The sequence below is a fragment of the Pedobacter mendelii genome (assembly GCF_014635725.1).
Lineage (GTDB): Bacteria > Bacteroidota > Bacteroidia > Sphingobacteriales > Sphingobacteriaceae > Pedobacter > Pedobacter mendelii.
The window spans coordinates 1-57,671 of sequence record NZ_BMDJ01000006.1 but is presented as its reverse complement, the minus strand read 5'-3'; the positions used below and the strand labels follow the sequence as shown (position 1 = coordinate 57,671).

General features: G+C 34.5%; 48 protein-coding genes, 3 tRNA genes and 2 pseudogenes (1 of these 53 running past the window's edge). 29 read left to right on the top strand and 24 right to left on the bottom strand.

The window, feature by feature from the left end; all coding sequences use genetic code 11:
* The 4 genes and pseudogenes from IEV50_RS11960 to nagB form a co-directional block, all read right to left on the bottom strand.
* On the bottom strand, positions 1-553 hold the beginning of the coding sequence (locus IEV50_RS11960; protein WP_188414555.1) for an acyltransferase family protein. It extends 590 nt beyond the left edge of the window; the window shows 553 of its 1,143 coding nt (coding positions 1-553); the start codon lies at positions 551-553; its stop codon lies off the left edge, out of view.
* Between the two features lie 138 nt (positions 554-691).
* A pseudogene (locus IEV50_RS11955) lies at positions 692-1,069 on the bottom strand (transposase); the annotation flags it as partial.
* A gap of 12 nt (positions 1,070-1,081) precedes the next feature.
* Positions 1,082-1,207, bottom strand: coding sequence for a hypothetical protein (locus IEV50_RS19765; protein ID WP_262890410.1), 126 nt, complete (start codon positions 1,205-1,207; stop codon positions 1,082-1,084).
* 178 nt (positions 1,208-1,385) lie between these two features.
* Entirely contained in the window at positions 1,386-3,305 is a 1,920-nt protein-coding gene (gene nagB / locus IEV50_RS11950) for a glucosamine-6-phosphate deaminase (protein WP_188414545.1), read from the bottom strand.
* Positions 3,306-3,458: 153 nt separating this feature from the next.
* Here nagB and IEV50_RS11945 point away from each other — a divergent pair, with 153 nt between their 5' ends.
* From IEV50_RS11945 to IEV50_RS11935, 3 genes are all read left to right on the top strand, one after another.
* A complete protein-coding gene (locus IEV50_RS11945) occupies positions 3,459-4,655 on the top strand; it encodes an anhydro-N-acetylmuramic acid kinase (RefSeq protein WP_188414853.1) in 1,197 nt (398 codons plus the stop codon).
* Between the two features lie 69 nt (positions 4,656-4,724).
* Positions 4,725-7,844, top strand: coding sequence for a SusC/RagA family TonB-linked outer membrane protein (locus IEV50_RS11940; RefSeq protein WP_188414543.1), 3,120 nt, complete (start codon positions 4,725-4,727; stop codon positions 7,842-7,844).
* An 18-nt stretch (positions 7,845-7,862) separates the two neighbouring features.
* Positions 7,863-9,158: a RagB/SusD family nutrient uptake outer membrane protein gene (locus tag IEV50_RS11935; protein ID WP_188414538.1), complete on the top strand. Its 1,296-nt coding sequence runs from the start codon at positions 7,863-7,865 to the stop codon at positions 9,156-9,158.
* Positions 9,159-9,200: 42 nt separating this feature from the next.
* Here IEV50_RS11935 and IEV50_RS11930 read toward each other — a convergent pair whose 3' ends face one another.
* Positions 9,201-9,947: a DeoR/GlpR family DNA-binding transcription regulator gene (locus tag IEV50_RS11930; protein ID WP_188414530.1), complete on the bottom strand. Its 747-nt coding sequence runs from the start codon at positions 9,945-9,947 to the stop codon at positions 9,201-9,203.
* A 240-nt stretch (positions 9,948-10,187) separates the two neighbouring features.
* Between IEV50_RS11930 and IEV50_RS11925 the strand changes: the two genes are divergently transcribed.
* The 3 genes from IEV50_RS11925 to IEV50_RS11915 are packed head-to-tail and all read left to right on the top strand — an operon-like array spanning position 10,188 to position 15,683.
* Entirely contained in the window at positions 10,188-13,289 is a 3,102-nt protein-coding gene (locus IEV50_RS11925; RefSeq protein WP_188414528.1) for a SusC/RagA family TonB-linked outer membrane protein, read from the top strand.
* A 15-nt stretch (positions 13,290-13,304) separates the two neighbouring features.
* Positions 13,305-14,885, top strand: a complete 1,581-nt coding sequence (locus IEV50_RS11920; protein WP_188414520.1) for a RagB/SusD family nutrient uptake outer membrane protein — start codon at positions 13,305-13,307, stop codon at positions 14,883-14,885.
* 9 nt (positions 14,886-14,894) lie between these two features.
* The gene (locus tag IEV50_RS11915) at positions 14,895-15,683 is read left to right on the top strand and encodes a DUF4397 domain-containing protein (RefSeq protein ID WP_188414518.1); all 789 of its coding nucleotides are present in this window, start codon (positions 14,895-14,897) and stop codon (positions 15,681-15,683) included.
* Between the two features lie 139 nt (positions 15,684-15,822).
* On the opposite strand, the gene IEV50_RS11910 is transcribed toward IEV50_RS11915, so the two are convergent.
* Positions 15,823-17,226: an O-antigen ligase family protein gene (locus IEV50_RS11910; protein WP_188414516.1), complete on the bottom strand. Its 1,404-nt coding sequence runs from the start codon at positions 17,224-17,226 to the stop codon at positions 15,823-15,825.
* A gap of 163 nt (positions 17,227-17,389) precedes the next feature.
* On the opposite strand from IEV50_RS11910, the gene IEV50_RS11905 reads away from it, so the two are divergent.
* On the top strand, positions 17,390-18,268 hold the full coding sequence (locus tag IEV50_RS11905) for a hypothetical protein (RefSeq protein ID WP_188414514.1): 879 nt from the start codon (positions 17,390-17,392) through the stop codon (positions 18,266-18,268).
* Between the two features lie 646 nt (positions 18,269-18,914).
* Positions 18,915-19,004, top strand: coding sequence for a hypothetical protein (locus IEV50_RS19835; RefSeq protein WP_188414851.1), 90 nt, complete (start codon positions 18,915-18,917; stop codon positions 19,002-19,004).
* Positions 19,005-19,259: 255 nt separating this feature from the next.
* On the opposite strand, the gene IEV50_RS11895 is transcribed toward IEV50_RS19835, so the two are convergent.
* Positions 19,260-19,862 (bottom strand): porin family protein, encoded by a 603-nt coding sequence (locus IEV50_RS11895; protein ID WP_188414511.1) that lies wholly within the window; start codon positions 19,860-19,862, stop codon positions 19,260-19,262.
* Positions 19,863-20,018: 156 nt separating this feature from the next.
* Between IEV50_RS11895 and IEV50_RS11890 the strand changes: the two genes are divergently transcribed.
* The 5 genes from IEV50_RS11890 to IEV50_RS11870 all read left to right on the top strand — a co-directional run bounded on the left by IEV50_RS11890 (position 20,019) and on the right by IEV50_RS11870 (position 26,539).
* Positions 20,019-20,234 (top strand): hypothetical protein, encoded by a 216-nt coding sequence (locus IEV50_RS11890; RefSeq protein WP_123207173.1) that lies wholly within the window; start codon positions 20,019-20,021, stop codon positions 20,232-20,234.
* Between the two features lie 195 nt (positions 20,235-20,429).
* The gene (locus IEV50_RS11885) at positions 20,430-22,121 is read left to right on the top strand and encodes a S41 family peptidase (protein WP_188414509.1); all 1,692 of its coding nucleotides are present in this window, start codon (positions 20,430-20,432) and stop codon (positions 22,119-22,121) included.
* An 18-nt stretch (positions 22,122-22,139) separates the two neighbouring features.
* Positions 22,140-23,468, top strand: coding sequence for an alpha-L-fucosidase (locus IEV50_RS11880; RefSeq protein WP_188414507.1), 1,329 nt, complete (start codon positions 22,140-22,142; stop codon positions 23,466-23,468).
* Between the two features lie 92 nt (positions 23,469-23,560).
* Entirely contained in the window at positions 23,561-26,164 is a 2,604-nt protein-coding gene (locus tag IEV50_RS11875) for a glycoside hydrolase family 2 protein (protein WP_188414505.1), read from the top strand.
* A gap of 93 nt (positions 26,165-26,257) precedes the next feature.
* On the top strand, positions 26,258-26,539 hold the full coding sequence (locus IEV50_RS11870; RefSeq protein WP_188414503.1) for a GIY-YIG nuclease family protein: 282 nt from the start codon (positions 26,258-26,260) through the stop codon (positions 26,537-26,539).
* Between the two features lie 120 nt (positions 26,540-26,659).
* On the opposite strand, the gene IEV50_RS11865 is transcribed toward IEV50_RS11870, so the two are convergent.
* From IEV50_RS11865 to IEV50_RS11855, 3 genes are all read right to left on the bottom strand, one after another.
* On the bottom strand, positions 26,660-26,986 hold the full coding sequence (locus IEV50_RS11865) for a 2Fe-2S iron-sulfur cluster-binding protein (protein ID WP_188414500.1): 327 nt from the start codon (positions 26,984-26,986) through the stop codon (positions 26,660-26,662).
* 201 nt (positions 26,987-27,187) lie between these two features.
* Positions 27,188-28,198 carry an NAD(P)/FAD-dependent oxidoreductase gene (locus IEV50_RS11860; RefSeq protein ID WP_188414498.1) on the bottom strand — a complete coding sequence of 337 codons (1,011 nt, stop codon included), beginning with the start codon at positions 28,196-28,198 and terminating at the stop codon, positions 27,188-27,190.
* A 254-nt stretch (positions 28,199-28,452) separates the two neighbouring features.
* Positions 28,453-30,579, bottom strand: a complete 2,127-nt coding sequence (locus IEV50_RS11855) for a prolyl oligopeptidase family serine peptidase (protein ID WP_188414496.1) — start codon at positions 30,577-30,579, stop codon at positions 28,453-28,455.
* Between the two features lie 192 nt (positions 30,580-30,771).
* On the opposite strand from IEV50_RS11855, the gene IEV50_RS11850 reads away from it, so the two are divergent.
* From IEV50_RS11850 to IEV50_RS11840, 3 genes are all read left to right on the top strand, one after another.
* A complete protein-coding gene (locus IEV50_RS11850; protein WP_188414494.1) occupies positions 30,772-31,515 on the top strand; it encodes a UDP-2,3-diacylglucosamine diphosphatase in 744 nt (247 codons plus the stop codon).
* Between the two features lie 573 nt (positions 31,516-32,088).
* Positions 32,089-33,162 (top strand): peptide chain release factor 1, encoded by a 1,074-nt coding sequence (prfA, locus tag IEV50_RS11845; RefSeq protein WP_188414491.1) that lies wholly within the window; start codon positions 32,089-32,091, stop codon positions 33,160-33,162.
* A gap of 106 nt (positions 33,163-33,268) precedes the next feature.
* Positions 33,269-33,342: transfer RNA gene (locus IEV50_RS11840), tRNA-Asp, on the top strand.
* A gap of 574 nt (positions 33,343-33,916) precedes the next feature.
* On the opposite strand, the gene IEV50_RS11835 is transcribed toward IEV50_RS11840, so the two are convergent.
* The 3 genes from IEV50_RS11835 to IEV50_RS11825 form a co-directional block, all read right to left on the bottom strand.
* Positions 33,917-33,989 (bottom strand) — tRNA-Lys (locus IEV50_RS11835).
* A 530-nt stretch (positions 33,990-34,519) separates the two neighbouring features.
* Positions 34,520-35,404 carry an IS982 family transposase gene (locus IEV50_RS11830; protein ID WP_443094342.1) on the bottom strand — a complete coding sequence of 295 codons (885 nt, stop codon included), beginning with the start codon at positions 35,402-35,404 and terminating at the stop codon, positions 34,520-34,522.
* 116 nt (positions 35,405-35,520) lie between these two features.
* Positions 35,521-36,609, bottom strand: coding sequence for a sensor histidine kinase (locus tag IEV50_RS11825; RefSeq protein ID WP_188414487.1), 1,089 nt, complete (start codon positions 36,607-36,609; stop codon positions 35,521-35,523).
* Positions 36,610-36,700: 91 nt separating this feature from the next.
* Here IEV50_RS11825 and IEV50_RS11820 point away from each other — a divergent pair, with 91 nt between their 5' ends.
* The gene (locus IEV50_RS11820; RefSeq protein ID WP_188414485.1) at positions 36,701-36,844 is read left to right on the top strand and encodes a hypothetical protein; all 144 of its coding nucleotides are present in this window, start codon (positions 36,701-36,703) and stop codon (positions 36,842-36,844) included.
* A gap of 25 nt (positions 36,845-36,869) precedes the next feature.
* On the opposite strand, the gene IEV50_RS11815 is transcribed toward IEV50_RS11820, so the two are convergent.
* Positions 36,870-37,610, bottom strand: a complete 741-nt coding sequence (locus IEV50_RS11815; RefSeq protein ID WP_188414483.1) for a LytR/AlgR family response regulator transcription factor — start codon at positions 37,608-37,610, stop codon at positions 36,870-36,872.
* Positions 37,611-37,952: 342 nt separating this feature from the next.
* On the opposite strand from IEV50_RS11815, the gene IEV50_RS11810 reads away from it, so the two are divergent.
* The 5 genes from IEV50_RS11810 (at position 37,953) to lepB (ending at position 41,918) form a co-directional block, all read left to right on the top strand.
* A complete protein-coding gene (locus tag IEV50_RS11810) occupies positions 37,953-38,384 on the top strand; it encodes a DUF1573 domain-containing protein (RefSeq protein ID WP_188414481.1) in 432 nt (143 codons plus the stop codon).
* 333 nt (positions 38,385-38,717) lie between these two features.
* Positions 38,718-39,011, top strand: coding sequence for a hypothetical protein (locus IEV50_RS11805; RefSeq protein ID WP_188414479.1), 294 nt, complete (start codon positions 38,718-38,720; stop codon positions 39,009-39,011).
* Between the two features lie 171 nt (positions 39,012-39,182).
* Positions 39,183-39,482 (top strand): hypothetical protein, encoded by a 300-nt coding sequence (locus IEV50_RS11800; RefSeq protein ID WP_188414477.1) that lies wholly within the window; start codon positions 39,183-39,185, stop codon positions 39,480-39,482.
* A gap of 425 nt (positions 39,483-39,907) precedes the next feature.
* Positions 39,908-41,044 carry a BF3164 family lipoprotein gene (locus tag IEV50_RS11795; protein ID WP_188414475.1) on the top strand — a complete coding sequence of 379 codons (1,137 nt, stop codon included), beginning with the start codon at positions 39,908-39,910 and terminating at the stop codon, positions 41,042-41,044.
* Complete coding sequence (lepB, locus tag IEV50_RS11790; protein ID WP_188414473.1) at positions 41,034-41,918, top strand: signal peptidase I; 885 nt, start codon at positions 41,034-41,036, stop codon at positions 41,916-41,918. Before IEV50_RS11795 ends, lepB begins: the two co-directional genes overlap by 11 nt.
* 3 nt (positions 41,919-41,921) lie before the next feature.
* Here the strand turns inward: lepB and IEV50_RS11785 are convergent, their stop codons facing one another.
* The 5 genes from IEV50_RS11785 to IEV50_RS11765 form a co-directional block, all read right to left on the bottom strand.
* The gene (locus tag IEV50_RS11785) at positions 41,922-42,704 is read right to left on the bottom strand and encodes a GLPGLI family protein (RefSeq protein ID WP_188414471.1); all 783 of its coding nucleotides are present in this window, start codon (positions 42,702-42,704) and stop codon (positions 41,922-41,924) included.
* 6 nt (positions 42,705-42,710) lie between these two features.
* The gene (locus IEV50_RS11780; protein WP_188414469.1) at positions 42,711-45,434 is read right to left on the bottom strand and encodes an outer membrane beta-barrel protein; all 2,724 of its coding nucleotides are present in this window, start codon (positions 45,432-45,434) and stop codon (positions 42,711-42,713) included.
* Between the two features lie 60 nt (positions 45,435-45,494).
* Complete coding sequence (locus IEV50_RS11775; RefSeq protein ID WP_188414467.1) at positions 45,495-46,400, bottom strand: HTTM domain-containing protein; 906 nt, start codon at positions 46,398-46,400, stop codon at positions 45,495-45,497.
* Positions 46,397-47,014 (bottom strand): hypothetical protein, encoded by a 618-nt coding sequence (locus IEV50_RS11770; protein ID WP_188414465.1) that lies wholly within the window; start codon positions 47,012-47,014, stop codon positions 46,397-46,399. Before IEV50_RS11770 ends, IEV50_RS11775 begins: the two co-directional genes overlap by 4 nt.
* A 267-nt stretch (positions 47,015-47,281) precedes the next feature.
* Entirely contained in the window at positions 47,282-48,013 is a 732-nt protein-coding gene (locus tag IEV50_RS11765) for a LytR/AlgR family response regulator transcription factor (RefSeq protein ID WP_188414463.1), read from the bottom strand.
* Positions 48,014-48,544: 531 nt separating this feature from the next.
* On the opposite strand from IEV50_RS11765, the gene IEV50_RS11760 reads away from it, so the two are divergent.
* A complete protein-coding gene (locus IEV50_RS11760) occupies positions 48,545-48,877 on the top strand; it encodes a thiol-disulfide oxidoreductase DCC family protein (protein ID WP_229746715.1) in 333 nt (110 codons plus the stop codon).
* A gap of 98 nt (positions 48,878-48,975) precedes the next feature.
* Here the strand turns inward: IEV50_RS11760 and IEV50_RS11755 are convergent, their stop codons facing one another.
* The gene (locus IEV50_RS11755; RefSeq protein WP_188414461.1) at positions 48,976-50,130 is read right to left on the bottom strand and encodes a TlpA family protein disulfide reductase; all 1,155 of its coding nucleotides are present in this window, start codon (positions 50,128-50,130) and stop codon (positions 48,976-48,978) included.
* 393 nt (positions 50,131-50,523) lie between these two features.
* Here IEV50_RS11755 and IEV50_RS11750 point away from each other — a divergent pair, with 393 nt between their 5' ends.
* The 3 genes and pseudogenes from IEV50_RS11750 to IEV50_RS19760 all read left to right on the top strand — a co-directional run bounded on the left by IEV50_RS11750 (position 50,524) and on the right by IEV50_RS19760 (position 52,693).
* Positions 50,524-51,105: a hypothetical protein gene (locus tag IEV50_RS11750; RefSeq protein WP_188414459.1), complete on the top strand. Its 582-nt coding sequence runs from the start codon at positions 50,524-50,526 to the stop codon at positions 51,103-51,105.
* 272 nt (positions 51,106-51,377) lie between these two features.
* Positions 51,378-51,638 (top strand): helix-turn-helix domain-containing protein, encoded by a 261-nt coding sequence (locus IEV50_RS11745; RefSeq protein ID WP_188414457.1) that lies wholly within the window; start codon positions 51,378-51,380, stop codon positions 51,636-51,638.
* Positions 51,635-52,693 (top strand): annotated as a pseudogene (locus IEV50_RS19760) (IS3 family transposase). The gene IEV50_RS11745 and the pseudogene IEV50_RS19760 overlap by 4 nt, the downstream one beginning before the upstream one ends.
* A gap of 28 nt (positions 52,694-52,721) precedes the next feature.
* Here IEV50_RS19760 and IEV50_RS11730 read toward each other — a convergent pair.
* Both IEV50_RS11730 and IEV50_RS11725 read right to left on the bottom strand, forming a co-directional pair.
* A complete protein-coding gene (locus IEV50_RS11730) occupies positions 52,722-53,375 on the bottom strand; it encodes a TonB-dependent receptor (RefSeq protein ID WP_188414453.1) in 654 nt (217 codons plus the stop codon).
* Positions 53,376-53,382: 7 nt separating this feature from the next.
* Positions 53,383-53,706 carry a LytR/AlgR family response regulator transcription factor gene (locus IEV50_RS11725; protein ID WP_188414451.1) on the bottom strand — a complete coding sequence of 108 codons (324 nt, stop codon included), beginning with the start codon at positions 53,704-53,706 and terminating at the stop codon, positions 53,383-53,385.
* Between the two features lie 532 nt (positions 53,707-54,238).
* Between IEV50_RS11725 and IEV50_RS11720 the strand changes: the two genes are divergently transcribed.
* The 3 genes from IEV50_RS11720 (at position 54,239) to IEV50_RS11710 (ending at position 55,676) form a co-directional block, all read left to right on the top strand.
* Positions 54,239-54,311 (top strand) — tRNA-Lys (locus IEV50_RS11720).
* Positions 54,312-54,521: 210 nt separating this feature from the next.
* Entirely contained in the window at positions 54,522-54,908 is a 387-nt protein-coding gene (locus IEV50_RS11715) for a hypothetical protein (protein ID WP_188414449.1), read from the top strand.
* Positions 54,909-55,178: 270 nt separating this feature from the next.
* Complete coding sequence (locus IEV50_RS11710; RefSeq protein WP_188414447.1) at positions 55,179-55,676, top strand: hypothetical protein; 498 nt, start codon at positions 55,179-55,181, stop codon at positions 55,674-55,676.
* Positions 55,677-56,169: 493 nt separating this feature from the next.
* Here IEV50_RS11710 and IEV50_RS11705 read toward each other — a convergent pair whose 3' ends face one another.
* Together IEV50_RS11705 and IEV50_RS11700 are read right to left on the bottom strand one after the other, a co-directional pair.
* Entirely contained in the window at positions 56,170-57,174 is a 1,005-nt protein-coding gene (locus IEV50_RS11705) for a DUF6624 domain-containing protein (RefSeq protein WP_188414445.1), read from the bottom strand.
* Between the two features lie 39 nt (positions 57,175-57,213).
* On the bottom strand, positions 57,214-57,516 hold the full coding sequence (locus IEV50_RS11700) for a hypothetical protein (protein WP_188414443.1): 303 nt from the start codon (positions 57,514-57,516) through the stop codon (positions 57,214-57,216).
* Positions 57,517-57,671 lie beyond the last annotated feature (155 nt).

Below are 57,671 nucleotides of genomic sequence, written 5' to 3'. Positions count from 1 at the left end.
CTCTGTCAACCCAAGCTGCTAAATTGGTTTCTTTTTCCATGTTCGGGTAACCTACTCCTGGAACGGGAACAAATGTCATTAAAGCCCAATAAACAGCCAGAATTACGATTAGCGTTTTGAAGATTGTTTTTTGAGAATTTTTTAAAAAAATAATGCTGCTGATTATAAAGACTATACCTATGCGCTGAAGAACACCCAATAGCCTAACTGTTTGTAATGCGTTAGCAGGGTCGTTTAGGATCTTTCCAAAAATGGCTAAAAAGAAGCCTAAGAAGTAGAGAATCAGACCGCGTTTTATTGCTTTTATAATTGTCTTTTTATGGGTTGATGGATCTGCTTTACTACTACTCATGGCAAAGGCTATTGAAACACCAACTATCCAAAGAAAAAATGGAAAAACTAAATCGGTTGGTGTACAACCATTCCATTCCGCATGCTCTAATGGTGCATAAATATGGCTCCAACTGCCTGGATTGTTAACTAAAATCATGGCGGCTACTGTTAATCCTCTAAAAAAATCAAGAGAAAGTAAACGTTGTTGTGGTTGGGTCATTATTGGGATGGCTTAAATTGAGAAACTAATTTAGAATATTGTTTTTGAAAATAGAAATACGATAGCAGAAACTTACTAAGTCTCCTCTGCTCTTCGCCTTTTAGACTTTATAAGTTTGCAGGTTGGCTATTGGTCTGTTTACGTTTTGGCTATTTTATGCGCTTCAACAAACGCACCCAGGTTCATAAACCATTCTAAAACTTCCGCCTTATTTATTACGGTAGGTTTGTTTAGCAGATATGTATTGTAGGATGAATATTTATAATCTTCTGGTTTTGCTGCCAATCCAGCCTCAACCTGATTGTTGTGTATGTAGGTAATAATTGCAGTGTAATGGTTATCATTATTTATCTTTTTAGCCTTATATCTTCCCTGAAATAAACTCCCAACTCTGTCAAATGATTTATTTATAGACTTTGAATAAGAAATATAAAAGTTTTTAATGCCCTTATCGAAGTTTAACTTATCATTTACTTTTAAAAATAAATGAAAATGATTGGGCATTAAGCAATATGCATAAACCTCAACTTAAGGCAATACATATTTTTTGAATTGATTGAGAAAGTATTGATAGTTGCTTTCTTCAAAAAAGATTAGGTTTTTATTATTGCCACGATTATAAACATGGTAATATTGATTTTCCTCTATTTTCATACCGAACGTGGATATTAAATTAAATAGGGAAAATGTGGTAAGAACCTTACGAAGTCTTCTCTGCGCTTGGCTGTTAAGACTTCGTAAGGTTACAGGTAGGCTATTGGTTATGCGCTTAGAAACTTACGAAGCCATCTCTGCACTTGGCTATTCAGACTTCGTAAATTTAGCAAGTATGTTAAAACTTCCACCTAACAAAGGCTTCCATTGCTTCGTATTCGGCTAAACCTAAATCATCATAGGCTTTGGCGGTATCGCGATTACGGTCTTCTGCTCTTTGCCAAAATTCTCTTGAATCATCACCAGGAAAAACAGCTCTGTCTTTTTGACTCTGATGTTTAAAAATAGCATATTTTTTACGCTCTAACTCCTGCGGACTAATTGGCACAGCCATTTCAATTTCATGGGTTTCGAATTCGTGCCACGCACCTCGGTACATCCATAGCCAGCAATCTTTAGCCCAGTCTTCGGTTTTACGTAATTCTGTTAAAGCTGCAAGAATAATATTAAAGCAAACAATGTGTGTGCCATGAGGATCTTCAAAATCTCCGGCAGCAAAAACCTGTTGAGGCTTTACTTGCTGTAACAGTTCTATGGTTAGCTGAATATCTGCATTTGTAACCGGGTTTTTTTGATTTTTACCACTTTCGTAAAAGGGTAGCGCCTGAAAGTGAATGTGATCATCATCTAGCCCGCAATAACGAGCACCGGCAATTGCCTCGCCCTTTCTTATTAAACCTTTAACGGTTTGAATTTCAGGTGTATCTACCTGGTTTGGTTTTTTCTGCTCAATGAAAGTTCTCATCTTATTATAAAGTTCTTTCAGATGAGTATTATCCATTCCCATTTTTTCAGTAAAATCTACGTTAAATTCTACAAAACGTAAAGCATCATCATCCCAAACGGCAGTGTTACCAGAAGTTTGATAGGCAACATGAACATCATGTTTCTGATCGACAAGGCGAATAAAAGTTCCACCCATCGAAATCACGTCATCATCTGGATGAGGAGAAAAAATAATTACACGCTTTTTGGCAGGTTCTGCTCGTTCCGGACGCTGAGAGTCATCAGCATTTGGTTTACCACCTGGCCAACCTGTAATTGTATGCTGTAATTTATTAAAGATATGAATATTGATATTGTAAACCGGTCCTTTTTCCGTGGCCAGTTGTGCCATACCATTATTGTTGTAATCGTCTTCGGTTAATTTTAATATTGGTTTTTTAAGGGTGTTTGCTAACCATATTACGGCTTTACGTATTAATGAATCAGTCCAAACACAATCTTTAACCAGCCAAGGCGTATCAAATCTTGTTAAATCTGATGCAGCGGGGGCATCTAAAATAAACTCTACATGTTCTGATAACTGTAAATAAGTTGCTGGAACATCTCCTGATATTTCACCTTCAACCGCTTTCTTTATAATTGAAGCTTTTTTACGGCTCCATGCCATTAAAATAATTTCGCGGGCTTTAAAAATGGTACCAATGCCCATTGTAATCGCTTTTGTAGGAACAAAAGTTTTTCCACCGAAATCGCGTGCAGCATCACGTCGGGTTAAATCGTCTAATGTTACCAACCGTGTTCCTGAGTTCGGCGCAGAACCTGGTTCGTTAAAACCAATGTGACCTGTACGGCCGATACCCAAAATCTGAATGTCTAATCCGCCTAAATCGCCAATTTTTTTCTCATAATCTAAACAGAAAGCAGGAATATCTTCCAAAGGTAATGTGCCGTCTGGTATATGGATATTGTTCTTATCAATATCGATATGATCGAAGAGGTTTTCGTTCATAAACGTAACATAACTCTGCGCCGCATTTGGCTGCATTGGATAATATTCATCCAAATTGAAAGTAATTACGTTCTTAAAGCTCAAGCCTTCTTCTTTGTGAAGCCGAACCAATTCGGAATACACTGCAATAGGCGTAACACCTGTTGCTAAACCCAGTACTGCAGGTGCATTATTTGCTTGTTTTGTTTTGATTAGTTCTGCAATGCGGTGCGCAACATTTACAGAAGCAATTTTAGGATTTTCGAACACACTAACGGGTAGTTTTTCAAAGCGTGTCTCCTCCAGTAGATTCAATCTTGCCATTTTTTTTATATGGATTTTAATGTACGGAGCAGTAAATATAGAAAGATATGCCCGGTTTTTAACAAAGGTTATTTACTTTTATTGCAATTACTTCCTTTGTATCCTGTTTTAGCATACAAACAAACGTTTGATCGTTTTAAAAAAAATATAGATATGAACAGCCAGATTCTAAAATTGTATAATAAGGCCCAAAAAAATGAACGATTAATTATCGGCCTTATGAGCGGCACATCGATGGATGGTTTGGATATAGCGCTTTGCAAAGTAAAGGGAGCCGGTGCAGAAACAGATATCAAAGTTATTAAATTTAAGACAGGGGATTATACGGACGATTTTCGTACAAAAATAAAAGCCGTTTTTTCTACAAGAGAGGTTGATTTACAATTGGTTTGCCTAATGAATGAACACATTGCTAATGTTCATGCCGAATTGATTAACAACGCTTTACGGGAATGGGGCTATAAATCTAAGGATATTGATTTTATAGCAAGCCACGGACAAACAATATTTCATGCGCCCAAATCATTACATAAAATAGAGGATTATCCTAACGGTACTTTACAGATTGGTGATGGAGACCATATTGCGGTAAAAACAGGTATTATTACTTTATCCGATTTCAGGCAGAAGCATCTGGCTGCGGGAGGTGAAGGTGCCCCACTGGCTGTTTATGGCGATTACCTGATTTTCTCAAAAAAGGGCGAAGACAGAATAATGCTTAATATTGGCGGGATAGCTAATTTTACCTATTTGCCAGGAACACTAAGCGTTAGTGAAATTTTTTCTACTGATGTTGGCCCGGGGAATACCTTAATGGATCAATACATTCAGCAGCATTTCAATTTATTTTATGATAAAAATGCGGAAATTGCTTTATCGGGTAAATTAAATGAAAAATTATTAAATGCATTGCTTAATTGTGATTTCTTTGAAGGCGGTTTCCCAAAAACCACAGGCCCTGAATTGTTTAATCTTGAATATCTGGTAAAAGCCCAGCAGAAATCATCAACAGAAGAGATTAGTAAAGAAGATGTGATGGCCACACTTTGTCATTTTTCTGCTGAAACCATTTCAAATGCGATTAAGAAATGTTTTGGAAATGATGCTGCGGCACAGGTATTTATGAGTGGAGGTGGTATGCATAACCCTTTATTGGTTAGCCTTTTGAAAGCTAAGTTGCCTCATTCTACTTTTCTTACAACTGATGATTTAAATATCAATCCTGATGCGAAAGAAGCTGTGCTTTTTGCGGTTTTAGCCAACGAAACGCTATGCGGAAACCCAATTAACTTTGGAGAAAGGCAAGGAGTACCTTCAATTTGTATGGGAAAAATAAGTTTACCAGAATAAAACATGTTGATTGTGCGCTATTTTGCTAAATTTGTTTCCAATCCTAATCTTTACTAAAATCCTTATTTTATGGAAAAAATTTACCAAAAATGGTTATCAAGATTTCTTGTAATTCTGATGATCCCATTTCTGTTGCTCTTACATACAGAAATGGCACAGGCCCAAACCAAACGCTACACCATTAGTGGAAAGGTGACTGATGGCTCAACAAAAGATCCAATTCCAGGGGCAGTTGTTAAAATATTAAACACAACTTTAACAACCAGTACAAACACAAACGGAATGTATAGTTTCGCGGTTGATTTAGCTGCAGGCAAATATCAGGTTCAAATATCCTATGTAGGGTATAAAACCTTAACTCAAACAGCCAATTTAAGCAGTAGCGACCAAATTCAAATAAACGGAGCTTTAGGTGCCGATGCTGTTGGTTTAGATGAGGTTATCGTTACAGGTACATCTCAAGGAACAACCCGTAAACAATTGGGTAGCTATGTAAGTACCGTAAAAGGTGATGATCTAAATAAAGCACCAAGTGGAAATGCATTGGCATCGTTACAAGGTAAAACACCAGGTGCGCAAATTAGTCAGAATTCAGGCGACCCGGCTGGAGGAATTTCTGTGCGTTTACGAGGTGTTAGTTCTGTAAATTCATCATCAGAGCCACTTTATATTATTGATGGGGTAATTGTAAACAACTCTACCACTCGTGTTACAAATACATCAGGAAATTATGATGGTGGAAACTTTGTGGGTAGCATTGGGCAGAACAGAATGGTGGATATAAGTCCGGCCGATATCGATCATATAGAGGTTTTGAATGGTGCGGCAGCTGCTGCAATTTATGGTTCGAGGGCTAATGCTGGTGTAATTCAGATTTTTACCAAACGAGGTAAAACAGGAACCCCGCAAATTAGTTTTAACACAAGCTTAACCATAAGCGAGTTGCGAAAAGAAATAGAAGTAAATCAATCGCCTACTAAATTTGGCGGCTCTGTTGATTTGGTAACACAAGATGTTTTAACCCCAACGCTTACTACAACAACACCAGTTACAAGGTATAACTATCAAGATTATATTTTTCATACTGGCGTTGGTAGCGATAATTCAATATCTGTATCTGGAGGTAATGATGATACAAAATTTTATACATCTGCAGGTTATTTCTATAATCAAGGGATAATAAAAAATACAGATTTTACGAGAATGAATTTTAGAGCCAATTTAGATCAGAAACTTAATAAATGGGCTAAATTAACCGCAGGATTTAATTATGTACATAGCGATGCGAATGAAAAACCAGATGGAAATTCATTCTTCTCGCCTATGAATTCGGTAACCATTATCGGTAACTTTCATGATTTATTTACCAGAGATATTTTAGGTAACTTAAAAGCTGTTGGTGAACGTGGGCGAGTTAATCCGGTATCTGTTATTGAAGATATTAAACAGCGCCAGTTTACCAATAGAATTATTGCAAATACAGGTTTAAAACTTAACCCGATAAAAAATCTTACCATTGATTACACCATGGGCGTTGATAATTCTATCCAAAATGGAACAACGTACATACCTCCGTTTGCATACAATGTAAGTACTGGTTTTTATGGTGGTGGGCCAACTTTAGATCCATCCCTAAATGGTTATGCAAGTGCAGCAAATGCTACAACTACGTTATTTAATAACGAGTTGAATTTTACTTACGATACTAAAATCTCTGAATTATTAAGCTCTACAACACAGTTAGGTGGTTCATATCAATATCAGAAAGATCTTTACAGCCTTTTAAATGGTCGTGGTTTGGCCCCTTTTGTAGAAGTTGTAAATGGTGCTAGTACCGTTTTGCCGAATGTTGATAGCCGTTCTGAATTCTCAATTAGTGGTGCATACTTACAACAAAATTTTAAATATAAAGATCACTTATTTGTAACGGGAGCAATCCGGGTAGATCAATCAACCGTTTTTGGTGAAGACAATAGAACTCAATTTTATCCAAAAGCAAATGTTAGTTATGTTTTATCATCTGCAGATTACTGGAAAAACCTAGGTGTTTCATCATGGTGGAATGCTTTTAAACTAAGAGCAGCTTACGGACAATCGGGTAATTTAACCGGTATTGGTGCTTACGATCGTTTTAATGTTTACACACCAAGTGCATTAAATAGCAAAACATCATTAACCTCGCCAACAACATTGGCAAATGCTAATGTAAAGCCAGAGCGTCAGCAAGAGCTAGAGGTTGGTACAGATATGTCGTTTTTTAACAATCGTTTAGGCTTAACATTTAGTTACTATGATAAAAGCGTTAAGGATTTACTTTTAGGTGTCGTAATTGCACCAACAACCGGTTTCTCTAGTCTATTAGATAATATTGGCGGAAAGCTTAAAAATAAGGGTATCGAATTGATGCTTACCGGCGTACCATTAAAAACACAAGATTTTTCTTGGACAACAACGGTTATTTTTAATAGAAATAGAAATAAAATTGTTGGCTCTGGAGCACAAAGGTTAATTTCTACTAATGCTGGTGCACCAGTTTCTATAACTGATGGCTATCCCGTTGGTGTATTTTATGGAACCTTCTTCGCCAGAAATCCTGATGGAAGTTTATTATTAAATGCTCAGGGAATTCCACAAACAGAAAGAGGGGTACAAAGATCAGCAACTGAATTTGAAACGCAAAGAACTAACGGACAGCCTTCTGGCACAGTTTTACGTAAAGTATTAGGCGATCCTAATCCAGATTACACAGGGTCATTCGTAAATGATTTTACCTATAAAAAGTTAAGCTTGCACATACAATTAGATGCAGTACAAGGTGGTGATGTTTGGAATGCCGACTGGAGAACCCGTCAAGGTGTTGGAAACGGAAAGGTTGCAGAAGCAGAACAACTTGGACAGTTGCCTAGAGGTTATGTAGCTGGTGTTTATAATGTAGAAGAATGGAGAATCGATGACGGTTCATTTGTTAAATTAAGAGAGGTTTCATTAAGCTATAGTATTGGGCAAGTGAAGTTTATTAAAAATTTAACAGTTAATTTAAGCGGGAGAAACTTATTTTCTTGGGATAATTACAAAGGTTACGACCCTGAGTTAAACTCTGGTGGGCAATCTACCATCTTAAGAAATATCGATTTTGGTTCTGTGCCAATTCCGCGTACTTTCTCTTTAGGTTTACAAGCAAGATTCTAATATTAAAACTTAATTGTTATGAAAAATTTGAAATCAAAATATATAGGGTATGCATTTCTGCTTACATCAGTTACATTTCTAGCTGCTTGTACTAAAGAATACCTTAATCCAAATGCCGCTACTAGTGGCGATGTCTTAACTTCGGCCAAAGGACTAACCGGTGTTGCCGTAGGATTGCAAAAAAATTATTCTACCACCAGGGCGGGTGTATTATACGCTTCTATTACCTTAAATGGATTAACAACCAATGAGTTAATCTCGATCAATACAGGTAATACAAACGAAGAAAGACTAGTTGCCGGAGGTGTACAGGTGGATGGAACCAATACCGTATTGTTAAGCATTTGGGCTACATCAAACAAAATTATTTACGATGCAGACAATGTAATTAGCAATGCCGCAAACCTGCCAGATAAGAATTATGCTGCAGGATTAATTGCTCATGCCAGTATTTTTAAAGCATTGGCTTTAGGTAACTTGTCAGAATATTGGGAAAGAGTACCATCCAGCATTGGGCAAAATGTTTCTTTTATTTCAAGGGTAGAAGGTTATACCAAGGCAATTGCAGTAATTGATAATGCTTTATCTGTGATTTCAGCAAATCCTATAAGTACAGCATTTTTTAGTAATATTCCATCAGGTATTGATATTCCGAATACATTGAATGCGCTAAAGGCCCGTTACGCGTTATTTGCTGGTAATTATCCTTTAGCATTAACAAGTGCTAATTTGGTTGATTTAACTAAGCGTTCAACCTTTACTTATGACGCATTGAACTTGAATCCTATTTTCGAAATCGCAACATCAACCAACAATGTGGTACAACCTAAAAATATAAGCTTAGGACAAACTGGTGCTTATGTACCAGATGCTAACGATGCCAGAATTCCATTTTACACTGTAGTTAACACAACTGTTCGCATTAATGGTTTTGGCGCTGCTACTTTTGCTCAAATCCCTGTTTATTTACCTGGAGAAATAACACTTATTAAAGCAGAAGCTTATGCTCGTCAGGCTACGCCAAATTTAAGTAGTGCTTTAACAGAGTTGAATAAAGTGGTTACTAAAACAGCTGCTGCAGATCCATTTGGTGTTGGCGCTAACTTACCTGCTTTAACAGGAACCTATACACAACAACAACTATTAGATTTGATTTATAAAAATCGTTGTATAGAACTTTACATGTCGGGTTTAAAGCTCGAAGATATGAGAAGATTTTCTCAGCCACTTACGGATAGAAAACGGAATTTCTTCCCTTATCCTTTTCAGGAACGTGATAACAATCCGAATACACCAGCCGATCCGACATTTTAAAACAAAAAAATGGTTCCGACTTTACGCCGGAACCATTTTTAATTATAGGATATTCAAATCTTTTACAACATATCTGGATAACGCTTCATCAGCTGCGTCCAGTTCTGTTACTAAGTAGCTAATGCTTTCTATTGAGCAAACTTTTAATCTTAAAGAGATATCCAATTTTTCTGAAATACATAACACGGCAGATTTTTTTGAAGCAGCGAGCATTGCTTTTTTCAGTTGGTTAATTTCCCAATCGGTATCGGTTAAACCTTCTTCAGGGTGAATGGCACTTGTACCCATTAAGCATAAATCTGCTTTAATTTCTGAAAGCTGTGTAATTACATGACCCCCATACGTAATCTGCGAATTTTTAGAGAAAAGCCCTCCGATTAAAATAACCTCAATATTATTGTACTTCGCCAATTCTACAGCCACCAATGGGCTTATTGTAAAAAAAGTAGCTTGAATACTTTCGGGAAGTTGCTTTACAAATTCCAAAATAGTGGTTCCACCTCCGGTTAAAACAACCATTCCATCTTTAATTAATCTGGTTGCTTTCTTGGCAATGATGATTTTACTATCTCTTGCATAAACTGTGCTGTCATCAAAAGAGGAATGATAAGATTTCGATAAAGCACCACCATGTACCTTAAAAAGGCGCCCCTGATCAACAAGTTCTTGCAAATCTCTTCTAATTGTATCTTCAGAAACATTTAATAATTGAACTAAATCAGATGTTAATACTCGGTTATGAAGGTTAATTTGGCGCATAATGAAGTCGTGCCGTTCTTTTTTGAGCATAAATTAATAGTTGGTTTATACGAATGTAAAAATAATTTTCAAAATCGTGCGTGTTTTTGCGGTTTTCTGCAATTATATACTGTTGGTTATAAATAAAAATGTTAGTTGTTTGTTCTTTTATTCAAAAACATTTATGATATTAGCTTAATATTCAAAAACGTGCGGTATTGTGCGTGTTTTTTGGCAAAAACAAACTAACAACTTAACAACTAAACATTTTACTAACCTTATTGGCAGTTTATGAAAAAAAAGTTACTCTTAATTTTTATCGGTACGTTTTTGTTGCTGGCTCATGCCATTGCGCAACAAATAACCGTTACCGGTAGGGTTACGTCATCTGACGGACCAGTACCGGGTGTTTCTATTAAAGTTAAAGGAAGCACGGTGGTATCTCAAACCAGTGGAGATGGTACATACTCCATTAAAGCATCGAAAACAGATGTTTTAACGTTTTCTTACGTTGGGTATGCAACGGTAGAAAGAAGCGTTGGTGCAAATACAACGATTAATGTGGCCTTACAATCTGATGCGAATTCGCTAGATGAGGTTGTAGTTACTGCATTAGGTCAAAAGGTTTCAAGAAAATCTCTGGGAACATCTCAGCAAGAGGTGAAGGGGAAAGATATTGCGGATACACAGCGTGAAAACTTTATAAATGCTTTACAAGGACGTATTGCAGGAGTTGAAGTTACAAGTTCATCTGGTGTTCCAGGTGCATCTTCCTCAATAACAATAAGAGGAGTTAGTTCAATTAGTGGGAGTAATCAGCCTTTATTTGTTGTAGATGGATTACCAATTGATAATAAAACTCTAAATACTTCAGCCTTTTATTCTGATAATAGTTCAACAACTGCATTTTCTAATAGGGGGGTAGATTTTACGAATAGAGCTGCAGATATAAACCCTGAAGATATTGAAAGTCTCGTTGTACTGAAAGGACCAGAAGCGGCAGCATTATATGGTATAGATGCGGCAAACGGCGCAATTGTAATTACCACAAAAAGGGGCAAATCCGGAAAAGGTTCAATAAACTACAGTAACAGTTTCAGAATAGAGAAGACAAGCGCAAAACCAGAAATACAAGGTGTATATGGCCTAGGAACTGGTGGAGTTGCGTCTGCAGGAACGCTTCAATATTTCGGGCCTGCCTATGCACCAGGGACAGTTTTATATGATAACATCGACGGATTTTTTCAAACTGCACTAACCCAAAAACACAATATATCTTTTGATGGTGGAGGACAAGATGTGAGTTATAGAGTCTCGAGTTCTTACACAGCACAAAATGGTGTAGTGCCAAATTCTGATTATGATAGATTTACATTGAACGGATCTACTAATGGACAAGTAAATAATTGGTTAAAGGTTGATTTAAGTATGAATTATACCTATGCTGTAAATAATCAACCTTTTAAAGGTTCAGGAGGGCCTTTAATAGGTCTTTTGCTATGGCCTCAGGAAGACGATGCTAGAAATTATCTTACCTCAGCAGGGACTAGAAGAAAATTTGCTACCGCAACAGATTTAACATCTGAAGTTGAAAATCCGTATTTCAACGTAAATAAAAATAAAATTAATTCAATACAAAATAGGATTACATCTAATTTTGGGTTAACAATAACACCAGTAAAGTGGCTAAATTTGAAATCAAATATTGGATTTGATGTCTACGCAAACAAGAACCTTTTGCTAAGTCATCCCGAAAGTTCGAGAGGATTTAGTAAACAAGGTATTATGGATGTTGCAAATGATAACACAAGAAATATCAATATTCAGAATTTGCTTAACTTGACCAAACAAAAAATTACTAAAGGCTTATCAATTGATGCAACCTTAGGTAATGCAATTCAGGATTTAAAATCATCTGTTGATGCTCAATACGGAGAGGGATTTCTAGATCCAAACTTTATCTCAATTAATAATACTAATACAACCCTTAGAAATGCAAAATCGTCTATATCACAAAGAAGACTTTTTAGCTTATTTGGAAGGGTGACATTGAACTATAAAGATTATTTATACATTACAGGTACTGGAAGAAATGATTGGACATCAACAATTCCCATCGGCGCAAATTCATTCTTTTATCCATCCTTATCTGGAAGTTTTGTTTTCACCGAAGTCCCTGCATTTAAAGAAAGCTTAAGTAAAATTTTTACCTCAGGTAGGCTAAGAGCTGCATTTGCAAATGTAGGTAAAGATGCAAGACCTTATGCGTATGTTCCATCTTTGGAAACTAAAACAACAGTCGGTGGAGGTTTTGGTTACGGTTTTACTGGACCCAATTTAGCACTAAAACCAGAGTTCGCTAGTTCATATGAATTTGGAACAGAGTTAGCATTCTTTAATAATAGGTTAGGTTTAGATGTGGCTGTTTACAGAAAGGAAACTTCCGACCAGATTGTGAATGATATTCGTGGAAGTTATGCAACGGGTTATGTACTATTTAACTTAAATGGTGCTAAAACAAGAAGCGAAGGTATTGAAGTAACTGTAAGAGGGACACCTATAAAATCAAACAACTTTAATTGGGATGTCTTAGTAAATTTTGAGCATGCTAAGGCGACAGTTTTAAGTTTGCCAAATTCACTTCCCGAATCTTATGTATCCGACACATTCTTATACGGAAGTATAAGAAATGGTAATTCACCAGGTTATTCAACAAGATCATTAACAGGCACATTTTACTTAAGAAATGATAACGGAGATATTTTAATTAATCCAGCAAGTGGGCTTCCTGTAAGATCAAGTGTTTATATTCAAGGACCAGGCAAGGGTTATGATAGACAACCAGATTTCTCAATTGGTCTTTCTAATACATTTACTTTCAAAAGCTTTGCTTTATCATTTTTATTGGATATTAGAAAAGGTGGAGATGTATTAAATGCAACACAAAATTACCTTACACAAAAAGGCTTAAGTACGATGACTCTTGATAGAATGACACCGCGAATTGTAACAGGTGTATTACAGGATGGTAGGGAAAATAGTAGTAATCCAACAATTAATAATATCTCTGTAACACCGTTCTATCAAAACCTTTATTATTCTACGTTAAGCGAAGAATTATTTATAGAGCAAAATATTAATTGGATAAGGTTAAAAGATATTACGCTTCAATACAGATTACCTCAAACCGTATTAAGCAAGCAGAAGTTTTTTAAAAGTGCAAGCGTTTTTGTTACAGGCACAGATTTATTCTTGATTACTAACTATTCTGGCTTGGATCCGGTTGTAAATGGTAATACTGCAGCAGTGGGTGGTTCTGGTGCTTCAGGGATTGATTATGGAAATTTTCCAATTCCAATAGGTCTAAATTTTGGTGTTAAAATAGGATTATAATAGGAGAGCTTAAAAATGAAAAAAATATTTATAACAATAATTTTAGGGATACTTATTACTCTCGGGGGTTGTAAGAAATTTTTAGATGTAAACATTAACCCTAATGCACCTCAGATTGTAGAAGCAAATTTGTACTTATCGCCAATGTTACATTGGATGGCCACTGCTCCACAATATGATGGAATATACATAGCTAGATATACTCAAAATTGGGCATCAACCGCATCTGCTGATCTCTGGGAAAGACATGGTCATAATCAAGGGGGAACATCTCCAGATCAAGGTGCACAAATTTGGAAAACAACATATTATGATTTTGGACAAAATCTTGTAGATATGATCAATAAGGCAACATTAGAAGAACGTTGGGATTTATTAGGAGTTGGACAATTATTAAAGGCCTGGGGGTGGGAAACCGCAACAGATGCAAATGGTGAGATTATTGTTAAAGAAGCAATTGATGCAAGTAAGACAACATTTAATTATGATACTCAAGAGTTTGCTTATCAAGAAACATTAAGACTGATTGATGCTGCTATTGTAAATTTAAATAGAACTGATGGCGGGGTGAATGAAGCATACTTAGCCAAAACAGATTTTGTTTATAAAGGTAAAAGAGCTGCATGGATAAAATTTGCGTATGGATTGAAGGCCCTTGTACTTAACCACTATTCAAATAAAGCTTCATATAATCCTGACGGGGTTATTGCCGCAGTTGATGCATCTTTTGTGGGGAACGTTGATGATGCTTTAATCCAATATATAGGTTCTGCCAATGATGATGCGAATTTTTTATCTGCAACAAGAAATAACATTGGTACCTTAAGGCAAACAAAATTTATCCTTTCATTAATGGATGGTACATTATTTACATCTGTAGATCCAAGAATGAGTAGGATGTTATCGCCTGCGCCTGATGGAATTTATCGTGGATTAGAGCCGACAGTTGGTATTGGAGCATTGACAGCAGCACAGCAACCCAATAATTTGTGGGGATATACATCGCAGGCTGCAGCAAACGCTGCAATTACTACACCGGCTAGATATTTATTTGCCAGAAAAAGTAAATTTCCTTTTTTGACTTATGCTCAATTACAATTCATCAAGGCTGAAGCTGCTTATAGAAAGGGCGATAAAACAACAGCATTAAATGCTTATAAAAATGCTGTATCGGCTCATATTGATTTTGTAAATGCTAGAAATACTGATGATGGACAATCGCCAACTCAGATAACATCATCTGAAAAGGCAACATATTTATCCTCACCCACAATAACGCCAGCAACCCCAAATGCATTAACGTTATCACAAATTATGTGTCAAAAATATATAGCACAATGGGGATGGGCACATGTTGAGCAATGGATGGACTTAAGGAGATATCATTATATAGATAAAGATCCCACAACTGGAAATCAGGTGTTTTTAGGGTTCACAATACCTCAAGTCTTGTTCCCTGAAAATCAGAATAAAGTTGTACAAAGAATGAGGCCAAGATACAACTCTGAATATATCTGGAATAGAAACGGCTTAAGTGCAATTGGGGGTTTAGCAACTGATTACCAAACCAAAGAAATGTGGATCACTACTCCTTAATTAAAAACTATGAAAAGAAATCATATCATTCTAGCAGTACTTCTGCTATCTTCAATAATTTTCTCATGTAAGAAAAATGCAGTACAAAATATTGCAGAACCAATTAATGGGGGAGCACAACTTAAATATTTTAATTTTGCTCTTAACGCTCCTATTATAAATTTTTATGCAAATGATACAAAAGTTTCAGCAGCGTCCTCAACAACAGGATTAGAAAGTGCAACAGCAGGTATTGCTTTTGCATCTGTATATCCCTCCACGAATGCTTATTCGATTATTCCTGCAGGCACATACGATTTTAAGGCTAGAAGACCTAGTACAGCTACTATAGATCCAAATTTGATAATAGCAAACTTAAATAAGCAGGTAGTTGATGGTAAAAATTATTCTATTTATTTATCTGGCCTTTATAATACTGTAACTAAACAAACAGATGTATTTGTAATTGATGATATTTTACCCCCTATTGATTCTGCTACTGCTTACGTAAGATTTGTTCATACTTGTTATAATGCTAACGCCTTTGACCTAATAATGAAAAATACTACTACTTCAGTAGAAACCCTAGTTTGCTCAAACGTTGCTTATAAATCAGCCTCGAGTTTTGCGAAAATTCCACAAGGCATATATGATTTGATTTTGCGTTATACTGGCACTCCAACAAATGTGGTTGTGAGAAGTGCTTTAAGTGTTATTAAATCAAATACTTATTCCTTCAGTTTAAGAGGAGATATAACATTACCTTATACAGGGACAGCAATAAATCGACCATTTATAGATAATACGCCAAATCGATAAATAGAAAACTGGTACTTTTGGAGCCCCGATTTGTATCGGGGCTTTTTAAGTATATTGGAATTAAAAGTAAATCGATCATATATATGTTTAATCAAGAATTTAATCTGAATACTTAAATCAAATCTGTAAACATTGATCTTTATTTAATTTTTATTAGTTCGATATGAGCAATATTTTGAAGTGAATCAATTTCTGCAGATTTTATTTTTACAGGAGTATTTATGATTTCAAGACAAATCCTTTTAAGATTAATAGTATCATTATTTTTTTTATATAAATTGAATAGAAAATATTTAGGTTTAAAAATTCTTGGTAATAATGAATTTCCATTATTGTAATATTTTTCTGCTGAATCTATTTGGTTTAATTCTTCGAAAGAATAACCAATGGCTAAATTTGCATTAATATCCTGATTTAGTAACCCAGAATTTTTTAAGATATAAATTGCATTTTGGTATTTCTTTTTTTCAAAATCTAACATGCCAATATCGAACCTATATTTATTATCCATTGCTCTATAGGCATTTAAGCACCTATCCAATAAGGTGTTTTCTAAATGGACTTTGTTCACATAAGAGAGAAGTCCTAATGAAGACCAAAGTAATACAAATACTGATGGGATATATACAAAGGAATTTTTTTTTAAAACACCTATTTCTTTTTCATTGTAGTTTAATATAAGGAAAGTTATGATTATTAAAATGATTGTAGGTTGCGAATGAAGGATGTATGTTGTGCTTGAAAGCATAAAAATATATAGAATATATGCCCGCAAGGATTTGTTCTTCCAAACCAATATCGAAATAAATATCAAAGCTATCAATATAATACATCCGCCCTCGACAATAAATTGAATTGCGTCATTAAATGCATAATCATTAATATCAGCTAACAGAAATTTTTCTTTATCATTCCAATTAGCCATCTGTAAACTTTGGAAGATAGTTAATTTTTCTTTTAAATTACCTAGCCCTATTCCCATTGGGTGGGCAATAAAAATCTCTAAGCAAGATTGCCATATTGATAGACGACCATTTACTGAATTCAGTTTTGAAATAATAAGATAGGCTGATATTGGTAATAAAATTAAAATAAAGGTGGTGATTTTCACCAGACGGATTTTTTTGAGATTTATATGTAAATTATTTATAAGGATGTATAAAAGACTTGTTAATGTTGCAGCTCTTGCATGGTTAAAGATATTAATTATGATTATGACAAATATAATTAATGTAGCAAAGGTTATATGACACTTATTTTCCTTTTTAATAACAATTAAGTTAAGCAATGGAATAAATAATGTAATATAATTTGAAAAGTAGGTAGAATTATACATATCGCCATGTATTCCATTGCCAGTAGAGTATAAAATTCCCTTAAATAAAATCAAAGATACAGTTATAAGAAATATGACAGTTAATAGCTCAATTTTGCCTTTTTCTGCTGTAAAATGTATAATATTTTTAATCGGAAAGTACAAAAAAATTGCCAGGCCAAAATTCTCTATGATTGCTAAATCAGTATAATTGGCGAATGTACCCATCGTTATAATAATCAATATAATTATGGCACAGTGAAAGTAGATTTCGAGCGGAGTTATTATTATTTTACCTTTTTTTATAAAAAGTTGAACGATTAGTAAAGATGCAAATGTGATATTGAAGAGGAATAAGTGGGTCTTGTAATAAGAGTTTATATAATCCTGTTTGATTAAAAAAAAAGATAGAATCAAAAAATATGAAGGCAATAAAGATAATATTTCTTTTTGTTTTTGCAATTTAGATTCATTATTTTTAGGTAAATTTAATCTAAATCTTATGAAAAACAAATTTTTAGTGTCGGGTAGCATTATTATAATAATGTTGCTTTTTATTTTCTCTTGTCGTAAAGAAGAGCAACCAATTGTAGGTTTAAAAAATAAAGAGAAGGCCTTTTCAATAAATCTCTTGTCAACATCTTGTTCAGGAACCGAAACCCATACAACTAAGTTTAATGTGAGCTCGAATCCAAATTTCTTTACTAGACAAACAATTAAGAAAGTTACTGAATACTTCTGTGATGGCGGGTCTATGGGCGCAGATACATTAACAATTCTAGATGATTTTTATCAAGGGTCAGAGCCGGAGCCCGGGCCTAGCGTTAATTTATTTGAAAATGTGCAAGGAAGCTATTCAATAAGCTGTAGTGGGACAGTCAGTTTTAACTTAAATAATGTTATATATTATAATAGTGAGTTTTTTGCCAACAGGGTTTCTGATGCTGTAGCAATGACTCAGATAATGTCTGATATTGAAAATTATAATTACACAGGCCCATACGTCATTGCTGATTTAAACGCCTATGGCCCCAACAGTCAAGAGAAGTTAAAATATGCTGTATTTGGATATTACATGATTTATACTTTTGGGCAGGATAAGGCTCGGACTTTATTTAACAATGTTCCAGCAAGTCCAGGAGGATATCCTTGTGAACAATTGGCAATCAAATTGGCTGGAATTGCTGGGATAAACGATTATCATTCTTATGAAACAACCGATGAGGTTTATAATCATTTTATATTAGAAATCATGGCTTACAGGCTTTGAGTTAGTGTGTAAGTCTTTTTTTATTTTGACGACGGTTGAGGTTGGCATTAATTACCTAGGCTTTAAACCAAAGTGTATCGTAAGCCATGTAAAATGGCTGATTAGTATGGATATGAATTTTCTCAATCGGATTGTTATCGAGAATTTTTTTATAAGTAAGAAGCTTATTAACAACGTTTTCCTGTGCGTTGGACACTGTAATAAAAAGTATAAGCTGGAAAAATAAGGAAAAAGAAATTTTGAGGCATTTTTTCATGAGTGTTTAAGGATAGCGCACGTACTATAAAAATAGTTAATCACTTCCAACCAAACAATTATTATTAAATAAAAAAGGCGACCATCGTTCAGTCATGGTCGGAAGATTTTTCTTCCGACTTTTTTGTTTTAGGGAGGTTAGTTTCATTGAAATAAATATTGTAAATCAGGTATTTAGCTTTTTTTTCTTGGATCTAGGTGAATCTTACTCACTTTTAGATTCCAAGGTTCAATTATATACGGGGCCTCTGTAAAGAGTAGAAATAGCGATAAACAATTCATTAGGCAAGAGCTCGTAGAAACCCCTTTCCGTTTGATTATCGCTCAAAGCAAATCCGATGGAAAGAAATATTGGTTTTAGACCAATGAGTTTGGATTAACTTTAAAAGAAATTGCCCAGGCGTACAGGAGACGCTGGGATATTGAAGTATTTTTCAGGTTTTTGAAACAAGAATTGAATATAACCATCTCGTTTCTTTAATAAAAACGGCATAAAAGTAATATTGTACATGATGTTGATTACCGCGATGCTGGTGCTGATATATAAAAAAGCAAATAAAATAGAATATAAAACAGCTAAAAGAAGGTTTTCAATGGAAATTAGAGATCTAGCAATCGAGTTAATAGTATTACAATGCGGAGGAGACCCTGGTTTATTCTTTAAGACATAAAAAATGGCCGGAATTTCTTCCGACCATCACTAGCCATCGGCCGCCTTTTATGTTTTAAATTTTCCTTACAAAATCTTAAATCCTAAACTTAACTGAAACAAGTTAGGGGTTTGTTTATATTTTTCACTTTTACTAATGTTGGTTAAACCTGCTTCGTATCGTAAATCAACAGATATTGCACCCACATCTACGCCTGCACCAGCTTGTATGCCGAAAGCCTGGTTTTTATAATTATCGAAATCTGTAGCTTGCTGATAAGCAGAACTGAAAGTCGAACTGTCATCTAAAATAAGAGATAGAACCGGGCCTGCCATTACGCGAACATTTAAGTTTTTACTTCCAAATTTAGTTCCCAATAATACAGGAATATCCAAAGTTGTAAATTTCACCTTTCCTTCGGCAGCAATTTCGGTGTTACTATTATTGGTAAAGCTGATGAATTTATTGCCTTTGCTGCCAATATAAGCTTCGGGCTGCACATAAAAACTAGCACCGCCAATTCTAGCCCATGCTCCAACTTGATAACCTAACCGATTTTCTTCGCTTGCGAAATCAGCATTTATCTTTGCCAGATTTACCCCAGCTTTAATACCGAGATTAAATGTTTGCGCCTGGGATGATGCCCAACCAATGATTAGGAATACAATAGAGAAGATAAGTTTTTTCATTGTGTTTAAGTTTTTGTGGTTATATTTTTCTTTATAACGCACATTTAACACAATTATCATGCTAAAGCAAAATCACTTAATCTTTTTTCTATAATTGAATCAAAAAGGCATCAATCAGCGATAATATTTTTACTTTTGTAGCAAACCAATATATCGATGGCAAATTTTCAATTAACAAAAGATAACGCAGAAAAAGTTAAAATTAAATTTTTCAGAAAATATCGTGACCTTGTTGACCAACCTTTAGATTTTACTCCAGGAAATGAAGATAAATTGGTTGATGATATTATGCGATTGGTAAAACGCGATCGCACTTATGTAGAGTTTACCCTTCAAAAAGCATTAGCCGATACTAAAGGCAACCGACTGTAATCTCTATTTTTCCTTTTTCATACTCCCTCAATTGGAAATAATGTTAAACGTAACATTAACAAGTTATCATCCATTTAGCAGTTTCACCTGTTTTTAATCTTTATCTCTTTTTGTACATTTACGCTACACAATTCATTAATTAGCCTCAAGCAAGAATTAATTTCTTACTTAGCAGGTTTAAAAATTCAACAAGGGATGAAAAAAATTAAATATCTAATCTTTGCAGCCGTTTCTGGTATTTTAATTTTATCCTTTTCGTTTAAAGAAGATTTATTTCTGGTTTCTAAAAACCTCGATATTTTTGCTTCGCTCTACAAGGAAATCAATATTAACTATGTTGACGAAACCAGTGCGCCCGAATTAATGAAAACAGGTATTGATGCGATGCTGGAAAGTTTGGATCCATATACGCAATACGTTCCTGAATCGGAAATTGAAGATTATAAACTAAAATATGTAAGTACACAGTATGGCGGTATTGGCGCCGGAACAGTAATAATTGATGGAAAACTGTTTGTTAATGAAGTAAGTGAAGGGTATGCGGCAAATAAATCAGACGTAAAAGCTGGCGATCAGGTTACTAAAATTAACAATATTGAAGTTAAGGGGAAAGAACGTGGACAAATCAGTCAGCTCCTCCGCGGTCCAAAAGGAACACCAGTTGATTTGACAATAATTCGTGATGGAAAAGAAATCATCAAAAAAATTACCCGCGAAGAAATAAAACAACCAAATGTTTCTTATTTCGGTATGGTTGGCGATGGTATTGGATACATCAAACTTGATAAATTTCTCGAAAATTCTGGACAGGAGGTTAAAGATGCTTTAGTTAGTTTAAACAAAGAAAATCCTAAAGGAATTGTTTTAGATTTGAGGAACAATGGTGGTGGCATTTTGCAGGAAGCTGTTAAAATAGTTAATCTTTTTGTTGATAAGGATCTGCTTATTGTTACGCAAAAAGGCAAAAACGCAGAGAAAACGATAACTTATAAAACACAGATTCCACCAATTTCGCCTTCAGTTCCATTAGTGGTTTTAGTGAATAATAATTCAGCCTCTGCATCAGAAATTGTTGCCGGTTCCTTACAAGATTTAGACAGGGCAATAATTATCGGGCAGCGAAGTTATGGTAAAGGATTGGTTCAGCAAACCTTTAATCTTCCTTACAATAGTTTGGTAAAAGTAACGGTTGCAAAGTATTATACCCCATCAGGCAGGTGTATTCAAAAACTGGATTATGCACATAAAAATTCTGATGGAATTGCCGAACGTTTTGCCGATTCTACCATTACAATGTACCAAACTAAAGCAGGTAGAAACGTTTACAGCGGTAATGGTGTATATCCTGATATTGTTGTTGATGCAGTTAAATTAAGTCCGATTACAATTACCATGTTGAACAAAAGCATGTTTTTTAGTTATGCCAATCAGTATAAAAAAGAGAAGCCAGCTATAGCAACTGCTAAAACTTTTCAAATTGCCGATGCTGATTATGCGATTTTTGCAAATTCACTTGCGGATAAAGACTTAAGCTATCAAAGCAGAACAGAAAGATTGCTTACAGAATTACGTTACGAGGCAGATAAGGAAAATAAAACTGCAGAAGTAAAAGCAGATTTAGAAAACCTGAAAAATAAATTAACATCGGCTAAAAAGGCTGATTTGATAAATCACAAAGCAGAAATAAAAAGAGTACTGGAAACACAAATCGTAAGCCGCTATTTTTACGAAAAAGGAAGAATAGAGCAAAGCTTTCAATATGATAAAGAATTAGCCGCTGCAAAATCCATCTTTAATAATCAATCGCAAATACTCGCCATTTTAAAAGGTGATGGCAACTATAAGGTAATAGGCAAACCTGTTAAAGAAACCCCCATTGTCGATTAATTATTTCTATCCTAAACCATGAAAAAAAATTTACTGTTAGCCATTTTTGCCCTGATTTATTTTACTTCTACAGCACAAGACTATAACCCATCTGATTCAAATTTAAAACAAAGGGACTGGTTTTCTGATGCCCGTTTGGGTTTATTTATTCATTGGGGGCCATTTAGTATTCCAGGTAGCGGCGAATGGGTGATGAACGAAAGAAAACTTACCATCCATAATTATACAAACCTGAAAGATTTCTTCAATCCTATAGATTTTGATGCTGCCGCTTATGTAAGCACAGCGAAAAATGCAGGTATGAAATACATTACGCTAATTACCCGTCACCATGATGGTTTTAGTATGTGGGATACGAAGTATTCCGATTTCAATATTATGAATACGCCTTACAAAAAGGATATTGTAAAAATGATGGCTGATGAATGTCACAAACAAGGAATTCAGCTTTATTTATACTATTCGTTATTAGATTGGCGTAGAGATGATTATCCGAGAGAAACGGGTAGAACGGGTAAGTTTTCTGGCAGAACTGGTAAAAGCGATTATGCAAGTTATCTGGCATTTATGAAAAATCAGTTAACAGAATTGTTAACCAAGTACGGAGAAATTGGTGGAATCTGGTTCGATGGACATTGGGATCAAACTCAGCCAGAAGGTTCTGCAGATCGATCATCCAGAATAGATTGGAAGTATGAGGAAATTTATAGTCTTATTCATAAACTTCAGCCGCAATGTATGATTGGTAATAACCATCACTTAACACCATTTGCTGGTGAAGATTTCCAAATGTTCGAAAGAGATTTACCTGGCGAAAACAGTTCAGGATTAAGTTTTCAAAAAGCTTCGGATAAATTGCCGCTCGAAACCTGCGAAACAATTTCAAATTCGTGGGGTTACAACCTCGGCGACACAAGCTATAAAAGCACTAAACAATTAGTAGGCATGCTGGTTAAAGCGAGTAGCCTGGGTGCGAATCTGTTGCTCAATATTGGGCCAATGCCAAGTGGAAAAATCCAGCCAGAGTTTCAGAATAGATTAGCAGGAATGGGCGCATGGTTAAAAGTTTATGGAGAAAGTATATACGGTACCAAAGCAGGTTTTGTAAAACCGCAAACCTGGGGAAGTGTTACGCAGAAAGATAGTAAGGTTTACATCCATATTTTAGATGGTAAAAATGCTTCTGTTTTATTTGATAAGTTTCCTTTCAAAAAAATTAGCAAAGCATATCTCTTAAAAGATAGAAAGCCTGTGAAGTATAGCTTAAAAAATTCTTCAGCCCAGATTCAAACGAATTTTTCAAATAATGAAATAGATAATGTAATTGTTTTAGAAGTGGTTAAATAAAATTAACTACTTTTTTTATTTCTACCCAAGTAAGTAACCGTTTTACCAATAATTTACTTTCTTTGTGGCGCTTACCAAACAAACACATTATAATGAGAAAATTTTTAATCCTCTTGCAATTATCTTTCTGTTTTTTCGCTAATGCCCAACAGCGTTATGAATTAAATTCGGGCTGGGTTTGTGCCAATATAAAAGATGTAAATTCAAATGGCAATCAAATTTCTGCAAAAAATTTTTCTGTAAATAATTGGATGACTGCAACTGTTCCTGGAACTGTTTTAACCACTTTGCTGAATAATAAAAAAGTTCCTGATCCATTTTATGGAATGAATAATGAGCTAATTGCCGATGTTTATAAAACAGGCAATGATTATTATACGTATTGGTTTGTTAAAGATTTTGACGAAAAAGTGGTAGGTAACGAACAAGTTTGGCTACAATTTAGAGGCATAAATTATAAAGCCGATATTTTTTTAAATGGAAAAAAGGTTAATCCAAATGTTATCGAAGGCATGCATTTACGCAATCAGTTTAATATTACAAAAATGCTTGCTGCCAATGGTAAAAACAGGTTAGCTGTAATTGTTCATCCACCAGATTTTGTTGGTAATCCAAATGGCGGACAAGGTGGCGATGGAACAATTGCCAAAGGCTTAACAACCCAATATACGGCAGGCTGGGACTGGATTCAGCCAACCCGCGATAGGAATACTGGCATTTGGGATAAAGTTACCATAGAGAAAACACAAAGCATCAATCTTAAAAACCCACATATTGTTACTTTGGTGCCGGGAAAACGTTTGGTAGAAGGAGCGCAAAAGCCTGCAACGATAAAAGTTTCTGTTGAGGTTGAAAACCCTACAAGTAAAGTAGTTAATGGTATTCTGCAATATACAATCGCAGGGCAAAGCATTAAAAAACAGGTAAGTATTGAGGGAAATCAAACCAGCGAAATTTCTTTTGCAGATTTAATTTTGCAAAACCCGAAATTATGGTGGCCAAACGGATATGGTAAGCAATATTTGTATGATGTACAAGTGAAATTTATAAGCAATGCAGCAACCTTCGATCAGGAAAACTTAAAAGTTGGGATACGCCAGGTTGATAACATTTGGAACGAGCAAACCAAAAGTATGGGCGCTTATGTAAACGGACAAAAGATTTTTATTAAAGGTGGAAACTGGATTATTTCTGATGCAATGCTTCGTTTCAGTGATGCACGGTATGATGCTGAAATACGTTACCATAAAGATATGAACCTCAATTTAATCAGAATTTGGGGTGGTGCCATTCTCGAACGACCTGAGTTTTATAATGCCTGCGATAAATATGGCTTACTTGTATTTCAGGATTTTTGGTTTAGCGGCGATTGTAACGGCCGTTGGATCGACCCAATGAAAAAGGAAGACCAATGGACAAGGCGACAATATCCGGATAACCATAATTTGGTTTTAACAGCGATTGAAGATCAGGTAAAGATGATTAGAAACCATGCATCTTTGGCTTTCTGGTGTGGTGGAAATGAAATAACACCGCCTGAAGATATCCTGCAACCACTTAAAAATGATATCCTTCCGCGTTTAGATGGAACTAGAATCCTTTATGATTTTTCGAATAGTGATGAAATGTCGTACAATACCCTTGGCGGTAATGGTGATGGACCATATAGCATCCAAAATCCTGTAAGCTTTTGGGCGACAAAAACTTTTCCTTATAATTCTGAAGTTGGCTCCGTAGGTGTTGGCGATTATGAATCATTGGAAAGATTTATACCAAAAGAAAATATGATAGCGCCACAATTTAAAGAAAAGCCCGATTCTGTTTGGGATTATCATAAATATATTGGCTATGATGAATACGTAAATCCTTATGGTAAGGTGAAGGATGCTAAAGATTTCGCAATGAAGGCTCAGTTGGTTAATTATGATCAGTATAGAGCTTTGATGGAAGGTTTTTCATCGCACATGTGGGAGTGGTATACAGGTTCTATTATATGGAAAACTCAAAATCCATGGACCGCCATGCGTGGACAGATGTACGATTACTATCTTGACCCGAACGCTTGTTTATATGGCTTAAGAAAAGGAAGTGAACCATTGCATGTTATGATGAACCCGGTTGATAGTATGGTTAACCTGGTTAATAATGGATTTAAAACTCTGAATAATTTAATGATTCAGGCAAAAGCATACGATATGGATGGTAAAGAATACCTTTCTACACAGGTTTTTAATTCTATAGGGCCATCATCTGTTCGGAAATTATTCTCTTTAAGCGGCTTTTTGAATAAGCTTGATAAAAAAGAAGGTGTATTTGTTTCCCTTAGGATTTTAGATGAAAAGCAACAAATTCTAAGCGATAATTTTTATTGGCTGGCGGGTAAAGATGGTGAGTATAAAGGATTGCAAAAAATTAAATCCGTTTTGCCAAAAATTGAAGCTGTTGAAAAAGTAAAAGGAAAAGTTTTGGTTACATTAAGTAATGCTAAAGATAATCCTGTAGCATTTTTTAATAGAATAGCACTCACAGATGCCGTTTCTGGTAAACGAATTCTACCTGCTTTTTACGATGATAATTATATAAGTGTTCTGCCAGGTGAAAGTAAAACCATTACCGTTGAGTATAATGGAAACCAAAAAACAGCTGTAGAGGTTTATGGATGGAATGTAGAGCGGAAAAGGGTCGAGGTTAATTAAGCTTCTGAAATAACATTTAGTTCGGCTGGTTTATGGCGGTTGTCACCCTGAATTTATTTCAGGGTCTTGAATTGTAAATTTAATACAATATCAATGGAACAAGGTGGTTGCGTTTATATCTTAAGCAATTTTAAACACACAGTACTTTATATAGGTGTAACTTTGGAGTTGTATTTTAGGATAAAAGAACATAAAGAAAAATTTTATCCAAATTCATTTTCTGCGAAATACAACTGTAACCTTTTGGTGTTTTTTGAACAGTTTAGTACAATTGAAGAAGCCATTATAAGAGAGAAACAATTAAAAAACTGGAAAATTAATCTGATAAACGAAGTTAATCCTAATTGGGATGATTTGTTTCTTACTTTAGAATAACTGTAAAAAAGTATAGATGATAGCATTTATAAGATGCTAAAATAAATTCAGCATGGCGATGGAGATAAAAACAAAACAGGCGATGCATTTGCATCGACTGTTTTGTTTATTTATATTTTTTTAACTCACACTGTGCAGTTTAACCTTCAAACCGTCCATATTATTGTTTAACTGTAATTGGCAAGCTAAGCGAGAATTGGGCAACAAATCTGGCAAGGTATCTAGCATTGCATATTCATCATCTGTCATTTCATTAAGCTTTTCTTCGCCTTCCAAAACATCAACACAGCAAGTTGCACATAAAGCCATTCCGCCACAGGTAGCTAAAATATCGTATTCTGATGCTTTTAAAAATTCCATCAAACTTAATCCCATATCTGTTGGTGCCTCGTGAGATGTAACTGAACCATCCGGTTCCTGCATGTGTATTGTAATGTTGTTTTCCATTTGCTCGTTTATATCGGTTGCAAATATAAAATAAACTGCTTAGAGCCTGTTTAAAATTTATCTAATAATTTGTTTATGCTTCTTTTCGGCTATACCATCATTAAATATTTCGAGATGGGCTGGCTACCTCTGTAACATTTGCCTTGTTTCGCTCGAAAAATAGGCGATAAACATTTTCACAATATAAATTTAAATAGGCGCTTAAAATTCTGAAACTCCGTTAACAGTTGTGTATTTCATGGTGTATTTAATACCAGGATTCATGTAAGAGTATGCACTATGGCTCATCAGTGCCGCTTCGTGGAAACCACAAAGAATTAATTTTAATTTATTTGTGTATGTATTGATATCGCCGATTGCATAAATGCCCGGAATGTTTGTGGAATAATCATCAGTATTTACTTCAATAGCACTTTTGCTAATGTTTAGGTTCCAATCTTCAATCGGACCAAGTTTAGGGCTTAAGCCAAACAATGGGATTAAGTGATCGGCTTCTACCATTGATTTTTCCATGGTACGGTTTTGAACAATTTCAACTTGCTCCAGTTTATCGCCGCCATGTACAGCCTGTAGATTGCTATTTAAAACCAGGTTAATTTTTCCACTTTCTGCCAATGCCATAACTTTAGCAACAGAATCTGGAGCACCGCGAAAACTTTCGCTTCGGTGTACCAATGTTAATTCAGAACAAACTTCAGCTAAATAAATTGTCCAATCTAAGGCAGAATCGCCACCACCGGCAATCACCATTTTCTGGTCGCGGTATTTCTCCGGATCTAGAATCATGTAGTTTACTCCTTTACCATTTTCGAAATTTTCGAGATTTTCTACAGCAGGTTTGCGGGGTTCGAAACAACCTAATCCACCTGCAATAACGACAACTTTAGCTTCGATAATGGTTCCCATGTTTGTCGTTAGAACAAAATCTGCCTCACCACGCTTTTCTAAACCTTCAATGCGTTCGCCCAAAGTAAAACTAGGGTGAAAAGGTTTTGCCTGCTCCATCAAATTATCTACAAGCTCCTGAGCCAGTACGGAAGGGTAGCCCGGAATATCATATATCGGTTTCTTGGGATAAATTTCAGATAGCTGGCCACCAACCTGAGGAAGGTAATCAATTAGATGACAACGCATTTTTAATAAGCCGGCTTCAAAAATGGCAAATAAACCAACCGGACCCGCGCCAATTACGGCTATATCAGTAGAGATCATTCAAAAAAATTTATGCAAAGTTACAAAATAAACCATTATCAATATTCTTATTTAGATATATTCCAGATAATTTTGTAAACCGGTTATATTCAGTATTTTGTATGTTTTGAATCTACTTAAAACGAAACTTAATGTTATTTTAATCTTTAAAGCCAATTATAATTGGTCTATAGGTTTAGTAGCTTAAAAATTTTTTAGTGCAGGATTTTAGGAACTTAGGATAATTGAATTAGTAAAGAGGTTTAAAAAAATATTTACCAACTCATTCCCAAATTTTGAAATACAAAGCTCCAAACATCGCTTGCTTCCTCAATCAGTTTAGTGGTTGGCTTACCTGCGCCATGACCTGCATTAGTTTCTATCCTTATTAAAACCGGGTTTACACCTTTATATTTTTCTTGCAAAGTCGCCGCAAATTTAAATGAATGTGCGGGTACAACTCTGTCATCATGATCGGCAGTTGTAATTAAAGTTGCCGGATAATTGATATCTGCTTTAATGTTGTGTAAAGGAGAATATTTTAATAAATAATCGAAATCCTCTTTCCTGTCGCTGCTACCGTATTCTACTGCCCAGCCCCAACCTACCGTAAATTTATGATAGCGCAACATATCCAGAACGCCGACAGCCGGTAAGGCAACTTTAAATAGTTCTGGTCGCTGTGTCATACAAGCACCAACCAAAAGACCACCGTTTGAACCACCGGAAATTGCAATTTTCGATGGATTTGTATAGTTCTCTTTAACTAGATATTCTGCCGCTCCAATAAAATCATCGAATACATTTTGCTTTTTTTCAAACATTCCGGCTTTGTGCCAGGCTTCACCATACTCACTTCCGCCTCGTAAACTCGGTTGAACATAAATGCCCCCGTGTTCTAAAAACAGCATTCTTGATAAGCTGAAAGCAGGTGTTAATGAAATTTGAAAACCACCGTAAGCATATAAAAAAACAGGATTATTGCCATCTAATTTAATCCCTTTTTTATGAACAATGAACATTGGAACTTTAGTTCCATCTTTGGATGAATAGAAAACCTGTTTGGTTTCGTAATCTTCCATGTTGAATTTTAGAGCAGATTTTCTGTAAAGGGTTGACTCGCTTTTTTGGATATTGTAACGATAAGTTGTTCCGGGTGTTGTAAAATTGGTAAAAGAGTAGAAAAATTCATTATCATCTTTATAGCCTCCAAAACCACTCACCGTACCGATATCTGGTAGTTTTACTTCTTTGATTTTTTTACCTGTTACATCGAACTGAATAATATTTGTACTGGCATCTTTTAGGTATGATGCCCATAAAAATCCACCACCAGAACTTGCACCCTCCAGCTCCAATTTAGATTCAGGGATAATTTTGTCCCAATTTTTTGGATCAGGATTTTTTGGATCGACTAAAACCACTTGCTTATTCGGCGCATCTAAATCGGTATTCAATAAAAGCTTATCGCCAACGTTATTTATTACACTGTGATTATTTTCAAAACCTTTTACCAACAGAGAAATTTTACTTTTAGGTTCGGTTAAATCCTGATAGTATATTGCATTACCCGATGTGCCCGCACTTGCATATAAAACCAAGAAATGGTCATCTTCGGTAACATCAGCGCCGAAATATAGGTTTGGGTTAGTTTTATCTTCAAATATTAACTCATCTGCATTTTGTAGTTCGCCTAGCTTGTGGAAATAAACTTTTTGAAATTTGTTTGCTGCAGAAAGTTCCATGCCTTTTTTCGGTTCATCGTACCGGCTGTAGTAAAAACCATCTCCTTTCCAGGCTGCACCCGAAAACTTAGTCCACTTTAATTCATCAGCCAGCTTTTTTTTAGTTGCAATTTCCATTATGTAGATGTTACTCCAATCAGATCCAGATTGCGCTACAGAATAGACAATGTGTTTTTTATTGCGCGAAAACCCAAGCAATGAAACAGAAGCTGTTCTATCTTTAGTAAGTGCATTTGGGTCTAAAAACAGTTCTTCTTTACCTTCTAATCCTTTTTTAATAAACCAAACATTCTGGTTCTGAAGACCATTATTTTTTGTGAAAAAGTAATATTCACCAGCTTTGAAAGGAGCAGTTTCTTTTGGGTAATTCCATATTTCTGGCAGACGTTTTTTTATATCAGTTCTAAATGGAATTTGATCTAAATAATTTTGAGTTACTTTATTTTCGGCATCAACCCATTTTTTAGTTTCTATCGATGTATCGTTTTCTAGCCATCGATATGGGTCGGCAATACTTGTCCCGAAATAGTTATCGGTTATAGAATCTTTTTTAGTTTCAGGGTATGTCATTAAAGTAATTTTTTCAGTGGTTTTTTTACCCTGCTTACAGGTAAAAATGAATAATACAAATAAGCTTAATATGATTGGTTTTTTCATGTTGCTTTCGTTTTATTTACTAATATATGTTTTTATTAAAGCGATAATTAAGCAGATTTCCCTTCGATGGGGAGTAACAGACTTCGATATTGCGCCGATTATTATTATTCTTTAAGCTTTAGTGTTTTAGCTTTGTACTTTCTTCTTTAATCTTTCAGCTTTAGTCTTTTTGAGTTATCTTTGAAATTGTACATGAGTAAAAATATTTATTTCGCTTCAGATTTTCATTTAGGCTCTCCAGATTATGCTGGGAGTCGCACGCGTGAAAAACGTATTGTTAATTGGCTAAGTTTTATTGAATCAAATTGCTCAGAATTATTTCTGATGGGTGATGTTTTTGATTTCTGGTTTGAGTATGAAAGAGTGATTCCAAAAGGATTTATTCGCTTGCAAGGCAAATTAGCTTCAATGGCAGATTCTGGAATAAAAATCTACTTTTTTAAAGGTAATCACGATATGTGGGTTCGTGATTATTTTACTCAAGAAATTGGGATGGAAATCATCAGTGATGAAATGGTTATGGAACGGGGCGGAAAAAAATTTTACCTTCATCATGGAGATGGACTTGGTCCTGGCGATAGAAAATATAAATTTTTACGTAAAATTTTTAGAAGCCCGCTTTGCCAGTGGTTATTTGCTCGTTTGCATCCTAACTTAGGAATAGGTATTGCGAGTGGATGGAGCAAAAGCAGTAGAGCAGCAAGCAATACTGATGAAGTTTTCTTTGGGATAAACCACGAATGGTTAGCTGTATATTCAAAAGAAATATTACAAAAGGAGCATTTTGATTATTTTATTTACGGGCACAGGCATTTACCAATGAATTTAGATTTAGGAAATGGTAGCCAATATGTAAACACAGGCGAATGGTTAAAATATGATTCTTATGCTGTTTTTGATGGTGTTGATTTAAAGCTTGAGTATTTTAAGGGTTGAGGGGTTGAGAATTAGGTTGAGGTTAAGATTGAAGCTGAGATTGATAATAAGAATTGGATTGAAATATAGTTTGAGAAAAAGCTGCTAGTTCACTATACTATGACTTTTCCTAGCGATTCACACACATTAAACCCGATAAGTGGAAAGCCCGGAGGCCGATTTTTCATTGGACGAGGACTTGTAGCGATAGCGGGGCTTTCGACCGCCATTGTTTAAGAACCGTTCATTTCCAAAAAATCTTCTTAAATTTATACTGCTGTTCATTGTACTCCAAGTTTTCTTGGCGATTTACCATACACATTAAACCCGATAAAGCGGAAAGCCCGGAGGCCGATTCTTCATCGGGCGAGGACTTGCAGTGATAGCGGGGCTTTCGACCGCCATTTATTACAGAACCGTTCATTTCCAAAAATCTCTTTAAACATCCAGTACCTAACAAATATTTATTTCCTGATATTTTAGGGAATTTTGCTCTTATGCTTCCCTCAAACTAATTCAGCTTTTTTCCTTATTTTTGCAATTCTTTAATCTTTTGCGAAAACAAAAGGCAGGGAATTCAATTTTAGTAATGATATGTTAGATAAATTAGAAGCGATAAAGCAGCGTTGGGAAGATGTAGAAGAGCAATTAAGTAATCCTGATGTGATACAGGATATGAAACGTTTTGCGGCTTTAAACAAAGAATATAAAGATTTAGGCAAGATTGTAGATGAATATAAAATCTACAAAAATGTGATGAGTAATATTGATGCCAACAAAGAAATTTTAACGCTGGAAAAAGATGCAGAAATGCGTGATATGGCGAAGGAAGAGTTGGATATGCTATTGAAGCAACAAGAAGAAATGGAAAGCAATATCCGTTTAATGTTGATTCCGAAGGATCCAGAAGATGCTAAAAATGCTGTTTTTGAGATTCGTGGCGGTACTGGTGGAGATGAAGCAGCTTTGTTTGCAGGCGATTTATATCGCATGTATACACGTTATTTCGAAACAAAAGGTTGGCGTGTTGAAACGGTTGATGTTACCGAAGGAACCGCTGGTGGTTATAAAGAGGTAATTTTAAAGGTTAATGGTGATGATGTTTACGGTCAGTTAAAGTACGAAAGTGGCGTACATCGCGTTCAACGTGTGCCTGATACAGAAACTCAGGGTCGAGTGCATACATCGGCTGCTTCAGTTGCTGTATTGCCAGAGGCTGAAGAAATTGATTTATACATTAATCCTGCAGATATTGAGTTGCAAACCTCGCGTTCGGGTGGTGCAGGGGGACAAAATGTAAACAAGGTTGAAACCAAAGTGCAACTAACTCATAAACCTTCGGGATTAGTTGTGGTTTGCCAGCAAGAGCGTTCGCAATTGGGCAACCGTGTTATTGCGATGGAAATGCTTCGTAGTAAGCTATACGATATCGAATTGCAGAAGAAAAATGGTGATATTGCAGCTAAACGTAAAACGATGGTATCTACCGGAGATCGTTCAGCAAAGATTAGAACATACAATTATCCGCAGGGAAGAGTTACAGAACATCGCATTGGTTTAACGATGTATAACCTTCCAAGTATTATGGATGGCGACATTCAGGAGATTATTAGTGCGCTTCAGTTTGCAGAAAATGCAGAAAAGATGCAAGAAGGGGCTGTTAACTAACGACTTATAATTATTTGAAAAAAAAGTTTGCGAATAAGGATAATGTCTCTATATTTGCAACCTCGAAAGGGGAAAGAGGTTTAAACTTTTAAAAAGTAAACAAAACGGAGTGGTAGTTCAGCTGGTTAGAATGCCTGCCTGTCACGCAGGAGGTCGCGGGTTCGAGTCCCGTCCATTCCGCAAAGTAACATTACAAAATAATATAAAAGCCTCTAGAATGTATTTCTAGAGGCTTTTTTGCTTTTATGCAATAGCAAAAAGTTCAGATTTTCTCAAAATATAGGTGCCAAATTCGAGCGCACATCAGTATATGAGAAATCAGGGCGCACCAAAGCGCATCTAATAATCTGTAAATCAGCATGTTTAATTGCTGAACATCTTGATACAAAAGAGCAACAATCTTAATTTTATAACTTTTAAATTATTTTAAAATGAGTGCAAAATTTAGTTTGTTATTCTTCCTTAAAAAAAGAGGAGGATATCTTGGTGGCGATCTGCCAGTTTATTTGAGAATTACCGTTGATGGCAAAAGGGCTGAAATGGCCATCTAACGAAAATGCGATCCTGAGAAATGGAATGCGAAAAGAGGTTGCATGCTAGGAACTAGAGATAGTTCTTTTAGTTCCAGAAATACTCACCGAATTACACACTTTTAATATGAGAATCGGTGAGTATTTTGGTTTTTCCGTTAAAACAAAAAAGCTTGCAATCATTTGATTTGCAAGATTTTACGTAGTTTTGATACTATCTTCTGTGATCCCGCTGGGATTCGAACCCAGGACCACTACATTAAAAGTGTAATGCTCTACCAGCTGAGCTACGGAATCAATCCTCTTCTTAGAAGGGGCAAAAAAGGCCTCAACTTTTTTAAGTCAAGGCCTTTTCGCGGAATGGACGGGACTCGAATCCTGATTTCATTCCATTGAATATCAATATTTTAAATTTCAATAACAAAATAGGCTCACCAAATGCTCACTGTTATTTTAAAACTATTTGACTATAAATGAGTAACAAATATACAAACAAATATTCGCTAATTAAAATGCACTATTTTATCACACTACTTAGATATAGAAATCCTGGCGTAAGTGATCAAATGAATCTGAAGCAAATTGAACCAGCTTTATGAAGGTCTTCCGAATATTAGCATACACCAGCCATAAATATGTTAATTCGTTTAAATTCTGCGCCAAACACAATGACTGTAAATTGTGAAAATACATGATTAGATCTAGAAAATCTCCAACCTATAGACACACAGGAATTCTATATAACAATTGACATGGAAGATTTTCTGCCGAATAACTTCAATTCAATTCCCGAATGGATATAATTATAATTAACCCGTTGGGTGAAATTAATTTATTTGAATTTTTATATTGTTAATTGGTCTATCAAATATAAACTTATTGATGTATTGGATCAGAGTTAATGCTGTTATTTTTGCTAAAATTCTTGTTTTAAAACCATCAAATGTTTTGGCATAATTGTTTCTAATTTTAAATTGGTCACATAATTGTGAGAACAATGTTTCTATTCTTTTTCTCGATTTTCTAAAGATATATGGCTGTTTTTTATAATCTTTTTGATTAATTCTCATTGGCGTTTCCAATACAATGTTCGCAGTTTGAAATAAATCTAATTGTTGAGTTGATGATAAATAACCTCTGTCTCCAAGTAACACACAGTCAGATAGTTGATTTTTAACATCTTTAAGGATTTGAATATCGTGCACATTGGCTTTAGTTATATCGATAGAATGAAAAACACCAGAAACAGAACAAATTCCATGTAATTTGTATCCATAAAACCAAGTGTCTTGGGAGGCACAAAACCCTTTTGAAGGAGCTGTTTCAAAATCTTTACTACAAATTTTTATTCTGTTTTGCCTTGCTTTCTTACAAATCTCCAAAGGCATGCTATCAATAATAAAATAGTCTTCAAATTCCAAAAATGAAGATGCTAAAGTGGTTCTAATTTTTTCTGAAAATGGAAACAATTTTCTACGCCTTTTATTAAATTGGCTTCTCTCAACTAGATTAGAAATGGTAGTGTTACCTAACTGTTTAAATAGATCATTTTCACTATCAATAGACATATACTCAGCAGTTAAACTTAATGCAACCACTTCAATGTCAGACATTTTAGGCTTTCGACCGACTTTAGATACATCATTAAAAACAATATTCAAAGAACTTAAAACTTCTAAAACTCTAAAATAATTTTTTGCTATATTTGAAATAGATATTGTTTGTTTTGCGACTTCAAGATACTGAATTTCAGTATCTTGAACAATATCTAAATCATTTTTTTTACCTTAATCAATTTCACCCAACGGGTTATAATTAAAATCTCTATTCACAACGAAATAAATTTAACCTCAACCTTTGTCCTGAAATATCCATCCGAATACTGGCCATATTGAAGATTCGACTTTTCCCCAAAGGCTAAACTCAATTGGCGGCTTATATTAGAAAGGCCAAGGTTACTTTCTTCAGTAATTGCCTTATTTTTAGAGAGATTTTCCGTCTCCAACAAAAGTAAATTGTCAATAATTGATAACCTTATACTAGCTTCATGACCGCGATCATGTATTTCTCCATGTTTAAATATGTTTTCAACTAGGGTTAGCACAATTAAAGGTGGAAATTGCACTTCTGCCAGTTCATTTGAATAATTGAATGAAACGAACTGCTCGCGTGAGCTTCCAATTTGATTGAGATAAATTAGATTATTAACCTGTTCTATTTCCTGAGCAAGACTGGAGCCAAACTCGTTTATACTTGAACTTATAGCATACCTCATAATCTGCGCCAATCTCAAAATCGCCTCACCCGCCAATGGTGCGGATTTTCGTGATTCATGATAGATGAAATCAAGAGTATTGAATAGAAAATGAGGATTAATTTGAGCCTTCAAAAACTTAATTTCAGTATCTGAGAGTAGCTGTGTAATTTCCTGTAAACGGATGATATCTTGTAAGCGATTATTTTCCAATATCTGCCTTTCTTTTTTTTCTAATAGATACTTTTTCAGATAATAGAATCCTGTTGAAAATCCTATGAAATAAAGCCCTCTATAAAGATTTCTTGCTATTACAGCAAAATTCAGCTGGTATTTTCCATTTTGTTGTATCAATCCTGCTTTAATCATCCCAAGGTCTGCGATGTAGTGCATCATTATATATATAATAATTAGAACAATTACCGCGAACAAAACATACAATGGTTTGAAGACCATTTTCGTTGACATCAACCGAGGAAGAATAAAATCACTATGTAAGTAAAAAATCGATATAATGATGGCATAATGAACCAGATAGACAACTGGATTTGCAAATAAGGAAAAAAGTATTCCTACAACAGCTGTTTCATACAAAATAAAAAGTGTCCATATCAGCAAGTGTAGCCGCTTAGATAATGCCCAACTATAAATAATCTTTTTCATTTCTCAGACTCTTTTAATAATCGAAATAGTTCGTTATATCCCTCAAAGTTTAAACAGCTATCGACATATGCTAAGTTTCAAAAAAAAAACCATGAAACATAGAAATTTAAAAATCAAGTCAAGAGTTGTATTTATTTACAAGAAGGCACCAGGCACACAAAGATTTAAGGGTTCGGAAACCGAACCTACTACTCAAACAATTACAATCACAGTTCATACAACGGGAGTTTTCTGAAACTTCTAAAATCACACATCAGGGGCTACATAATCCGTGCCCCTGATTTGGTAATAATGTGTTCCTCCAAGAAAGTCCTAAAATCTCTCCTGTAAAATTCTCCCACAGTTAACTGTATATTTCCTTTCATGTAAATTGACATACCATCAATCATCTTTATATGGTCTACCGCAATTATAAAACTTCGCTGAAATTTTACAAATTCTACCCTATTGACAAAAAATTTAGAGATTTCCGACAATGATATAAGTGAAGTTATCTGTTTATCGAATGTGTGAATTACAACATAATTGAGATTACTCTCCAAAGCAATCACATCTTTGAAATCTATTTTTACAATTCGATTGTGGTCATCTTTGCTCTTTACAAAAAAAAAAGGTTTTAATTTGGTGAGCCATAAATTATTCTCCGTCCCCTTAAATAATTTGTTTATAATATTGTTAAATTCAATAATAGAATAGGGTTTAAGTAGAAATTCATCAGCATTGACCTTGAACGCTTGGTAGGCATAACGGCAATGGGCGGTTACGAAAACAAGCTTTCTAGTCCTTTGTCTAACAAAACCTGCTAGTTCAATCCCAGAAATGCCTGGCATATCAATATCCATTAAGATCAGGTCAACGTCTGGAGAAATGCAAATTTCATCTAATGCTTTTAATGGATCAGTATAAATGGATAATAATTTAAGTTCAGGGATCGCTTTAACGAATTCACCAAGGGTTTCTGCCGAACGAGAATGGTCGTCGATAATAATACATTTAAACATGTCTGCTTGTAATTAAAGTAAGTATTGAAAAGAAACAATATAGGATTATGTCCCTGTTGTTTACATGTCTAGCAATTGAGAAAAGAAATATTTTGGCGTATCAAACATGCATTACCATTATTTGCTTAAACAATACAAACTTCATTACGCTATCTAACTCCTGGTATCGTGAAGCTGGTAGTAAATCATTTTCTCCATTAAATCCATCAATCAGACTGTGAATTCATACACACTCACCAAATTAGGTCGTGCAAATAAGCTGCTTCGACACGGCAAACAGCCTATATATCCAGAAAAACATAGACTCCACCCCTTTAGACTAACTTTACATAAGATTGCAACATGATGAAACTATTTATTTTTATTTCTGTAATAATACTAACAGGGTGTCACTCTCCTAATAAAAAAAACTCTGGCTCATATGATCTGAGTAAAATATCAAAAGAGGTCGCTGAGGTTGATACGTTGTCCGAGATATATTTACCAAATCCAACCTTTGATTTCGGTAAGATACAAAGAGGTGCAAAAGTAAAACACGTCTTCTACATCAAAAATACAAGCAAAGTACCACTGATGATATATGATGCTGCAACAAGCTGTGGCTGCACTGTCGCCTCAATTCCCAAGAAGCCTATCCTTTTTAACCAAACGGATTCGGTGACAGCGGTTTTCACTAGCGGAGAAACAGGAATGCAAAATAAAGTAATAAACCTGACAACCAATACCAGCAATTCTCCACAATTACTTACGCTAATAGGCAATGTTGTAAAATAATAGCTCAAAGCTTATTCTTCTTCATTAACGATACCCAAATCATAACCATTTAAAATCTTTAGGGATCTTATTCTCAAAGATTCATATTTTTTATGGACACCTCTAAGTCTTCTTTTTATAATACATCTCTAAGCGTTAATTTACCCCCATTTATCTCATCTTCTAAATATCAGATACAGTGCTAAATTATATCGCACCTCATTCTATCTATTCGTCGTGCCATTAAGAAGATTGATCAAGGAATGAGGATTTTATGTGTAGGATTGACCTTTGTATTTTGAAGAAATCTAACTTAGAGTTATTAAGTAACGCATTAATTATTAAGCAGTTGTTATGATTATAAAAAATTCTAGATTCTATTCAGCAACGGTAGTATGCTTAATCATTGGCTGTTTATTGGCCCTTAATGTGACAAATATTAATGAGAAGATGATAGTTAAATTAAGGCATGTTGAACATATTAATATGTCTGAAATGGTTGCTATAAAAAATGCTAACGCAACAGAAAAGCAGGAAGAAATTTCAGCTTGTGAGGTCGGCACTAGCTGCCCATGTGGCGGAAATGGAAGTGAGTGCACTATTACTATTAATGGTACAGTTGCCACAGTCGCCGGGAAAAAAGATTAATTACAAACCCTTTTATTTTTGCATGAAAATGCAGAAAAAAGACAAATAGTAATTAAGTACCATTTTGTATACAAAATTGGCATTATAAAATAAAGTCTATCAATAATAGATCTTTAAATCGGACTAGTTAAATAATACAATTAATCTAATAATAAACTAAATTTAAAAACCATGGAAAAATTTTCTAAGAAAAAAATGATGTTGAAAGCGGGTATGCCTGCATTAGCTTTAGCTTTATCTATCTGGGGTTTGAGTAACCTAAACGGAGCTCAAGCAAACAGCCAAACTCAAATCAGATTGAGAGATGTTTCTGCTGTTTCATCAAGCAGTCAATTCGCGATTTTGGATGCTAAAGCATCTGAGAAAACTGAAATAGGAGTTGCTGAGACAGTAAGTTGTAGCGAAAATGGAAGTGAATGTACTGTTACTTATAATGGTGGAACTGCCACTATTAACGGTAAAAAACAGTAGTCTCCAAGGTGCACTACCGGAATGAATTAGTTTTAAAAACCAGATCTTCGATCTGGTTTTTTTTTGAAGTAATCAATTTCCACTCAAAAATTGGTCACGGAAGACAACTGCTTCAGAAAGAATTTAAACCATTATGTGTAGGAAATAGCAAGCTTCTTAATTTCTTACTAAATTAATAATCCTAAGTCCATCTAATGAGTTAGGAAAACAATATGTCTGGAAAAATACAATGTCACGAATGGTTCCTGCGATTTTGTCAATACTTATGAGTGTATTATTTACTAAACCCTTTAGAGCTCCAACCAATTTATTAAAGCAATACATGAGAAAAATAATCATATTATTTTTTATAATTGAAAAGACGATACTATCTACAATAATATTTAAACCGCTTATATTATCATCCTAAATAAAAAAATCTAACTATGAGAACCAATTTATTTGAGTTACTTCTGCTTATACTACTAACAATATTTTGCCTTGGATGCAATAATGATGTGGATGAACAAGAGCCCCTGAGTGATTTTAAAGTATTGCCTAGAATATCCTTGAATGGAAATGACATCAAACTAAAAAATGATAGCGTTCTATATGATCCTAGAAATATACAGGTATTTGATTCTTTAGCTATTTGTTATGACAATAATGGTTACACCGCCTTTTCCATTATCAATTTAAATGATGGCAGTCTTATAAGAAGGTTTGCTCAAACTGGTAATGGCAAGAATCAGTATAATATAAATAGTCTCAACTTGAATCGAATAAATAAAGAGAAACGTCACTTCACACTTTACGAAACATCAGCATTACATCGATTTTTTAAATTTGATCTAGATAGCCTAATTAAAAATGTGAATTATAATCCAAAATTAATTTCAACGCTCCCCCCAGAATTTACATTTTTAGAACCCACTCTACTTTCCGATTCGATCATTACAGGAAACATCAGTTTCTCTAAACTGGATAGTAAAGTGATTGGTCGATTTAATGTTATAACGCAAAAGCTAATCACTTCTGTCGATTTAACAATGCCTAAAAATGATATATTCAAAGAATATTATGATAGGGATAATATTGGATGGACCAAAAGTGCCTTAGGAGGAAAGCTAGTGGTTCGTCCAAATGGCAATGAAATTGCAAATTTCTCCGCCAGAGGCGCACTATTTCAAATATTCAATATAAATAGCAATGCTACAAGGTTGGTAAAAGAAAAATTATATTATTTACCAAGCTTTAAGATAATGGACCTTGGACATGGTGTTGTGAAGTCTAAATTCACTGCAGCCAATAGATACGGCTTCAATAACATCGCTGCAACAAATGATTTCATCTTTACGCTGTTCAACGGTAAGCCTTCAGAAACTCGAGAATCAAGTGCGTTATCATCCAACATAATTTTAGTCTATGACTGGAATGGCAATCCGGTAAAACAGATAATACTGGACAAAGATTGTTATCAAATAGCTATCGATCCCCAAAATCCAAAAATCCTTTATGCATTAACTGCATTTAAAAATATAGGAATTCGTAAGTTTTTACTTGACAAAAGTAATGGTGGTTAACAAAAAAATAAAGCGTACTATAATCCTCATCTTCCTTTCTCTATCAACTCTTCTAGCCATTAGAACTTGCTTTTTAGATGTATTCAACATTCCCAGTAGTTCAATGAATGCTAAATTGTTTGCCGATGACAAAGTGATAATAAATAAAATGCACTATTCTGGGTTGGTATCGAAATTCTTAAAGCGATTAAATGTGAAGGCTAATCTAAAACCTAAAGATATCGTTGTATTTAAAATAGACTCCAGTGAAAAATCATTCTATATTAAACGTTGCATAGCTTTACCAGGACAAAGTATTGAAATATTAAATAATGAGGTAAAGGTCAATGGCAGGATGCTTAATGAAGATCCGAATGTCATATTGAAATTTAAAATATTTTACAAATCATATAATCGATTAGAGCAATTTTTTAACGAAGCGGATATAGATTATTTCAATGCCAGTATGGTAAGAAACTCGAATTATTTAATTATCAATTTAAATTTCGGAAAATACAAACTTCTTAAGGAGTCAGCGGTAACTGATTCAATTAAAATAGAAGGTTCAGGAAGCGAAAGAGCAAGTTCAAAGCTTAAATCTGATTACAGTAATTTAGAATTCATAACTCTTCCGTATAAAGGTATGACTATACCCTTAAATGAAAAAAATCACCGACTGTATAGTTTCCTTATTAAAAAATATGAAGGTCTGAAAATCACTCGCAATAACGATGAATTTCGATTGGGCAACAAAAAAATTTCTGTTTACACATTTAAAAAGGACTACATTTTCGTACTAGGTGACAATAGAAATAACTCTGAAGACTCCAGACATTATGGTCCTATTCCAGTATCAAATCTTATCGGGGTATACTTATTTAAATTTGGCAGGTAACTACTAGAACAAAGTTCTTCGTTTTATAAAATTAAGAAGATTTAAAGTCCTTCTATTTCGCTCATTTTTAAAGACTTCATCCAACTCACTAGTTGTTATCGCTTTACCTTCTAATTTATTCCTAATAAGTAATTGTCTATCACGTCCCGGAGTATATCTTTTTGCGAACCAAGTTATATGTTCATTTGGTAATGCAACACCTAAGATCATTCCTGGTAAACCCATGAAAGATTCCGGACCGCCTTTCGGTGTAATCTGATCGGTGTAAAAAGCTACAACATATATTGAGTCGGCAATCAATCCATTTGCCCTCCTGCAAAGAAATCCAGCAATTTCTCTAGTTTCCCCAGTAAGCTTCCAATTTATTTTCTTAATGGGCTCGTTAAATCGATACTTAATACCAAATATATTCTTTTGAGCACTGTAAGTTTGTCGTTTAAAGTCTACGAGGACTTTATTTTCAGATGAGAATTGCGACAAAAAATCGATTTTTAATTCCGAATTCGATTTAGGCAGAAATATAGACTCATTCGTGTCAAAATCTAAAATGAAAGAGGTAAGCTTAAATTTTGGATTGTTATTTTTGTATTCATCCGCATACTTTTTCATGTCCCCTTCCAATGTTCCATAATAGCTATCCAGGTAAAAGAAAACATTCTCAGAACGTTCAAATTCGATTGATCCACTTTCTATGAAACTTTGATTTTGCCCGCTGGAATTAATAGGAAAAATAAATATTAAAAGCAGTGCAAGAACAGTGTATATTTTTTTTTCTAGTAAACTCATTTTAAATTATTTAACTGAATTAAATTTTTTGAAGTTCCATACACATGAGAACATAAAGTACCGTTTTATCGTATCATAGGTATTTTGAATTACCAGGTTTTGAGTAATATACCGTTCAAACCCTCTGTTTTGATTCAATGCATCGTTCAAAGTTAGCTTTATTGAAAGATCACTATTTTTGAAAAAATCCTTCTGTATATAGCTATTCCATAAAACACGACTAAAATCATTTGTGAAACTCGTAGTTTTTCCCTGAAACAAATAATCCACTTCGGTGTGAATGGTCATTTTAAAAGGTAAATAGAAATCAAGATTTGGTCTCGTTTGATATCCCCATGATTCATTTTGCAAAAGAGGTTGCAAGCTATTTTTATTCGTATTATAGATTACGCCAAAACTTACACCGCAATTGTATAAGCCCTTTTTAGCTTTTCCAAGTCCAAAAGTTAACTTATACATATTTAAAAGGTTGTTTGACAATTTTGAATTTACGATATTATTTAAACGGTTTCCATCCATGCTCCCATCAATTGTGAAGGAAATATTACTAAGTTTCAGAGGCGCAGCATATGAGAATGAACCAGAATATCTTAAATTAGAAACATTATTTAGATTAGCATACTTGTATATGCTCAACCCCTCAGAATCGGTGTTAACGATAACAGATATTGGATTTTTGATTTGCGAGAAGCTAAAATTCCCACTCATGAAGATATCTTTTGCCGTTTTAAACGCAATGTAATTCAACGAAATACTGTTAGAAAATGATTGTCTTAAATCTATGCTTCCAAGGATCAAATTTAATGGATCAGTATTGTTTATCACTGGTTGGAGTTGCTCTATTGATGGTAAAGTAGGGTATCCATTGTATTTCATGGAAAAAGTTTCCATAGCAGAAAAGTTATAGGCAAACTCAGCCGAAGGGTAGAGATTATAAAATTCTTTTCTTAAGAAAGAATTTTTTGATCTATCATTCTGATCAAAATTTACATAGGCAAAATCAGAGCCCGCTTGAAATCTTACTTTTTTTGTCGAAAAATAATAATTTAAACCACCTCTCTGAAAAACTTGTTCAAGCCGATAGTCATTGCTTAATGCTTCATTCAACACACTAATCTGTGAATTTCTCGCTTGATCAAATGTTTCTCGGTTTAGTCTACTAGAATTAAAAATCCAGATCAAGTTCGCCGAGAGTGTAGACGACTTTGTCAATGGTTCAGTATACGTAGATTTCAAGTTTATTATAGATGAATGATCATCATTGTACTTCAGTTGGTTTAATTCTGAGGTAACTCCCGTGTTCGTATTCGAAATTAATGTTCCTGATGAAGCTGAAGTTGTATGGAATAGATTAAGCCCTATTGATATTGTCCTCCGTTCCTTATTTAATTTCTTTAGGTATAACAGATCAGCTGTTCCAGCATATTTATTTGCGAAGGTTTCAAACAGCCTGGAGTTTGAATTAATGATGTTCCCGATTGAATCTTTAATCTCTGCTCTAAAATTATTAAACGTATTTCGCCTAATTTGACCCGCATTTATTTTAACTACCAGGGTGGAACTTGTGTCTAGAAGAATTTTAAGATCACCGTTAAAGTTATGCTTTTGATCATTATTGTCAAACTTTCTAACTGAATTACTTAATAAATATGCTGAAGGAAGATTCTCTTGGCGCTCAACAAAATCGGAGCCTAAAACATTTAAATTGTTGTAGCTATAATTCATATTCATAACGACTTTTCCTTCGTTAAATTTATTACTGAACTGGCCACCTAAACCAGTAGACTTTGGTATACCTCTCCCGCCATAACTCCCATTCCAGATGTCAACATCTAAAGCATTATATGTTGCCTCTACTCCACCATCGGAATATTGCTGACGATCTCTTTTACTCAAGCCTACGTTTCCCGTATTATTAGAGAAAACATATGCAGCAATTTTATTGTCGTTATGGAAGCGATTATAGAAACCCTGGCCTTGGTAAAATCCAAGATTTCCGACTGCTAATTCTACTCGTCCGAAATTTCCACTTTTGTTTTCACGCTTCAACTTCACATTAACCGTTTTGGCATCCCTACCGTCATTTATCCCGGTAAAGGCAGATTGATCACTTTTTTTATCAAAAACTTGAACTTTTTCAACCATATCTGCGCGTAAGCTTTTGGTGACTAATGTCGGATCATTGCCAAAAAATTCTTCACCATCTACTAGTACACGACGCACCTGCTTGCCTTGTGCAGTTATGTTCCCATTCCTATCGACCTGCATGCCTTGCACTTGCTTCAAAAGGTCTTCAACAGTTGCATTTGGTCGCAAATTGTACGCAGCTGGATCGTATTCCGTAGTGTCTCCCCTTATCTTAATTCCTACACGTTTTCCTTTAATTGTTACTGAATTCAATAAAATTGCTTCATCCATTAAGTGTATTGTCCCTAAATTTATCAAGCTGTCTTTTTCTAAATTCAGAGAGAGAAAAAAATCAACATACTTAGGATAAGAGATGATCAGATGGTAATCGTTCTTAACGACGTTTTGAAACATAAAAACCCCATTCAAAGATCTAGTATCAGCATATATGATGGAATCTTTTGAGTTGACAAGAACGATTGATGCTTGATTGAGCTTTATTTTTTTACTAGTATCCTGTACGGATCCAATAATTTTAAATGATTGAGAAGAGGCTACACAAGAAATACAAATAAAAACTAAAAATAAAATGTAAAATTTCATAGGCATTGATTGTCTTGGCTAAATATTATATTGTTTGAGCTTTTAATGATAATCATATATTTAAAATCTCGATAGATATTTAGAATTGAGGTTTAGGAAGGCTGTTAGATTCATTATAATCATCAATAAGGAGAAATAGTAAAGACCTAGCGAGACTGCTATCCCAATGTGCAATACAGAAATTAGTAAGAGGCTAAAATTGCTTATACGCGATGTAAATACTAATAGTGGATAGAATAATTCGATAATCAAAGTACTCCAAGACAACAAAATTGGTAAAAATGCATAATTACCCATAACATCAAAGTTTACATCAAAAAAAATATTATGCCTTATCTGATGCGTCGCTTGCCAAATTGCCTCTCCACTCCGCCAATCTACACCCATCAGCTTTACAAAGCCTGATGAAACGTAAATTAAGCAAAGGTGTAATTGAAGAATTTTTCGGTAAGGACTGGGCGATCCGTTTTTTTGCTTAAAAAATATGCTATCTAACGAATATTTTTTTCCGACTGGAAAGATAAAACAGTAAAATAACGCAATAGATGTTATGCTATCGACTCCATAACTATATAATATCTGTCCTCTAAAAATCACAGTATGTAGTATAATCAGGAGTAAAGCTGCATAACGCGTTAAAAAACCAAGAATTAGAAACATGCAAAAAACTAAATAGACAACCGCTACCGTTGACATTATAACTTTGTCGGAAAGGTTTGCCCAACCAAATAAAAAATCATTACTTTGAGCAAGACTCGGAATAATCTTGGGTTTGAAGGCATTCATGATAGCGCTATCAATTATGCCATCCTTTCCATAAAGAGTTTCAAAATCCGGAATTATTAACAGAAAATGAATTAAGCTAAAGATCCCGATCGATAAACGGAAAAATGGCATAAAAGAAACATCTTCCACCCGATCTCTCAAGAAGAACCTTATTACTGACTTTATTTTTTTATTTCTCAACGGGTTTCTCGTAAATTAATTTTTGTAATATTAATCAGGGTAGGCTTAACTCCATTTTTGAAACCCGAAAGACTAGGATAGACATAGGTGGAAAAATTTAATTCAGCAAATTCCGTTTTTTTTGTACGTCCCGACTGTAGAATACGTATACCTACATCCTGAGTAAAGAAATGATACAAGCTATCTTTTCTGGCGCTGTCCATCTTTCTAACAGCATTATTGAAATTGGCTAAAGAAACAGAATATCTTTGTATTCCCTCATGTGTCTTCAGCGAAATTGGATAATATAGCCGGCTAATTTCATTATTTTCACTATCATATTGAATACATTCCAAGGAAACACTTCTAGCCACTTTGGGCGCAAAATAATTATAGCCAGCATCACAACCGCTAAACAAAGTGTAGTGATATAAACCTGGAAGGGTTAATACTTCACGAAGATGCCTTCTTACCTTGCTTGCAATATTATTGGAATCTATTTTATCTGACTTCTGAGTGGAAATTAAATACTGAAATCCAGTGATTGAATCACCAAGCACGACCAATAAAATTATAAGGAGGTGTAAACAGGCAAAATAAAATAATGTTAATTTTTTGAAACTTGTTTTTTTCATTAATAGCAAGTTGAGTGCAACCTCATCGAATGGTTTAGGGTTTCAATTTAGTTAGAAATCCATTTTGAAACTCACTCCTACACACAACCCTATAATTCCTTGCTAATTGAGCTCTTTTCCTTGATAAAGCTTAGATAGATTGTCAGATAATAATTTCAACTCAAAAAAGATAAAAAATCACACCTAAAAAATAAATTTATTGTCACTGTGCGATTAATGCTTCTAAAACTAAATATAAAAAAATGCATTATCGCTGGCGTCCAGGATCTACTTCCTTTCGGTTTTGATAGAATAATTAAGTAGAAACTCCTGAAAGGAGGGCCGAAATGAATCGCCAACGTTGAAGCGTAACCCTTTTGACATGCCGATCGAACTTCCGTCTATTGAATCGATGTGCCTAATTCCAATCACAAAACTTCGATGAAATTGAGCAAATCCTGGTTGATTTTGAAGCATTGCGATTATTTCTGCTAAAGTTAAGTATGCAGTGACGTCGCCTGAAACAGTCAATATTCTTACATAGTTCTTCTTGCTCTCAACAGCAATAACATCATCAAAAATAATTTTCTGCATGATATAGTTGTTATCCTTATTCTTCACCATGAAAAATTCCCTAGACAACTTTTTCGGGTTGGATTGAAGTTTGCTTGATATTAACTTGTGAATTGTGCTTTCAAATTTTGAAAAGCCGTAAGGCTTTAATAAAAATGCATCACCGTCAAGTTCAAAAGCATGATAACCGTATTTGGTATGTGCGGTAGCAAAAACAAGACAACGAACTTTATGCCTAGCCATGGCTGCTATTTCAAGCCCGGTTAATTTAGGCATGTCTACATCAAGAAATAAAAAGTCTATAATTTCTCCATTTTTAATATCGTTAAGTGCCAATTCCGGGTCAGTAAAGGTCTTGACTAGTTTCAATTGCGGAATTGCAGAAATGTAATCCGAAAGGGTAGAAATTATACGTTGTTCATCATCGATTATGATACAGCTATACATTTGCAAATTGTTTTGAAGATTTATATGAATTTATAAAAAAAAACAAATGGTACTAAATATTATTAGAAATCACTGCAAAGGTAGCTAGAATTTAAATGCAGTCATTATAAATCAGTCCATTACATTTTTCAAGGTCCAAACATCTCAGATATATAACCTAAAGACAGTAATTTTTCGTTCACTATTTTTCCAAAGTCCGAATTAATTCATTCGGACTTTACTTTTCGTTTTAAGATTGCAATTTATGTAACCATTTTAAATAATCAAAAAAGCGTTTTATAACGACCCTTTTCCTACACTTAACACACAATCTGTTACACGAATTATAATTTATCAAACCACTTTATCTTTTTGGATTATGAAAATGAGTAATCAATCAAAAAAGAGTTAAACTCACATTTAGCAGCTTAATTCCAATGCTACTTTTAAATATCTGATTTCGTAACCCCCAACTTCTTTGGATTTAAATATAAATCTGCCTACTTTAGACTTTTAATGCCCAAAAGTATTATACCAATCAAAAAATATTGAATGTTGGATATTTATCATGAAAAAAAATCGATTATATTTTTCGACGGGGTTTGCAACCTTTACAACGGTTTTGTTCAATTTATAATTGAACATGACCACGATAGTTATTTCAGTTTTGCATCTCTACAAAGCGAGTTTGCAGCGCAATTAAGATTAAACGGAAAGATTAAAAGCATCGATACAATAGACAGCATTATTCTGATAGAAGATGGAAATGTTTATTATAAATCAACGGCGATATTAAAAATAGCAAGGAAACTCAATGGATGGTGGTCATTCTTGTATAGGCTTAAATTATCCCGGTTTTTATTAGAGATTTTACATATAACATAATAGCAAAAAGAAGATACAAATGGTTTGGCAGCACTAATGTTTGTTGGGTTAAAACCAAGTCACTGGAGCAAAGGTTTATCAAATAGTGTGATTACAATTCAGTCATGTTGTCTTATTAAATTGTTGATTTTTGTTGTCAATTCTTCTTCCAAAGAATCGCTAAATCCATCAATACTTGCTACAATCTTGTCGTTCCAATCGATTAGGTAAAAGTTGGGTGTACCTATAGTCTTGAACCTCAAACTTAATGATCTGGTACCAAAAAAAACTGGAAAATTAATATGATTATTTTTTATATACTGAGAGATCTGTTCGACTGTATCTCCAGTGTAAACATTAACTATATAAAAATTTTTACCAGCATACTTCGAATGTAGCCTATTTAACATAGGATTAGATAGAGGATTAGCAGAACATGTGGTAGATCCGAAAACAACAAGTTTAACATCCAATTTCATGGAATTTTTCCAAAATAATTTTGCATTAGATATTGGAGTTGCATCAATCAAAGGCGCAGTTTCTCCTATCCTCAACATACTTTTATTGACTTCTTGAAAACCGTCAAAGTTTAATTCGTTACTTGAAATGATTTGATTTAGTTTAAAATCGGTAAATGCTTTTTCAATGAAGAATTTTAGTCTGCCTATTTCATATCCATCTTTGAAAGCAGCTCCAGAACCTATTTCTTTATAATATAAAGGCATCATTGAGATCTTATCTATCAAAATAGTTTTGAAAGTATAATCGTGATTTCCGTGAGCAATCGTATCATAGGCTTTAATCAAAAATTGATAACACATTCTTCCATTATATAGCGTATCATTATTATGCAGCACCTTAGAAGGTTCTTTTCCTAAACAGATAAGCATTGCTGAAATAATACCATGCAGCTCATCTTTAACTATACCCGTAAAATTATCTACAGCATATGTGCTATCAGTTAAATTAAAAGTATATCGCTTACCATTTTTGTATATTTCATTAGTGACTATTTGACCAGAATTCTTATCACTGTCGTCGCGCCTGAAATCAATAACGCCATCCTTACCGTATGATATTTGCGTCTTTATTATACCCTTGGAAAAATCTCCAGGATTAAAAGGGTTTTCTTCAGTAAAATTAGTTGAATAACTAAGGCTTTTGAGCTTATGCAAATTAGTATATGTTTCATTTAAAACCTCAAACTTTTGAGCTTTTGAATATTGGATTTGGACAACTAGCATAAAAAGTAGAACACAATAATTCCTTGGCATAATTAAGTCATTTTACACCAATATAATCAATATTGCTGAGCCTACGAAATTACCGTAATTCAAAATTTGAATATTATTGCTTTCCAAAATATCAACTTAAGATATACTGAGGGTTAAAAAATTTTGATAATTTGGGAGTTTTGAACATTCATCTGATACAAAGAGTTAAGAACTACAATCATATCCAAAAGATTATATTTGAATAAATCGATATATTATGAGCATAAGTTTTTTCAAGCCCCGTTATCGTTTTGATTTTTCGGAAAATACTTTGAACATTGGAAACCCAGTAACCTGGAGCCGATTACATTTCCTTAAGCATCTTTTCAAAAGAATTTTTGCTATACCACCGATGAGATTTCAGGAATTTTTCTGCACCATCTGGATTTTTATTTGAAAAACACTGCCGATAGTAGTGAAAAATTATTCATCAAAAACTTCTTCGAGATAATTGACAGACAACTGAAAGTTTTAAAAAGTAGGGATGTTTACGCAAACAATCATCCTAAAACGCAGCGTGAAATAGCTCATCTTTCACAGCTACAAAATCTACTGATATCGTTTGATAACTGGAATGTACATAAATCATATGATAATATTGTTGCTAATCAGGAATCTGATATTCTAGCACTCAGGGAACAAATAAAAGCACTTAAGTCAGAACTTAAGATAGCGACCGATCTTGAAACTACACAATTTATAAATATCCCCAAAGGAGGATTTTTAAGCTTGGTAGATTTGATTATTCAAATGGAAGAAGTGAGACTGCCCTCACACAAACAGTTGGTATTTGCGGAATTTCAAATTGTGTGGGTAAAAATGATCTGCAAATATTTCCGAGAAGACAACAAGGAAATTGACTTTAATAGGGTTCGAAGATATTTTCCTAAAGAGAGGCGCAATCCAGGAACTCGCTCTTCATCCATCCCAACAGATCAACATCTTTTTGAGATAAAGGAAATTAAAAGAAAATAGCATTAGCTAACCATTCCCAAAAGCATTTAAAAGGTCGATAAAATATCATTCGATATTTATCCATTTCTTGAATAATACGTTTTTTTACTAACCAATCTATTACCATGCAGTTCTGTATGGTAGCGAAAAGCAAGTTCCTTTATTTTTCTTTGTGCCAGTTCAAATGCTGCCAAAGTATTATATGACTTTTAGGCCTTTTCGATGAAGTCCTAATTTGTGGTAGAGGCAATTGACAAAAAATTTCATGGTAGACTTAAATAAAGGAAAGAAAGATGAATGTAGAATTAATCACAAAGGAGGACCTGAAGAACCTTAAGGCCGAAATGCTGAATGAGATCAGGCAGCTCATTAAACCTGGACAATCTGAAAACAGACAATGGCTCAAGAGCGCCGAGGTACGAAAGCTGCTGAGTATTTCGCCTGGTACATTACAGAATCTTCGCATCAACGGAACACTACGATACACTAAGATTGGAGGGATGATGTATTACAAGATGGAGGATATAACAACGCTGCTTGAGGGAAATCAATGATTATCGATGAAACCATAAGTAGGGAAGGTTTCGGCGTTACTAATATTATACGATTAGAATCGGATAGCAGATTGCTGCCGACCCACATCAGTATCCTAACAGCTATATTTGTACGCTGGCAGCATAACCAGTTTCAGGAGCCATTTTCAGTTACAAGGAGAAAACTGATGGCCTACTCGAAGGTAGCTTCTATTGCCACCTACCACAAATGCATAAGGGAATTGAATGCCTTTAGTTATATAGTGTACCAACCTTCTTATCACCATAAGAAAGGCAGCCTGATTACTAATTACCAAATAAGTAAAAGCAAGGCTTGCAGAGCAATTAGACTTCCCATAAGCACTTATAGTTATCAATCTTGCCCCAAAGAAGATGAGAAATATATCAACCTGTTGAATACTTTGGTTTCCAGGCACGTAAGTATATTCTTTTGGCAAAGCTACCATCGAATTAGGAAAACAGGTGAGGTAATTAATCATAAAAAACTGTACAGAATTTACACCTCATTGAAGCTTAATATTAGAAGGAGAGCACGAAAAAGACTACCCGCTAGAGTAAAACAGCAATTGTTTCAACCTGGCAAAATAAACGAAGTTTGGAGTATAGACTTTATGAGCGATAGCTTATGGGATGGAAGAAAAATAAGATTACTGAACGTGATTGATGATTTTAACAGAGAGGTACTCATGATAGAAACAGATACTTCACTACCAACATTACGCGTAATAAGATGCTTGGAAGAAATTGCCCAATATAGAGGGTACCCACAAATGATAAGGGTAGACAATGGACCAGAATTTATAAGTGCCAAATTAGATATGTGGAGCAAAGAAAAAGACATCAAACTAATATTTATACAACCTGGAGAACCAACTCAGAACGCATATATCGAAAGATTGAACGGAACATTTAGAAGAGATATATTAAATGCCTATGTATTTAAATAAATACAGGAAGTAAAGGAGATAAGTAGTGAATGGATGCATGATTACAACCACAATAGACCACATAGAGCACTGAAAAATAAAACGCCAATAGAATACAAATTATCCTAATAAATTCTATTTTTGATCGGTATGAAAATTAGGGAAGCATACATGTTTCTGTTTTGCCTCCAAGCAGTTCGTTTAGAATCTTCTCCCTGTTCCTATAGGAAATGAACCTATAAGAGAAAGTTAGTAGCCTGGTTTTACTATTCTTAAAGCCAAGCTGATAGTTAAGTGCTAGGTTTGCGCCAAAGCCACTTCCATTTTTTCTGTTGTTAAGCTGATAGTTTTCCAGCACTTTTTGATTGATGTCGAAGATAGATGTCGACTGCTCGCTGCCTCTTCTAGAGCTACCTGGGGTAAAGCCGATGGAACTGGTTATCAAATTTAAGCTATCGATGGAATAACTCAGATAAGCAGTAGAGTAAAGGGAATTTCCCGTGAAGCTACTGGTCCCAGTCTGACGGAGATCAGAAAGCGTTGGAGCCTTGCCCAGCAATGACTTGCTGAAACCGGTTTCTCTCGATCCGCTTATAAATATTGTGGTTCCAAATTTTGACTGACGATAATTCAGGGATGCGTTTGCATTAGAAAGTAATTTGCCATAGCTAGTTCCAACGCTGGCATTGTAACCGTCCGCCAGGCTTTTTTTCATAACGATGTTGAGAATTCCGGTAAGACCCTCGGCATCATATCTTGCCGGAGGAACGATGAGAAATAAGAGTAAGAGGACGGGCTTGATAGTAATCATGTTTCAGTTAATAGATCATTGCGATTAGCTTTTTAAGGGATATGGTAAATGGTATGGTTGTATCGCAATTTAGCCTTAGGCTTTTTTCCTTTTTATTGATATTCTTGATATGGAACATATTGACCAGGTACGACTGGTTTACCCTGATGAACTCTGGCCTTGCCAGTTCTTTTTCAAATCTCGCCAGTGACTTCACCAATAGGTACTGACCGCCTTCAGATAGATGAAGATGAGTATAATAGTTGTCAGATTTGCAGAAAACGATATCCATTGGATCCACCAAATGAATAACATTATTGTGAGGTATAATTAGTCGTTGGGTCTGTATCATATTTTAAAATAAAGGGCGTTAATTTGTTGACTAGTTAAATATTAATTACACTTCTGAACCTCAAATAGTAATAAACACGGTTAAGAGAACTGAGTTGGTAGAATAGAGCTCTTAAAAACCATTAACTAAACTTATATTGTTTTTAACTTAGATTCCAATATTTTATATACAAGTGTATTTTGGTTATATCAGCGCGTGAAAATCAGGGATTTCAATACATTTTCTGGCAAGAATAAATCATCCATTGTGACTTAGTTATCCACGATGTTCTTAGAATAAACTCCTGTCTATCAATTTCTAAGTTATTCACATTACGTGAATGGAGTTATTTTAAAAGTGGTAAGGAAAATTAGGTTGACAATTGATATCAACATTTTAAGTTTTCATTCATTTAAAGCTCATTTTATAGCATTGTAGCCGGATATCTTATGAAGAAAATTGAAGATTTTACTTAACCATAAATTTTTAAATAATAATATTCTTTCGAATAGATTTATTTTCTATATTTGCACCTCCTTAAACAAGAGGAAAAGATTCCGTAGCTCAGCTGGTAGAGCATTACACTTTTAATGTAGTGGTCCTGGGTTCGAATCCCAGCGGGATCACAGAAAGCCTTACAGAAATGTAGGGCTTTTTTGTTGGTTGAAATTTTAAAAATCACTATATTGTTTTGATGCAAAATATATTGACTGTTCATGTGAGACCAATTGGGGCTAGGTAGACTTTAGGTTATACCGTAAAAAAATGGTTAGCCCACTCGATTTTATTTTCAGAAATCTAAAAGTACTTAAGGCAGAGAATACTCAATTGGTGATATGAAAAACAAGAAAAATTTTATTCTGATGAAAGGTACAGTGATGCTACTGTTTGTGTGCGCTATATTAAGTTGCGGCTCACAGACCGCGGATTATGAAAAAAAAATAATTGGAAGTTGGGTTGGGGAAATCAAACTTCCCAATAATGGAAAATCAATTGGAAATATGCATTTGGAATTCACCCGTGAAGGAGCTTTTTTTCAAACAACCGGAGAAGGAGCAGAAAAAGTGGTTTCGAAACAGACCTATAGAATCACCAAAAACAAAATCTTTTATAAAGGAAAAGCGACTGGAAATGAAGAATTAGATTCCGACTACCATTTTAGAGGAGATGTATTGGTGATGCAAGTTGATGCAGACAGCGCCGAATACCGGAGGGTAAAATAACTGCTGCATATTTAAAATTTGCCATTACTCTGCTATATTGATGGCGAACCATCATGTGATAACGAACAAATTTTTAATCCATAAAAATCTAGTTTCTCTATTTGGAGATAATTTACTTTGACTAAAACAAATGACAATCTTCCGTTTACTAAAAACCAGCATATGAAACTTTCCTTTGCAATTCTGATAGTCATGATTATCCTATCTTGTAAGTCGCAAACAAAAACAGAGCTTCTTTCCTTGAAGCTTGATTCCGACATCTCAAGCCAGGTGCTCCAAGACAAAGAACTTAAGAAAGATTTTGATCCTAATTACGGCCTGGCATCGCTCACAACTAATAAATTGGATGGGTATGCAATCGGAGATGTAAAACTTAACACCTATGATTATCCCAATGGAAATCTGGCTGATTATAGTAGACTTTCAATATTTACAAGCTCAAAACAGAAAAATAACTATCTAGGATTTAACTATAGCTCTGTTAATCAGGAAGAAACAAAGTCGATTATAGATTATCTAAAGAAGACTTATCCTGCTTACCATCAAAGCGATACCAGAGGTAATGGGGAATCCTTCTTTTGGGACATTCCAAAACTCGATGCCTGGATTTTTATTTATCAGGGAATATCGACAGATAAGAATGACAAAAATTTTTTTAGTACCAATTTCATATTTGTAAAAAGAAGAACACGTATGGAGAACAGTACTGATTCCAAAGTCATCACTATAATGGACTATTATAAAATGATGTTTCCAGACGTTTTATAAATTTATTTGTTTCGTTTTCTTACAGAAGTATTGTTGAATTTGATTTAAAATTGTTGTTTTGAATAGATTTATCAGTTCGAATCCCAGCGGAATCACAGAAACCTTCAAGCCTAAAGCTTGGAGTTTTTTGTTTTAAGGGATTCGAACCCGGGTTCGAACTTTTCTCTTGAGCGGGTTTGTTTTCGGGCTTGCGGGTGCGAAAAATCCCAGCGGGATCACAGAAGATAGTATCAAAACTATGTAAAAGCTTGCAAATCAAATGATTGCAAGCTTTTTTATTTTAATGGAAAAACTAAAAGGACTCACCTAATAAATGTAACCATTTGTTTAACAAGACGTTCGATAATTGAACATCTTGACGTTTTCAGACTGCAAGGCTGATTTTGTTAACCTTAATTCAGTTTATATGAAAACAAATTTGGAAATACTAATTATTTCATTTTTTGAACCAAAATATGAAAATATTCATTTTTTAATACCTAATTTATTCTTATCAGGGGTGTTTTAGAGCCTTCTTTAGTTGTTTCAGATCCATTTCATATTGGTCTATGCTCCATATAATCCCCCAAGTCTTTACATATTCCTTCATAGTATTCAAACCTACTGACTTGCGACGTTTATCTAGGCTTTTTAGGTTTTTTATTGGAGAGACATAATATCTTCCGGTTATATTGTTTAATTTCAACTGACTCCCATAAATCTGTCTTTTTCCGCTACGTATCGCAATTCGATCTTCTAACAAAGCGAGACTAGACAGAGAAATGTCTTTATTCTGTACTGATTTTTTAAGGAAAGGTAGAAAGTACTTTTGAGAAGTTAGATCGCTATGTTGTATAATCAGAAAAACAGTGTGCATACCAATTTCTCCAATATCTTCCTTAGTTGGCCATTTATATTTGGAAATTAGATATTTTAAATTGACAATATTTATTGAGTCTGTTTTATTTAGTTGCAACACATATTCCTTCATCTCAGAAGAGTTTCTGTCATATTTTTGTTGAATTTTATCCATATGGAACCTTGGCCATTGATCAGACTCATTAGCGGCACCCAACGCCATGATAAAGGGAATATTAGGGCTACTAATTGTAGCATTTGCTTTCGTATTAGTTTCCTCTTTATTCCTTTTAATTCCATTCAAGACTTTTTGCCACCTTAAGTCCGATTCAAGATAAGTAAGCGTGGTGTCATTTGCTACCCTGAAATATTCATCAAAGCCGCCTTTTGCACATTTCTCTAATTCGTAAAACGCAGAATCAGATTCTCTTGACATTGCCCACGAACTAGCAGCAGCATATCTGTGATCAAGTCTACCAAGGCCCTTATTTGACGAAAATGCCATCGAAAAATACTTCGCAGCTTGTAAATACTGTTTTTCGAAATAGAGTTTCTTTGCGCTGGAGATATATTTATCATATTCATTCTGTGCATTACAGATTGTATAACTTATCGTAAATATTATCACTAAAAAAAGTGATTTAATTTCAATGAATTTCATTTTAAGGTTCTTGTATTTTCCAATTGATTGAGATATTATCTATATGCTAATCAATTGCCATTTATTTGCATCAAGATCTAAATGTTCAAATATAATTTGGTTTGATTGGTTATAAACTCTTTCAAAATCTAAATGCTTTAATAACAACATGCAATTCGACTGCCATTTTTTTACCCATCTAGGGAAATTTTCTGAAGGGCTTGTCATCCAGAATTCGCTGATTAGTTCTAAATAAATATCAAAATTGGATTGAAAATTTCTCATAATTTTTTCCTTATCTAAAAAACTGGCATCGGGTCTTTCTTTACTGTGTAATATACTTAGAGATTTTTTTATATTCAAGAGTTGATGATGAGCTTCTTTTGGATTGGGTGTAATCGGGAAATAACACTGCACAAGAATTGGCAATTAAGAGTGCACAGAAAACGGCAACAAGAGTGCACAGCTTTACAAAGCTAATCTTCTGGTTCTAACTTGCAAATATTGTTTTCCTATTT

What these genes read in the sequence shown, in the direction of transcription:
- IEV50_RS11760 (WP_229746715.1), top strand. Translation starts at nt 48,545, where the DNA reads ATGTTGGATATTTATCATGAAAAAAAATCGATTATATTTTTCGACGGG.
- IEV50_RS11940 (WP_188414543.1), top strand. Translation starts at nt 4,725, where the DNA reads ATGGAAAAAATTTACCAAAAATGGTTATCAAGATTTCTTGTAATTCTG.
- IEV50_RS11860 (WP_188414498.1), bottom strand. Translation starts at nt 28,198, where the DNA reads ATGATCTCTACTGATATAGCCGTAATTGGCGCGGGTCCGGTTGGTTTA.
- IEV50_RS11810 (WP_188414481.1), top strand. Translation starts at nt 37,953, where the DNA reads ATGATGAAACTATTTATTTTTATTTCTGTAATAATACTAACAGGGTGT.
- IEV50_RS11765 (WP_188414463.1), bottom strand. Translation starts at nt 48,013, where the DNA reads ATGTATAGCTGTATCATAATCGATGATGAACAACGTATAATTTCTACC.
- IEV50_RS11920 (WP_188414520.1), top strand. Translation starts at nt 13,305, where the DNA reads ATGAAAAAAATATTTATAACAATAATTTTAGGGATACTTATTACTCTC.
- IEV50_RS11815 (WP_188414483.1), bottom strand. Translation starts at nt 37,610, where the DNA reads ATGTTTAAATGTATTATTATCGACGACCATTCTCGTTCGGCAGAAACC.
- IEV50_RS11715 (WP_188414449.1), top strand. Translation starts at nt 54,522, where the DNA reads ATGAAAAACAAGAAAAATTTTATTCTGATGAAAGGTACAGTGATGCTA.
- IEV50_RS11795 (WP_188414475.1), top strand. Translation starts at nt 39,908, where the DNA reads ATGAGAACCAATTTATTTGAGTTACTTCTGCTTATACTACTAACAATA.
- IEV50_RS11925 (WP_188414528.1), top strand. Translation starts at nt 10,188, where the DNA reads ATGAAAAAAAAGTTACTCTTAATTTTTATCGGTACGTTTTTGTTGCTG.
- nagB (WP_188414545.1), bottom strand. Translation starts at nt 3,305, where the DNA reads ATGGCAAGATTGAATCTACTGGAGGAGACACGCTTTGAAAAACTACCC.
- IEV50_RS11855 (WP_188414496.1), bottom strand. Translation starts at nt 30,579, where the DNA reads ATGAAAAAACCAATCATATTAAGCTTATTTGTATTATTCATTTTTACC.
- IEV50_RS11930 (WP_188414530.1), bottom strand. Translation starts at nt 9,947, where the DNA reads ATGCTCAAAAAAGAACGGCACGACTTCATTATGCGCCAAATTAACCTT.
- prfA (WP_188414491.1), top strand. Translation starts at nt 32,089, where the DNA reads ATGTTAGATAAATTAGAAGCGATAAAGCAGCGTTGGGAAGATGTAGAA.
- IEV50_RS11915 (WP_188414518.1), top strand. Translation starts at nt 14,895, where the DNA reads ATGAAAAGAAATCATATCATTCTAGCAGTACTTCTGCTATCTTCAATA.
- IEV50_RS11850 (WP_188414494.1), top strand. Translation starts at nt 30,772, where the DNA reads ATGAGTAAAAATATTTATTTCGCTTCAGATTTTCATTTAGGCTCTCCA.
- IEV50_RS11745 (WP_188414457.1), top strand. Translation starts at nt 51,378, where the DNA reads ATGAATGTAGAATTAATCACAAAGGAGGACCTGAAGAACCTTAAGGCC.
- IEV50_RS11800 (WP_188414477.1), top strand. Translation starts at nt 39,183, where the DNA reads ATGGAAAAATTTTCTAAGAAAAAAATGATGTTGAAAGCGGGTATGCCT.
- IEV50_RS11895 (WP_188414511.1), bottom strand. Translation starts at nt 19,862, where the DNA reads ATGAAAAAACTTATCTTCTCTATTGTATTCCTAATCATTGGTTGGGCA.
- IEV50_RS11755 (WP_188414461.1), bottom strand. Translation starts at nt 50,130, where the DNA reads ATGCCAAGGAATTATTGTGTTCTACTTTTTATGCTAGTTGTCCAAATC.
- IEV50_RS19765 (WP_262890410.1), bottom strand. Translation starts at nt 1,207, where the DNA reads ATGAAAATAGAGGAAAATCAATATTACCATGTTTATAATCGTGGCAAT.
- IEV50_RS11935 (WP_188414538.1), top strand. Translation starts at nt 7,863, where the DNA reads ATGAAAAATTTGAAATCAAAATATATAGGGTATGCATTTCTGCTTACA.
- IEV50_RS11885 (WP_188414509.1), top strand. Translation starts at nt 20,430, where the DNA reads ATGAAAAAAATTAAATATCTAATCTTTGCAGCCGTTTCTGGTATTTTA.
- IEV50_RS11725 (WP_188414451.1), bottom strand. Translation starts at nt 53,706, where the DNA reads ATGATACAGACCCAACGACTAATTATACCTCACAATAATGTTATTCAT.
- IEV50_RS11785 (WP_188414471.1), bottom strand. Translation starts at nt 42,704, where the DNA reads ATGAGTTTACTAGAAAAAAAAATATACACTGTTCTTGCACTGCTTTTA.
- IEV50_RS11780 (WP_188414469.1), bottom strand. Translation starts at nt 45,434, where the DNA reads ATGAAATTTTACATTTTATTTTTAGTTTTTATTTGTATTTCTTGTGTA.
- IEV50_RS11880 (WP_188414507.1), top strand. Translation starts at nt 22,140, where the DNA reads ATGAAAAAAAATTTACTGTTAGCCATTTTTGCCCTGATTTATTTTACT.
- IEV50_RS11870 (WP_188414503.1), top strand. Translation starts at nt 26,258, where the DNA reads ATGGAACAAGGTGGTTGCGTTTATATCTTAAGCAATTTTAAACACACA.
- lepB (WP_188414473.1), top strand. Translation starts at nt 41,034, where the DNA reads ATGGTGGTTAACAAAAAAATAAAGCGTACTATAATCCTCATCTTCCTT.
- IEV50_RS11730 (WP_188414453.1), bottom strand. Translation starts at nt 53,375, where the DNA reads ATGATTACTATCAAGCCCGTCCTCTTACTCTTATTTCTCATCGTTCCT.
- IEV50_RS11875 (WP_188414505.1), top strand. Translation starts at nt 23,561, where the DNA reads ATGAGAAAATTTTTAATCCTCTTGCAATTATCTTTCTGTTTTTTCGCT.
- IEV50_RS11825 (WP_188414487.1), bottom strand. Translation starts at nt 36,609, where the DNA reads ATGAAAAAGATTATTTATAGTTGGGCATTATCTAAGCGGCTACACTTG.
- IEV50_RS11820 (WP_188414485.1), top strand. Translation starts at nt 36,701, where the DNA reads ATGAAACATAGAAATTTAAAAATCAAGTCAAGAGTTGTATTTATTTAC.
- IEV50_RS11865 (WP_188414500.1), bottom strand. Translation starts at nt 26,986, where the DNA reads ATGGAAAACAACATTACAATACACATGCAGGAACCGGATGGTTCAGTT.
- IEV50_RS11805 (WP_188414479.1), top strand. Translation starts at nt 38,718, where the DNA reads ATGATTATAAAAAATTCTAGATTCTATTCAGCAACGGTAGTATGCTTA.
- IEV50_RS11705 (WP_188414445.1), bottom strand. Translation starts at nt 57,174, where the DNA reads ATGAAATTCATTGAAATTAAATCACTTTTTTTAGTGATAATATTTACG.
- IEV50_RS11890 (WP_123207173.1), top strand. Translation starts at nt 20,019, where the DNA reads ATGGCAAATTTTCAATTAACAAAAGATAACGCAGAAAAAGTTAAAATT.
- IEV50_RS11770 (WP_188414465.1), bottom strand. Translation starts at nt 47,014, where the DNA reads ATGAAAAAAACAAGTTTCAAAAAATTAACATTATTTTATTTTGCCTGT.
- IEV50_RS11910 (WP_188414516.1), bottom strand. Translation starts at nt 17,226, where the DNA reads ATGGGTACATTCGCCAATTATACTGATTTAGCAATCATAGAGAATTTT.
- IEV50_RS11945 (WP_188414853.1), top strand. Translation starts at nt 3,459, where the DNA reads ATGAACAGCCAGATTCTAAAATTGTATAATAAGGCCCAAAAAAATGAA.